At 62.0% G+C, this 57,671-nt stretch carries 49 protein-coding genes, 1 tRNA gene and 1 pseudogene (2 of these 51 running past the window's edge); 26 read left to right on the plus strand and 25 right to left on the minus strand.

The features are described 5' to 3' along the window. Positions 1–229, plus strand: the 3' portion of a protein-coding gene (locus TM49_RS00270; RefSeq protein ID WP_045679037.1) for a M14 family metallopeptidase. It extends 1,511 nt beyond the left edge of the window; only the last 229 of its 1,740 coding nucleotides appear in the window; its start codon lies off the left edge, out of view; the stop codon is at positions 227–229. A gap of 139 nt (positions 230–368) precedes the next feature. Here the strand turns inward: TM49_RS00270 and TM49_RS00275 are convergent, their stop codons facing one another. Continuing rightward, the gene (locus tag TM49_RS00275) at positions 369–5,120 is read right to left on the minus strand and encodes a beta strand repeat-containing protein (RefSeq protein WP_144409409.1); all 4,752 of its coding nucleotides are present in this window, start codon (positions 5,118–5,120) and stop codon (positions 369–371) included. A 543-nt stretch (positions 5,121–5,663) separates the two neighbouring features. Continuing rightward, positions 5,664–6,563 carry a hypothetical protein gene (locus TM49_RS23575; RefSeq protein WP_158498589.1) on the minus strand — a complete coding sequence of 300 codons (900 nt, stop codon included), beginning with the start codon at positions 6,561–6,563 and terminating at the stop codon, positions 5,664–5,666. A gap of 111 nt (positions 6,564–6,674) precedes the next feature. Between TM49_RS23575 and TM49_RS00285 the strand changes: the two genes are divergently transcribed. Then, complete coding sequence (locus TM49_RS00285) at positions 6,675–7,616, plus strand: LysR family transcriptional regulator (RefSeq protein ID WP_045679040.1); 942 nt, start codon at positions 6,675–6,677, stop codon at positions 7,614–7,616. An 8-nt stretch (positions 7,617–7,624) separates the two neighbouring features. Here the strand turns inward: TM49_RS00285 and TM49_RS00290 are convergent, their stop codons facing one another. Together TM49_RS00290 and TM49_RS00295 are read right to left on the minus strand one after the other, a co-directional pair. Continuing rightward, on the minus strand, positions 7,625–9,685 hold the full coding sequence (locus TM49_RS00290; protein WP_045679041.1) for a glycosyl hydrolase 115 family protein: 2,061 nt from the start codon (positions 9,683–9,685) through the stop codon (positions 7,625–7,627). A 119-nt stretch (positions 9,686–9,804) separates the two neighbouring features. Continuing rightward, positions 9,805–10,587, minus strand: a complete 783-nt coding sequence (locus TM49_RS00295; RefSeq protein WP_045679042.1) for a FadR/GntR family transcriptional regulator — start codon at positions 10,585–10,587, stop codon at positions 9,805–9,807. Between the two features lie 248 nt (positions 10,588–10,835). Here TM49_RS00295 and TM49_RS00300 point away from each other — a divergent pair, with 248 nt between their 5' ends. The 5 genes and pseudogenes from TM49_RS00300 (at position 10,836) to TM49_RS22840 (ending at position 16,225) form a co-directional block, all read left to right on the plus strand. Beyond that, the gene (locus TM49_RS00300) at positions 10,836–12,113 is read left to right on the plus strand and encodes an ABC transporter substrate-binding protein (RefSeq protein WP_052699639.1); all 1,278 of its coding nucleotides are present in this window, start codon (positions 10,836–10,838) and stop codon (positions 12,111–12,113) included. A 95-nt stretch (positions 12,114–12,208) separates the two neighbouring features. Further along, on the plus strand, positions 12,209–13,207 hold the full coding sequence (locus tag TM49_RS00305; protein WP_425283266.1) for a carbohydrate ABC transporter permease: 999 nt from the start codon (positions 12,209–12,211) through the stop codon (positions 13,205–13,207). Beyond that, complete coding sequence (locus tag TM49_RS00310; protein WP_045679044.1) at positions 13,200–14,288, plus strand: carbohydrate ABC transporter permease; 1,089 nt, start codon at positions 13,200–13,202, stop codon at positions 14,286–14,288. Before TM49_RS00305 ends, TM49_RS00310 begins: the two co-directional genes overlap by 8 nt. A 9-nt stretch (positions 14,289–14,297) precedes the next feature. Continuing rightward, a complete protein-coding gene (locus TM49_RS00315; RefSeq protein WP_045684526.1) occupies positions 14,298–15,398 on the plus strand; it encodes an ABC transporter ATP-binding protein in 1,101 nt (366 codons plus the stop codon). A gap of 76 nt (positions 15,399–15,474) precedes the next feature. Next, positions 15,475–16,225, plus strand: a pseudogene (locus tag TM49_RS22840) (IS5 family transposase). 100 nt (positions 16,226–16,325) lie between these two features. Here the strand turns inward: TM49_RS22840 and TM49_RS00325 are convergent. Further along, positions 16,326–16,415 (minus strand) — tRNA-Ser (locus TM49_RS00325). Between the two features lie 306 nt (positions 16,416–16,721). On the opposite strand from TM49_RS00325, the gene rplU reads away from it, so the two are divergent. The 7 genes from rplU to TM49_RS00365 all read left to right on the plus strand — a co-directional run bounded on the left by rplU (position 16,722) and on the right by TM49_RS00365 (position 20,611). Next, positions 16,722–17,036: a 50S ribosomal protein L21 gene (gene rplU / locus TM49_RS00330; protein WP_045679045.1), complete on the plus strand. Its 315-nt coding sequence runs from the start codon at positions 16,722–16,724 to the stop codon at positions 17,034–17,036. A 39-nt stretch (positions 17,037–17,075) separates the two neighbouring features. After that, a complete protein-coding gene (rpmA, locus tag TM49_RS00335) occupies positions 17,076–17,348 on the plus strand; it encodes a 50S ribosomal protein L27 (protein ID WP_024706188.1) in 273 nt (90 codons plus the stop codon). A 143-nt stretch (positions 17,349–17,491) separates the two neighbouring features. Next, the gene (locus TM49_RS00340; RefSeq protein WP_045679046.1) at positions 17,492–18,130 is read left to right on the plus strand and encodes a GNAT family N-acetyltransferase; all 639 of its coding nucleotides are present in this window, start codon (positions 17,492–17,494) and stop codon (positions 18,128–18,130) included. Beyond that, positions 18,127–18,696, plus strand: coding sequence for a GNAT family N-acetyltransferase (locus TM49_RS00345; protein ID WP_045679047.1), 570 nt, complete (start codon positions 18,127–18,129; stop codon positions 18,694–18,696). Before TM49_RS00340 ends, TM49_RS00345 begins: the two co-directional genes overlap by 4 nt. A gap of 141 nt (positions 18,697–18,837) precedes the next feature. Further along, positions 18,838–19,596, plus strand: coding sequence for a phage minor head protein (locus TM49_RS22845; RefSeq protein WP_082074554.1), 759 nt, complete (start codon positions 18,838–18,840; stop codon positions 19,594–19,596). Between the two features lie 290 nt (positions 19,597–19,886). Further along, positions 19,887–20,090 carry a hypothetical protein gene (locus TM49_RS00360; RefSeq protein ID WP_045679050.1) on the plus strand — a complete coding sequence of 68 codons (204 nt, stop codon included), beginning with the start codon at positions 19,887–19,889 and terminating at the stop codon, positions 20,088–20,090. A gap of 11 nt (positions 20,091–20,101) precedes the next feature. After that, a complete protein-coding gene (locus tag TM49_RS00365) occupies positions 20,102–20,611 on the plus strand; it encodes a hypothetical protein (protein WP_045679051.1) in 510 nt (169 codons plus the stop codon). A gap of 135 nt (positions 20,612–20,746) precedes the next feature. Here TM49_RS00365 and TM49_RS00370 read toward each other — a convergent pair whose 3' ends face one another. Beyond that, a complete protein-coding gene (locus TM49_RS00370) occupies positions 20,747–21,619 on the minus strand; it encodes an endonuclease/exonuclease/phosphatase family protein (RefSeq protein WP_045679052.1) in 873 nt (290 codons plus the stop codon). An 84-nt stretch (positions 21,620–21,703) separates the two neighbouring features. Between TM49_RS00370 and obgE the strand changes: the two genes are divergently transcribed. The 9 genes from obgE (at position 21,704) to TM49_RS00415 (ending at position 30,703) form a co-directional block, all read left to right on the plus strand. Then, a complete protein-coding gene (gene obgE, locus TM49_RS00375; RefSeq protein ID WP_045679053.1) occupies positions 21,704–22,762 on the plus strand; it encodes a GTPase ObgE in 1,059 nt (352 codons plus the stop codon). A gap of 1 nt (position 22,763) precedes the next feature. Beyond that, a complete protein-coding gene (proB, locus tag TM49_RS00380) occupies positions 22,764–23,915 on the plus strand; it encodes a glutamate 5-kinase (protein WP_045679054.1) in 1,152 nt (383 codons plus the stop codon). Next, positions 23,908–25,182 carry a glutamate-5-semialdehyde dehydrogenase gene (locus TM49_RS00385; RefSeq protein ID WP_045679055.1) on the plus strand — a complete coding sequence of 425 codons (1,275 nt, stop codon included), beginning with the start codon at positions 23,908–23,910 and terminating at the stop codon, positions 25,180–25,182. The genes proB and TM49_RS00385 overlap by 8 nt, the downstream gene beginning before the upstream one ends. A 34-nt stretch (positions 25,183–25,216) precedes the next feature. Beyond that, a complete protein-coding gene (locus TM49_RS00390; RefSeq protein WP_045679056.1) occupies positions 25,217–25,804 on the plus strand; it encodes a nicotinate-nucleotide adenylyltransferase in 588 nt (195 codons plus the stop codon). Beyond that, the gene (locus TM49_RS00395; RefSeq protein WP_045679057.1) at positions 25,801–26,658 is read left to right on the plus strand and encodes a hypothetical protein; all 858 of its coding nucleotides are present in this window, start codon (positions 25,801–25,803) and stop codon (positions 26,656–26,658) included. The genes TM49_RS00390 and TM49_RS00395 overlap by 4 nt, the downstream gene beginning before the upstream one ends. Before the next feature lie 114 nt (positions 26,659–26,772). Beyond that, positions 26,773–27,201, plus strand: coding sequence for a ribosome silencing factor (gene rsfS / locus TM49_RS00400; RefSeq protein WP_045684528.1), 429 nt, complete (start codon positions 26,773–26,775; stop codon positions 27,199–27,201). Between the two features lie 141 nt (positions 27,202–27,342). Next, the gene (gene rlmH / locus TM49_RS00405) at positions 27,343–27,825 is read left to right on the plus strand and encodes a 23S rRNA (pseudouridine(1915)-N(3))-methyltransferase RlmH (RefSeq protein ID WP_045679058.1); all 483 of its coding nucleotides are present in this window, start codon (positions 27,343–27,345) and stop codon (positions 27,823–27,825) included. Between the two features lie 105 nt (positions 27,826–27,930). Continuing rightward, entirely contained in the window at positions 27,931–29,331 is a 1,401-nt protein-coding gene (locus TM49_RS00410) for a murein hydrolase activator EnvC family protein (RefSeq protein WP_045679059.1), read from the plus strand. Beyond that, a complete protein-coding gene (locus TM49_RS00415; RefSeq protein ID WP_045679060.1) occupies positions 29,321–30,703 on the plus strand; it encodes a S41 family peptidase in 1,383 nt (460 codons plus the stop codon). The genes TM49_RS00410 and TM49_RS00415 overlap by 11 nt, the downstream gene beginning before the upstream one ends. A 78-nt stretch (positions 30,704–30,781) precedes the next feature. Here TM49_RS00415 and hutC read toward each other — a convergent pair whose 3' ends face one another. The 8 genes from hutC to hutI form a co-directional block, all read right to left on the minus strand. After that, a complete protein-coding gene (hutC, locus tag TM49_RS00420) occupies positions 30,782–31,519 on the minus strand; it encodes a histidine utilization repressor (protein ID WP_045679061.1) in 738 nt (245 codons plus the stop codon). A 4-nt stretch (positions 31,520–31,523) separates the two neighbouring features. Then, positions 31,524–32,315: an ABC transporter ATP-binding protein gene (locus TM49_RS00425; RefSeq protein ID WP_045679062.1), complete on the minus strand. Its 792-nt coding sequence runs from the start codon at positions 32,313–32,315 to the stop codon at positions 31,524–31,526. Then, a complete protein-coding gene (locus TM49_RS00430; RefSeq protein ID WP_045679063.1) occupies positions 32,312–33,085 on the minus strand; it encodes an ABC transporter permease in 774 nt (257 codons plus the stop codon). Before TM49_RS00430 ends, TM49_RS00425 begins: the two co-directional genes overlap by 4 nt. 303 nt (positions 33,086–33,388) lie before the next feature. Continuing rightward, a complete protein-coding gene (locus TM49_RS00435) occupies positions 33,389–34,333 on the minus strand; it encodes an ABC transporter substrate-binding protein (RefSeq protein WP_045679064.1) in 945 nt (314 codons plus the stop codon). A gap of 305 nt (positions 34,334–34,638) precedes the next feature. After that, complete coding sequence (hutU, locus tag TM49_RS00440; protein WP_045679065.1) at positions 34,639–36,315, minus strand: urocanate hydratase; 1,677 nt, start codon at positions 36,313–36,315, stop codon at positions 34,639–34,641. A 15-nt stretch (positions 36,316–36,330) separates the two neighbouring features. After that, positions 36,331–37,134 (minus strand): N-formylglutamate deformylase, encoded by an 804-nt coding sequence (gene hutG, locus TM49_RS00445; protein ID WP_045679066.1) that lies wholly within the window; start codon positions 37,132–37,134, stop codon positions 36,331–36,333. A 214-nt stretch (positions 37,135–37,348) separates the two neighbouring features. Beyond that, entirely contained in the window at positions 37,349–38,884 is a 1,536-nt protein-coding gene (gene hutH / locus TM49_RS00450) for a histidine ammonia-lyase (protein WP_045679067.1), read from the minus strand. Continuing rightward, a complete protein-coding gene (gene hutI, locus TM49_RS00455) occupies positions 38,881–40,095 on the minus strand; it encodes an imidazolonepropionase (protein ID WP_045679068.1) in 1,215 nt (404 codons plus the stop codon). The genes hutH and hutI overlap by 4 nt, the downstream gene beginning before the upstream one ends. 82 nt (positions 40,096–40,177) lie before the next feature. Here hutI and TM49_RS00460 point away from each other — a divergent pair, with 82 nt between their 5' ends. Then, positions 40,178–41,530, plus strand: coding sequence for a formimidoylglutamate deiminase (locus TM49_RS00460; RefSeq protein WP_045679069.1), 1,353 nt, complete (start codon positions 40,178–40,180; stop codon positions 41,528–41,530). A 108-nt stretch (positions 41,531–41,638) separates the two neighbouring features. Here the strand turns inward: TM49_RS00460 and ureC are convergent, their stop codons facing one another. From ureC to urtA, 11 genes are all read right to left on the minus strand, one after another. Continuing rightward, positions 41,639–43,351, minus strand: coding sequence for an urease subunit alpha (ureC, locus tag TM49_RS00465; protein ID WP_045679070.1), 1,713 nt, complete (start codon positions 43,349–43,351; stop codon positions 41,639–41,641). 21 nt (positions 43,352–43,372) lie between these two features. After that, positions 43,373–43,729 (minus strand): GFA family protein, encoded by a 357-nt coding sequence (locus TM49_RS00470; RefSeq protein WP_045679071.1) that lies wholly within the window; start codon positions 43,727–43,729, stop codon positions 43,373–43,375. A 2-nt stretch (positions 43,730–43,731) separates the two neighbouring features. Beyond that, positions 43,732–44,037 carry an urease subunit beta gene (locus TM49_RS00475; protein WP_045679072.1) on the minus strand — a complete coding sequence of 102 codons (306 nt, stop codon included), beginning with the start codon at positions 44,035–44,037 and terminating at the stop codon, positions 43,732–43,734. Positions 44,038–44,047: 10 nt separating this feature from the next. Continuing rightward, positions 44,048–44,302 carry a DUF1272 domain-containing protein gene (locus TM49_RS00480; protein ID WP_045679073.1) on the minus strand — a complete coding sequence of 85 codons (255 nt, stop codon included), beginning with the start codon at positions 44,300–44,302 and terminating at the stop codon, positions 44,048–44,050. A gap of 9 nt (positions 44,303–44,311) precedes the next feature. Beyond that, complete coding sequence (locus TM49_RS00485) at positions 44,312–44,614, minus strand: urease subunit gamma (RefSeq protein WP_045679074.1); 303 nt, start codon at positions 44,612–44,614, stop codon at positions 44,312–44,314. 16 nt (positions 44,615–44,630) lie between these two features. Further along, the gene (locus TM49_RS00490) at positions 44,631–45,446 is read right to left on the minus strand and encodes an urease accessory protein UreD (protein ID WP_045679075.1); all 816 of its coding nucleotides are present in this window, start codon (positions 45,444–45,446) and stop codon (positions 44,631–44,633) included. 240 nt (positions 45,447–45,686) lie between these two features. Further along, positions 45,687–46,382: an urea ABC transporter ATP-binding subunit UrtE gene (urtE, locus tag TM49_RS00495; RefSeq protein WP_045679076.1), complete on the minus strand. Its 696-nt coding sequence runs from the start codon at positions 46,380–46,382 to the stop codon at positions 45,687–45,689. A gap of 248 nt (positions 46,383–46,630) precedes the next feature. Further along, the gene (urtD, locus tag TM49_RS00500) at positions 46,631–47,389 is read right to left on the minus strand and encodes an urea ABC transporter ATP-binding protein UrtD (protein ID WP_045679077.1); all 759 of its coding nucleotides are present in this window, start codon (positions 47,387–47,389) and stop codon (positions 46,631–46,633) included. After that, positions 47,386–48,567: an urea ABC transporter permease subunit UrtC gene (urtC, locus tag TM49_RS00505; RefSeq protein WP_045679078.1), complete on the minus strand. Its 1,182-nt coding sequence runs from the start codon at positions 48,565–48,567 to the stop codon at positions 47,386–47,388. Before urtC ends, urtD begins: the two co-directional genes overlap by 4 nt. Continuing rightward, a complete protein-coding gene (gene urtB / locus TM49_RS00510) occupies positions 48,564–50,204 on the minus strand; it encodes an urea ABC transporter permease subunit UrtB (protein ID WP_244464767.1) in 1,641 nt (546 codons plus the stop codon). Before urtB ends, urtC begins: the two co-directional genes overlap by 4 nt. Before the next feature lie 87 nt (positions 50,205–50,291). Further along, positions 50,292–51,587, minus strand: coding sequence for an urea ABC transporter substrate-binding protein (gene urtA / locus TM49_RS00515; RefSeq protein WP_045679080.1), 1,296 nt, complete (start codon positions 51,585–51,587; stop codon positions 50,292–50,294). Positions 51,588–51,934: 347 nt separating this feature from the next. On the opposite strand from urtA, the gene TM49_RS00520 reads away from it, so the two are divergent. Both TM49_RS00520 and TM49_RS00530 read left to right on the plus strand, forming a co-directional pair. Continuing rightward, the gene (locus TM49_RS00520) at positions 51,935–55,201 is read left to right on the plus strand and encodes an autotransporter domain-containing protein (RefSeq protein ID WP_052699640.1); all 3,267 of its coding nucleotides are present in this window, start codon (positions 51,935–51,937) and stop codon (positions 55,199–55,201) included. Between the two features lie 344 nt (positions 55,202–55,545). Beyond that, on the plus strand, positions 55,546–57,671 hold the 5' portion of the coding sequence (locus TM49_RS00530) for a ligase-associated DNA damage response DEXH box helicase (protein WP_045679082.1). 397 nt of this gene lie beyond the right edge of the window; the window shows 2,126 of its 2,523 coding nt (coding positions 1–2,126); its start codon is at positions 55,546–55,548; its stop codon lies beyond the right edge, outside the window.

Below are 57,671 nucleotides of genomic sequence, written 5' to 3' on the forward strand. Positions count from 1 at the left end.
CGACCTCTACATCGCCCATTCGGGCACACCGACATGGCCTGTGATCAACGGCTTTCCGGTGATGATCTCGGTCGATGACCGCCACCGCGTGCCGCTCACGCTGATCACCGAATATCCCGACGAAACCATCTACGGTGACGCCTTTATCCAGGGCCACACGGCCCAGCTCGAGACGGCGCTCGGCGCCTATGAGGCATGGCAGGATATGGTTTTGCCGGAGGCAAGCTGACAGCGGGCAGCCTCCACAAGACGCCGATGGCGACTGAAACGCAAATGGACCGGCAGGGCATGACGTCCTGCCGGTCCAACTATGTCGTATTGCGCATGTCCGGACGGTGAACCGGTCACCCGTTCACCGGGATTGGCTTTTAGAACTGCGCCCGCATCGAGAGCGAGACCTGCGCGCCGGAGACATCCTTGCCGACAGGGAAATCAGCCCGGACCTGGCCGGAAACCTGACGCAGCACGCTCGTCGGCGGTGTCAGGTAGTCGAAGCCCACGCTGATTTCGCCGTAATTGTCGACCGTCGACGTGTTGATCGGCGTGCGGATGCCCGCAGACGATACGTAATAAGCCGTCGGATCGTCGGCGAAGTTGTTGTAATAGGTCCCGGCCAGGAACGGCTGGATCGTGCCCCTGTTGTCGTCAAGCGTGAACGACGCCGAAGCCGCAAGACCTATCGAGCCGACAAGCGTCTCCATATCGTCAAACGAAATCTGGGCCGGAGAGCCGCTGGCCACCTGCAGGTCGTCGTTGAAGACGCTGTTCGAATAGGACAGGCCAATCGACGGGAGCAGCGTGAAGCGGTCCATATTGAAGCCGTAGGCCAGATAACCCGAAGCGGTGTACTGGTTGGCATCAAACCCGTCCTGATCGAAGACCGACGTCGACAGCCCGGATGCCGTCCGCATCTGGTCGATGTCATAGGCGGTGCGGCCATAGGTGGTGCGCAACTGGGCCACGAACGGGCCCGCAAGATAGGATGCGTAGCCGCCGAAATACTGCTGGTCGAAGGTGCTCTGACCGCTGTAGCCAATGCCCGCCACCGTTTCGTTCGAGCTGACCGAACCGGAGTTGAGACCGCCGAGCAGACCGAAGTTCACCTGGCCGCCCGCCTTCCCGAGGTCGAAGCAACCATAGTCCAAACCAAGTTCCACACCGCCGAACGATATGTCGGAATCGGTCTTCGCGGAGACAGAGCCGGCGGAGGATGCCGTCGACGCGGTGTTCAGCGAGCCGCCGTTCATGCGGGTGTAGGTGCCCGGGCTGCAGCCCTTGCCTGCGCCATCGACGGCGGTGACATAGCTGTCGTCGAAGCGGTTCGTGGTGATCCCGGTAAAGGCCTGGGTCGCGTAAATGCCGCCAAGGGTGCCGCTGATCGGCGTCATGTCGAGTGCCGTCGTCAGGATTACCGAATTGGCGGTTTCCCGGACACTGTTGACGATCAGGGGGTTGGCGGTATTGCCGAGACCGTAGACGTCGCCGACCGACGCCGAATAGGTGCCGTCAATGGTGATCAGCGTCCGCTCTTCCGGCGTATCGAGATAGTTGAGGCCGTAGAGCGCCAGATCATAGTCGCCGCCCGAGAAATCGCCGGTCACCTGGATCTGGTCGGTCGTCGTATCGGCATAGGTCCCGAGCGCGATGCGGCCGCCGCGGGTGATGTCACTGTCGACCGTCAGCGTCGTTGCAGACGTTCCGGCAGTCTTCAGGGCGCCGGTATCGGTCTTGTAGTTCGACGCGTTCAGCGTTCCGCTATTGTCAATATCGATGCCCGAGATCGTGTAGCCGCCCCAGGCCGTGAACGTGCCCTGGTTGCTGAGCGTGCCGTTGCCGACAAGGTCTCCGGTCAGAGAGAACGTATCATCGAGCAGACTGCTGTTTTCGATCGCACCGTTGATCGTACCGCGGATGCTGGCAATGCCCGAGTTCACAAGGCCGCCATTCAGCGTTCCAGTGGTTGCAAACAGGCCGGCATTTGTCGTCAACCCGTCAATCTGGCCGCTGTTGGTCATCGTGCCGTTATCGGCGATATCGACGGCACCGCCGATGAGGCCGGTATTCTCCGCCGTGCCGGCATTGACGGCCACGGAACCGCTCACCGTGCCGGCATTGGTGAAGTAACCGGCATCGTTGGTCACCGAGGCAAGCGTGGCGCCGGCCATGTTGGTCGCGCCGCCGCTATTGGTCAGCGCGCCGGCCACCCCGCCGCTCTGGTTCACGAAACCGAAGCCGCTGCCGCCGGCAAACGAGCCGTTGACCACATCCGCGAGCGTCCCGCTATTGGTCGCCACGCCGTCATTGCTGATCGTGGTCAGGCCCGCGACAGAACCCGTATTGTCTGCCGAACCACCGGTGACATCGAGCGTGCCGGTGACGGTACCGGCATTGGTAAACACACCGGCCGTGTTCAGGACCGAGGCAAGCGTACCGCCGGCTTCATTGGTCGCACCGCCACTATTGGTCAGCGCGCCGGCCACGCCGCCGGCCTGGTTGACGAAGCCGGAGCCGCTGCCGCCGGCATAAGAACCGTTGACCACGTCCGCAAGCGTGCCGCTGTTGGTCACCAGGCCGTCATTGCTGATCGTGGTCAGGCCTCCGACGGTGCCGTTGTTCAAGACACCATTGCCGTTGTTGTCGACAGTGCCGCCGTTGACGACCAATGCGCCATCGATGCTGCCGCTGTTGGTGAAGGTTCCGGCATTGTTGGTCGCCGTTCCGATCGATCCGCCGATCAGGTTGACCGAGGACCCGTGGTTCACCAGCGCCTCCGTACGACCGAAGCTGCCATTGGTGAACCCGTTCGAATTGATGTCTCCCGTCGAATAGTTGATGACCGTCCCGAAGTTTGCAGCCGAGATCAAGCCATTGGTGACATCGCCGTCATAGATCGTCGTCAGGCCGACAACATCGCCGCCGGCCTCGTTGGCAACAAAGCCACCAAGTACGTCGAGTGTGCTTTCGAGCGTTCCGGTGTTGGTCAAAAGCCCGCCGGAAATGCCGGCAGCGCCTGTCACGGTACCGGCATTGACGACAACGCCTCCGGTGATCCCAAGCGTGTTATCGATGGTGCCGGTGTTGGTCAGAAGCCCGGCGGAAACGCCGGTAGCACCTGTTACAGTACCAGTATTGATGACAACCCCGCCGGCGACCCCAAGCGTGTTATCGATGGTCCCGGTGTTGGTCAGAAGCCCGCCGGAAACGCCGGTAGCACCTGTCACGGTACCGGTATTGGTGACGATCCCGCCGGTAACCCCAAGCGTGTTGTCGATGGTACCGGTGTTGGTGAAGGTCGTCGCCACGCCCGAGACCGTCGTTGCGCCGTTGATCGTGCCGTTATTGGTGGTGATGCCGCCAGTCATGGACGTTGCGCCTTCAAAGACGCCGTCGCTGGTGTTGGTGACCACGCCACCCGAGACCGTCGTCGTGCCGGTCACCGTGCCGGAATTGGTGAACACGCCGCCCGTGTTCGAGAGCGTGCCGATTGTCCCGCCGTTCTCATTGACGGCAATGCCGGAATTGGTCAGCCCGCCGATAGAGCCGCCGCTGGCATTGGTAAAGCCGGGCACCAGAACGAGGCCGAACGAGGAATTGGTCACCATGCCGGCAACCGTCCCGTTGTTGGTCGCAACGCCGCCGGTAATGCCGAGCGTATTGTCGATCGAGCCGTTGTTGGTGAGGATGCCGCCGGTCATAGACGTGGCGCCTTCAAAGACGCCATCGCTGTTGTTGGTGACCACACCGCCCGAGATGGACGTCGTGCCGGTCACCGTGCCGGAATTGGAGAAGGTGCCATTGGTGTTGGAGAGCGTGCCGATCGAAGCGCCGTTCTCGTTGACGGCAATGCCGGAATTGGAGAGCCCGCCGATCGAACCTCCGCCGGCATTGGTGAAGCCCGGAGCCACAACGATACCGATCGAGGAATTGGTCACCATGCCCGTCACCGAGCCATTGTTGGTGACAATGCCGCTGGTGATGCCGAGCGTGTTGTTGATCGTGCCGTTGTTGGTGAAGCTGGTCAGCGCACCCGAAACCGTCGTGGCACCGTTGATCGTGCCGTTATTGGTCGTGATACCACCAGTCATAGACGTGGCGCCTTCAAAGACGCCATCGCTGTTGTTGGTGACCACACCGCCCGAGATGGACGTCGTGCCGGTGACCGTGCCGGAATTGGAGAAGGTGCCATTGGTATTGGAGAGCGTGCCGATCGAAGCGCCATTCTCGTTGACGGCAATGCCGGAATTCGCGAGCCCACCGATCGAACCGCCGCTGGCATTGGTGAAGCCCGGAGCCACAATGATACCGATCGAGGAATTGGTCACCATGCCCGTCACCGAGCCATTGTTGGTGACAATGCCGCTGGTGATGCCGAGCGTGTTGTTGATCGTGCCGTTGTTGGTGAAGCTGGTCAGCGCACCCGAAACCGTCGTGGCACCGTTGATCGTGCCGTTATTGGTCGTGATACCACCGGTCATAGACGTGGCGCCTTCAAAGACGCCATCGCTGTTGTTGGTGACAACACCACCCGAGATGGACGTCGTGCCGGTGACCGTGCCGGAATTGGAGAAGGTGCCATTGGTGTTGGAGAGCGTGCCGATCGAAGCGCCGTTCTCGTTGACGGCAATGCCGGAATTGGTGAGCCCGCCGATCGAACCGCCGCTGGCGTTGGTGAAGCCGGGGACCAGAACGAGGCCGATCGAGGAATTGGTCACCATACCGGTGACCGAACCGCTGTTGGTCGCAATGCCGCCGGAAATGGATGCCGCTCCGTTCACCGTGCCGGAATTCGTGAAGGTTCCGCCAGTTGCACTGACCTGGCCATTGAACGCACCGCCGCTTGCAATCGTGATGCTGCTAAGAACACCACCAACCGTCATCGTGTCTGCGGTCAGGTTGCCACCGTTGCGGATCGTGAAACTACCCCCACCGGAAACCGAAACCGACTGGACTGAATAGGTCTGATCAAGCCAAGGTGAGTTAAAGCTCGCCCCGATGTTTGCGTTATCGGCGGCGCCAGGCGCCGTGTTTCCGCTCCAGTTGGAGCCGACGACGAAATTGCCGTTGGTCGGAAAAAGGTCCCAGCTTCGATCGGCCGAAAACGAGGATGATGACGCTAACATCACGGCTCCAATGGCAAACACGCCGGAAAGCGCAGTCTGCGTGATCAGCGATCCCTTCCTCTTGAAAAAAACCGCGTTCGAATCACTGAATTTCCGCGAGTCCATAGCCACTTCCGCCTCCATTTAAGCCGATACTTAAGTGCGGATTAGCTTAATTATTATTTTATGTATATATAAAATTCGACCCTTGCGTCAGTTTTGCACGACCTAGAAACCAGAACGGCACAAACGCCATGGTTGCGCGAAATCGTCACCAACGGGCCGATCAGCGGTTGGGCTATAATTCGAAGCTCCGCCGACGCAGAAGATTGATGCAGCATGCCCGACCCGATGTTGAACTGGCACCGCTTGCGCTCGGGTTTTGATGATCAACGAACAGGAAGCCAGCGTTTCCGCGCGCCCTCCACGTCAGTGATGCAATCTTTCAGCGGCAATTTTCCTCCCGACATCGCATCCGCCCGGACAATCGTAGATCGCCCTCGGCGAACCTATTGTGGTGACGGACGGCGCCGAACCGATACCCTCGCCCTTGTGGCCAGTCAGCTAGAGCCACCTCAGGTTCGAAGGAGTGAGGATGTCACTGCTTGCAAAACCTGGCCGCAGAAGTGCTGCTCGAAAGGCGGGCATGCTCCGCTGCGGTTCGGGACATGTCTCGTCATGTCGTTGCAACAGCGCGGCAAGGGCACAAGCCTGAGCAACAAAGAGCGGTTCGCCAGAAGCCATGACAAGTTCCGAGCTGAGAACTGAGGTTTCCTCTCCGGCGGCTTCAGCCAGTATTCGTTCATAAAGCAGGAAAATCGAAGTATCTGTCTTCGGCCGAGCGGACAGAACAGCAGTTGTCGCACGGGCATTGCTTTCCGAAACGTCGGGGATTAGCTCGGCGGACTCCGTGGCGTCCAACTCGAACATTTTCGAAAAGTTGACTGAACCGCGCGTCCTGCGCTCCGTGAGATATCGGCTGAGCGACCTATTGTCGGGCAGACCGCGAGCCCGCCCATCAATGCCCGCTATGTCCATCATCATGCCGCGAAAGAAATTGAGCCCGAAGTTGCAAAGCAGCGCATCCAGAATAGCTGCATCAAGAAGGTAACAGCTCGATCGCATAGCAGTGCTGGATGCCCCACTGCCTGCGACATCCCATGCGCGTTCCCGATGGATGCCATAGGCTGTGTCAAAGAAACGAAACGACGTATACGCTTCAGCACACTGGAATGCGCGCTCGGGAAGCGCTTCGTCAAGGAGCGGCAGGCAGCCTCTTCCCGTCGCAATGCCACGGCCCTTGACCTCGATGTTCACGAAGGCATAGATCGCGCCCGTCTGCTTGCTGCCTGCGTGATGTTCGCGGATCGCAATGGCGCTCTCAAGCACCCGAAGCTTTGGTGCCGGCATGGCTTCCTCCCAGGAAAACGCGACTTCCGATCGCTGATTGCGGCCCGTCGCCAACACGACGTCCTCACGTCGCAGTTTCAGCGTCAGGAGAAAATTAGCAGTTGCGTTGTCATCGGAAAAATACGAAATTTCGCAATTATCATAGAAACCATCTATGGCGGAACGATGGATAAAACCCTGCTTCAGTTTCTGGCCGTTGCCGATGAAGGCACGATCACGGGTGCGGCCGAGGCCTTGCGGGTGACGCAGCCAACGCTGACCTTCAATTTGAAAAAGCTCGAAAAACAGCTCGGCGTCAGCCTGTTCAAACGCTCATCCCGCGGCGTGAAGCTGACCGAATACGGACAGATGCTGTACGAAAACGCCACCGTGATGCGCCGCCTCTACGACAATGCGCTCAATGCGATCGAGATGAAGCGGGTGCAGCGCGAGGAGGGCATGACCATCGGGACCGGCTACTCCTGGTGGGCGCTATTTCTGAAGGATTTCGTTCTCGACTATGCCCGGAAATATCCCTCGGCCCCTGTGAATGTCAGCCTCGGCAATACGCTCAGGCTTATGGATCAGTTGGTTGCCGGCGATATTTCACTGTTTATCGGCCATCGCATCGATGACCTTGCCGGAGGCACCGAAGCCGATTTCCTGGAGGTCGGGCCGATCAGGGACGGCTATTTCGTGCGGCCCGGCCATCCGCTTCTGGGCGCTGAGCGAACCGCAAGCGAGGTGGCAGCATTTCCCTCCACGCTCGCCTTTCCGCCCGAAGCGCGCCAGCGACGGCTACTGCTGGAACAGAGCGGACGCGTGGCGGATGAAGATCGCCGTGCTGATTATCTTGGCCGCGCCTTCACCTCCAATTCGCTGGAGGCCTGCCTCGACTATGTACTGGGCACCGACGCCGTGCTGCGCCATACAGATCTGATGGCACCGGAACTCACCCGCAAGGGTCTCGCGCGGGTGGCGCTTCACCCCGGCGCGGAGCCGCATGCACAGATACTCGGTCTTTACGTGATGGCCGACAAGCGCCGCGACCGGGCGCTTTCGAAACTCGTCGACACGCTTTATCGCAAGACCTGCGCTGTGGTTGGCGCAGGCCAGGTGAAGGCGTGAGCCCGCCACTACAAGCCGAAATGAAGCTGAAGGCGCTCGGCCAGAAGGTCATCCGATGGTGGATTGCGGTGAGTGTTTTCCAGATAGATCTTCTTCTCACTTTCCGGCATCAGATAGGCCTTGTGCCAGATGAAGAAATCCGGGTTGTCGCCGAACATGCGATAGTAGGAGCGCAGGGTTTCGACCGTATAGAGCGTGATCTTCACATTGGTGAGCCAGTCGGCTCGGAAGAAGTGTCTCCATTTACCGTGTTCGGTCGCCTCCATGGCGGCAAGCGTTTCACGATAGGCCCAGACGGATTTCGCCGCATGCACGAAGGCCTGCGGATACTGCCGGCCCAGAAAGGCCTCGATGCTGCGTGAAAGACAGGAAAGCCCTTCGGCTCCGGTGCGCAGGAACCGTGTCTGGAACAGCAGGAAATCGCGGAAGAACAAGGCCTCGGCCTCCGGCAGACGCGCCGCCAGAGCTTCGCAATCATCCTCCAGCGCCCGGTAGCGGGTTGCCGCCTCCCTCGCCAGTTTCTCGAACCATCGCGCCTGGTCGGAGAAGGGAAGCCTGCCGGTCGCCCATAGCAGATCCTCTGCCGTGGCGATCGTTTCACCGCGCATCAGATGCCCGGCAAGCGAGCGGGCCGGATGGTGGTAGAACTCGTCACCTGCCCGGTCGTCCTCATGTGGGCCATAGGGCGTGGCGATGTCGATGAAACGGCGGATAAGCGCGGCTACAGCTCCTACATGTGCGGGGAAATAACGTCGGGAGAAATGTTCCGGAGCCTTCCCGGCATCGGCCTTGCCGTCATTCCAGAGCATTGCGACGAGATCGAGCGTATAAAGATGCGGGCGGATATTGCCGCAATTGAGAAGCAGCACCTCATCCGCCTTTGCCGCAAAGGCCGCTTCCAGCTCATCGACGATCAAGGCGGAGGATACCGGCAACATGGTCAGATGGCTTGAAGCCTGAAGGTCGTGGAAGGTGGCATGATAATAGATGCCGTGAAGACCGGCATCTCCCGCTTCCGGCAGCGACGGCACGCGCAGGCTGTGATTGTGCTGACGGCGCGAAACCATGCGGCCATAGCCATTGTCGGACCAGATCCGCGTCACGCCTTCAGGAAAATCGACGTGCCCTGCCCGGTAAAGCTCGGCGATCTCGCCATAGACATAGGTGAGGCACGGCGCGCCGGGCACGATTGACTGCAGCAGGTCATACTGCCGCCTGACGGCACGGGAGATCAGCTCGCCCTGGCGCGCTGGCGTGTCGTAATCGGGATCCTGTTCCCAGAACGGGCAGTCGCCCTGGCCGCGAAAGCCCAGCGCCCAGACCACCTTGCGATCCTTCTGGCGCTCGATCGCCTCGCGCCAAAGCGTTTCGAACAGCGCACCATTGCGATCGAAGCTCGCTTCCTCGTTGGGATGCGCGCGGAAGAACATTTCGGCCCCCAGCGGCTCTGCATGATGCTGGCTCACGTAAAGGCCCATTTCGGCAGCGACTTCGGTCTGCACCCCATCGCGCGGCAGGTCGGTTCCTGGAATGACAAGATTGCCACCGAGCCTGAGCAGGGTCTCGAACACCGGCTTCCAAATTTCGGCCGGCGGTGGATAGACGTCCGTCCAGCCGATCAGGCAGACCTCGTCATTCACGAACCATCCACGATAACGCACGCTCCTTTCAGCTGAACGATAGGGCTTGGGCGCAATAGCGATCCGGCCCCTGCGCTCAGGCTCCCTGTCCGCCCAGAACCAGAAGGGGTCGACGCCCAGCCAGTCGCTGGAGAGATAAAGAAGCGCATAGATCAGCCCCAGTTCATCGGCCGCATCCACACGGGCTACAACGTGCCCACCCTCAACGACAAATTCGATGGCAAAGCTTTCAGGTTCGGTCGCGACCGCGTTGCCACCGAGACGCAGCACGATATCCGCCTCGCCTTCCGGCGCGATTTCCGGCGCCCTGCCGAAAACCTTGGCAAAGTCGCGAGAAAAGATGTCGAGCGCATTGGTGATCGGCACGGAAAGGGTTTCAGGAAGCGAAAGCCTTGTGTCTTCGGACAGGAAAAGGTGATCGTGCTTCATCGTCTGGGCCTTTGCACTCAAGACCGGCGGCAGGCATCAGGGCGCAAGAAGACGCCTCACGCAGGAGCATGGCCCGCGCCGCTTCGAACTTCATTGTCAATCGGGATGGTCTCCGGCGCTTATCGCGTCGCCGGCCGGTTTGTCATCACAGGCTCTTGCCTCGCGTCAGCGCTACGCCCCCGTTCATCCTCATCCTCCTCCTTGCTGATGATCAGCCTCAGCTCGCCGCTGATATTATCGAGATGCCGCGATACGGCACGGGCTGCGGCTTCTGGCTGACGCATTGTCAGCGCGCTCAGGATGGCATGGTGGTCGCCGATCCAAAGCGGCACCCGCTCCGGCGAAAACAGATGAGGGCCGAACCGGTTGAGAAAGGGCGAGCGCAACCAGTCGGCCAGAAGCGCTTCGGACATCGAACGGAGCACCGGATTGCCGGCGATCTGCGAGATGGTTGCGAAGAAGCGCATCGAGGCTTCCACGAAATTTTCTGCGCCGCCTGCCGCCATGCGCTCCACCAGACCGCCGAGCACGGTGAAGTCGAAACTCTCCGCCCGTGTCGCCGCAACCCTGGCAACGCCCGGCTCCAGCAGATTCCGCGCTTGCAGAAGATCGAAAATATCGGCATCCGCGAGGCTTTCGTCCGAACCGGTGTCGGCCTGCGGCAAAATGGTGATGCCCGAGCGACCGCGCACGGCAACCACGCCTTGAACCTCAAGCGCTATGACGGCCTCCCGAATGACCGGACGACTGACTTCGAGCATCTCGGCCAGATCGCGCTCGCCGGGAAGCCGCCAGCTCGGTTCATGACGGCTTTCCTCGATCATCCGGGCAAGTCTGCGCGCGACGATTTGATAGAGCCGCTGCTCGCCTTGAAAGGCATCGCCTTTCGAGGGCTTTTTCATCGCCGTTTCCTTTCCAAAAGCCACATCCACCTTTGCGTTCGAGGGTCGTGCAGTCTGGCCCGCACGACTTCGACACGCAAGGCCGATCACTCGTCAAATCTGGTAAGACCAAAAAAGAGCATCGTCAACAGGAAAGTCACGAATCTGGTAAAATCAAGTTAGGTTGATTAATCCTATTGACATCATTGGTAAGACCAGAAAGAGATGGGGCGCCAGAATTCATCCTTGACGCATATTGGGAGGACACAATGCGGAATACCCTGAAATTGATGAGCAGCGCCGCTCTTTTCCTGGTCGGAGGAGCAGTCGGCGCCTCGGCAGGTGAAATCACGGTCTATTGCCAGGACATCGCCGTCGGCTGCGGTGCGCTCGAAGCCGTTGTTGCAGATTTCGAGGCGGCCAATCCAGACGACAAGATCAATCTTGAGCTGGTCAACTACCAGACAATTCTGGAGAGCCTGCCGATCCAGCTGGAATCAGGCGCCGGCCCCGACGCCGCTATCGTCACCGACCTGGGCGGCCTCAGCCGCTACTACCTCGATATTGCACCCTACGGCGATGCCGATATGCTGCGCGCCGAATACGCGCCGACACTGCCGTGGTTGCGCGGCGAGGCCCCGACAAGCGACGCCATCAACGGCATTCCACTGTCGATGACAGTCAACGGCGCCTACGTGAATGCGACCCTGTTCGATCAGGCCGGGATCGCCATGCCGGAAGCCGGGGCGACGTGGGAAGACTGGGCAGAGGTCACTCAGAAAGTCGCAGAGGCCACCGGTGTTTCCTTCCCCATGGAAATGGACCGTTCCGGCCATCGCTTCGCCAGCCTGGCCATCAGCTACGGCGCCGAACTCGTCGATGATCAAGGACAGCCCGTAGTCGATGAAGGCCTGAAGGCGGCCATCGAACAGTTCGTTGCATGGCATGAGGAAAAGGTGATGCCGATGGATCTTTGGGGCGCCGTCGGCGGCTCGACCCATCGCGAACTCTTCTCCGACTTCCTCAATGCCGAGACCGTCTTTTACTTCGGCGGCTCGTGGACCATCGGCAAGATGGACAGCGAAGTCGGCGACCTGTTCGACTGGAAGGTCGTTGCCACGCCCTGCGGTCCTGCCGCCTGCGCCGCCATGCCTGGAGGCTCGGCACTCGCCGGCTTCAAGAACAGCAAGAATCCTGATCTGACCGGACGCTTCCTCGCCTTCGTCGGTCAGCCGGAAGAAATTGCCAAGATCGATCTCTACGCCAAGGAAATCCCGACGGCCAAGACGCTGATCGATGAGGGTCTGGAATATACCGATGTCTCCGCTGAAACCCAGGAAGCCCTGTCGACCTTCATGGCACAGATTCCGAAGATCCCGGAAACAGCCTATCGCTTCCAGGGCTGGCGATATCAGCGCGCAATGATGAACGCGATGACCACCCGCATCAGCCAGGTGCTGAACAACGAGATGGATGTCGATACAGCGCTTGAGCGCATCAAGCAGGACGTCGAACTCGCAATCCAGGCTGCCGGCGGCTCGAACTGATCGCGGGACCGGCCCCGAGGGCCGCTCCCTCAAGAACACGCAGCGTCCGGCACCCCGCCGGGCGCCGCATCGATCGCATTCGGAGGATTTTGAACATGGGCGGGAAGCCTCAATGGGCCGAAATAGGCCACCGGATATTGACCCTTCCGGCAGTCATCGTTGAACCGCTGATGGTCGGGCTGCAGCGACTTCTGGGCATCAAGCGGATGCCGTGGGTTTTCCTGCTGCCCAATCTGGTGGCGGTCATTATGTTCTGCCTCCTGCCGGTCTTCATCAACGTGCTCTATTCGTTTACCGGCAGCGATCGCCTCTATCCGGCAGACCGCAACTTCGTCGGCGGCATGAATTATGATGTCCTGCTTTCCTGCCAGAACTATCTCGACCCGTCGAGCTGCACAGCCGACCTGTTCTGGCGTGCACTGCGCAATTCGCTGATCTTTGTGCCGACCCAGGTCGTTCTGATGGTTACGGTGGCAATGATCGCTGCCATCTGTCTCAACCGGCAACTGCCCGGACGCGGCTTCTTCCGAGGCGTATTCTTCTTCCCCGTGATGCTGTCGCCGGTGGTCGTGGCCTACACCTGGCAGTGGATCCTGCAAAGAAATGGTGCGCTGAACGGTATTCTGAGCGGGCTTGGCCTACCCACCTTCGACTGGCTTGCCGTCCCCGATTCCGCCTTTGCCTGGTCCATCTTCGTAACGATCTGGGCGCATATGGGCTTCTACACGATCATCCTTCTCGCCGGCCTGCAATCCATTCCTAAGGATGTCTACGAGGCGGCCCGCATGGATCATGCCAGCAACTGGCGCACCTTCTACGCCATCACCCTGCCGCTCCTGAAACCGATGGTCATCGTTGTCGTCGTGCTCTGCATCATCCGCTCGGTTCAAACCTTCGATGAGCTCTATGTGCTCACCGGCGGCGGCCCCGGCTCGGCCACCATGCTGATCGTTCAATACATCTACGAGGTCGGCTTCGCCGTCCAGCCGCGCAATTTCGGTCTTGCGGCCGCGGCATCGCTGCTCCTCGGTCTGGTGCTGATCATCTTCACCGCAGTCCAGATGAGCCTCTCAAGGAAGTCGCAAAATGGCTGATATCGCTGAAAAACAAGCAGGCGCCGGCCTTTCCCGCCTGTTCACGCTGCGCCGTGGCCACAACCGCTTCGACATTGCCGACTGGCTCACCTACGGCTTCCTCGTGCTCGGCCTGCTGGTTCTGTTCCTGCCGGTTCTGTGGGTGGTGCTGTCGTCGTTCAAGACCAATGCCAACCTGCAGGAATTTCCACCGACGGTTCTGCCCTATGCGATGGAGACGGTCGATGTTGCGGGTTACGACAGGCCTCTGACCCTGTTCAACGTCAAGACGGAGGACGGCGGCGAAAAACAACTCGCCCTCATCCGCCGCGTCGGCCGCATAGCCCAGATGGTCGACCCCGCAGATCCGGAAGCCGGCAAGCTGCAGGTCAATGCCGCAGAAATCACGCCGGTCAAGAAGCTCCATTTCGCAGTCGAGAACTATTCGCGGCTTCTGTCCGGCAAGGAAAACACCATCCTTCGCTATGTCTATAACAGCCTGTTCATCACCATCGTCGCGACCATCATCACCGTCGTGATGAACTCGATGGCGGCGTTTGCCCTTTCAAAATACCGCTTCCGCGGCAGCAACCTGGCGCTGTTCGGCATTCTCTCGATGCTGATGATCCCGGCAACCGTGATCATGGTGCCGATCTACCTGATCGTCTCCAAGCTCGGCCTCGTCGGCAACCTCTGGGGCGTCATCCTGCCGACGGTCGCGACCCCAACTGGCGTGTTCCTGCTCCGACAATACATGCTCACCATTCCCGATGAGCTGATCGAGGCTGCACGCATGGACCATGCCTCGGAATGGCGGATCTTCTGGCGTATCATCCTGCCGCTTTCGACGCCGGCGCTGGCAGTGGTGGCAATCTTCTCGATCCTGTCGCGCTGGAACGACTTCCTACTGCCACTGCTGATCCTCAACAAGCGCGAGGTCTACACACTGCAACTGGCGCTGACCTCGTTCCAGACCCAGTACGAAATCCACTACGACCTGCTGCTGTCAATGACGACGCTGACCGCGCTTCCGCTGGCGATCGTCTTCATCTTCCTGCAGCGCTACATTACCACCGGCATCGCATCGACCGGCATCAAGTGAGTGAACACGATGGCAAAGCTTCAACTCGAAAATCTCCGCAAGGCCTATGGTTCGGTCGAGGTCATCCCGAAGGTCAATCTCGAGGTCAATCACGGCGAATTCGTCGTCCTCGTCGGCCCGTCCGGCTGCGGCAAGTCCACACTTCTGCGCATGATCGCGGGGCTTGAGGACACCACGTCGGGCGATATCCGTATCGATGGCGACAGCGTCACTCACGTTCCCGCCGCCGATCGCGGCGTGGCGATGGTGTTCCAGTCCTATGCGCTCTATCCGCATATGAGCGTGCGCAAGAACCTGTCCTTCGGGCTGGAAAATATCGGCATGGCCAAGGACGAGATCAACCGGCGTGTCGAGCATGCCGCCACCATGCTGCAGATCGACCAGCTCCTGGAGCGCCAGCCGCGCCAGCTTTCCGGCGGCCAGCGCCAGCGTGTGGCCATCGGCCGGGCGATTTCGCGCGATCCGAAGATCTTCCTGTTCGACGAGCCGCTGTCCAACCTTGATGCCGAGCTCAGGGTTATGATGCGTGTCGAGATTACCAAGCTGCAGAAGCGGCTCGGCAACACGATGATCTATGTGACCCACGACCAGGTCGAAGCCATGACCATGGCCGACAAGATCGTTGTCCTCAGGAAGGGCGTGATCGAGCAATACGGCGCACCGCTGGACCTTTACAATCGACCGGCCAACACCTTCGTCGCTGGCTTCATCGGCTCACCGCGAATGAACCTGATCGAGGGCTCGATTGCCTCGGCGAACGAAAATCAGGCAGTCTTTGCCACCGCCAGTGGCCTGACACTGCCCCTCGAAGGCCATTTTCCGGTAAAGGCCGGCGACCGCGTGACACTTGGCATTCGCCCGGAGGATATCGTCGCAAGCGACGATCCCGCCGGCTGGCCGCTGACGCTGAGTGTGGCCGAGCAGCACGGTGCCAACAGCTTCCTCCATGCCCACCTCGCCGACGAGACCGCACTTCTGGTGCACGAACCCGGGCAGAGCCGGCTGAAGGCCGGCGACACGATCCGCATCCTGCCAAAACCCGGCAGCTGGCACCTGTTCGATGCAGAAGGGCAGAGGATCGAAGCGCTTGGCGCGACCGCACTGGCCTAGCAATGGTAGTTAGGCTCAGGACCCACCGATTTGGATACATGGGTGTGATTCAGAGGAGCGGATAGGAGCCTGACTGATCAGTTATTTGTTGTGGCTTACGGACGAGCAAATGGCTCGTCTTCAGCCTTATTTTCTCACGAGCCATGGCCGCAAGCGCGTAGATGACCAACGTGTTCTGAGCGGCATCATCTTCGTCAACCGCAACGAGCTCAGGTGGCGCGATGCGCCGAAGGCATATGATCCGGCGAAGCTTCTTGATAACCGCTGGAAACGCTGAGGTGACCAAGGCATCTTTATCCATATGATGGAAGGCCTGGCTGTGCCTGAAGCCGCAAAGCGCACGACCATCAGGATCAATGAGACCTATCTCGAGGCCCACCGCACGGCTTCCAGCCTGCGGATAAACAAGGGGGAGCGCGGGCCGCCTGGTTGAGCGCACAAAAGGCGGCATGAACACCAAACTTCATGCCGCTACAGATGCGAGTGGTCGCCCGATCATTTTCTTCATAACGGCAGGACAGGTCAGCGATTGCACCGGTGCTGTCGCCTTGCCTGATGAGCTTCACAAGCCCAAATGGCTGCTGGCCGACCGTGGCCATGATGCCGACTGGTATCGTCACGCTTGACAGGCGAAGGGGATCCCCCCCTGCATTTCGGGTCGGATATCCCGCAATAAAACTACCAAATACGTCAAACGCCGCCACCCGATCGAGATCGTGTTCGCGTATCTCAAAGACTGGTGGCGTGTCGCTACGCGCTACGACAGTTGCCCAATGGCATTTCTCTCCGCCATCGCTCTCGCGGCATCCGTTATCTTCTGGCTCTGATCAACGAATCCTAAGCCTCATGCCGGGCCATAGCAAGGCGTTTCTGAGCCCCCAGGGCTCAGCGAGCAGCGACAAAATCTTTGAATTTAAAGGGTGTTTCTGGCGGAGAGGGGGGGATTCGAACCCCCGATACGGTTGCCCGTATGCCGCATTTCGAGTGCGGTGCATTCAACCACTCTGCCACCTCTCCATAAAGTGCCGTGGTTTGCGTCTTGGCGCGGGGTGTCTCTTAGCGGGCAAAAGGCGGATGCGCAAGGGGTTCCTCGTCGCTTTTTTGGTGCGGTTTATTGACTTCCAGCAGGCTTCATCGTATGCACCCTGCCGGATGCGTGCGTCTTCGCGAGGCACGCCTTTTCCGGGCAAACGCCCGGGCTCACCGGCAGACCGGGTTTTGAAAAGATTTTCTCTTTGAAATCCCTGCTTTAACCAGACTGACAAAAAGACGGTCGCTTTCCTCTCGAAAGCAGAACCGGGCGAGAACATGAAAGGCTAAAATATGTTCGCAGTCATCAAGACCGGCGGTAAGCAGTACCGCGTTAATGCCGAGGACGTCCTCACCATCGAAAAGCTCGATGGCGAAGCTGGCGCCACGCTCGAATTCGCAGAAGTGCTCGCCATCGGCGAAGGCGCTGATGCAACCTTCGGCGCGCCGTTCGTCAAGGGTGCCCTCGTCAAGGCTGAAGTGGTCGAGCAGACCCGCGGCAAGAAGGTCATCGCCTTCAAGAAGCGTCGTCGCCAGAACTCCAAGCGTTCGCGCGGCCATCGCCAGCACCACACGGTCATCAAGATCACCGACATCATCGCCGGCTGATCACAAAAGCAGATTTCGAAGGTTTAAAGGAGAACTCCAATGGCACATAAAAAAGCTGGCGGTTCCTCGCGCAACGGTCGCGATTCTGAGTCCAAGCGCCTTGGCGTGAAGAAGTTCGGTGGCGAGAACGTCATTCCGGGCAACATCATCATTCGTCAGCGCGGCACCAAGTGGCATCCCGGCGACAATGTCGGCATGGGCAAGGACCACACCATTTTCGCCAAGATTGAAGGCAACGTGACATTCCGTGCGCGCGCCAATGGCCGCATGTACGTGTCCGTGGCCCCGAAACAGGCCGAAGCAGCGGAATAAGCCGGAACGCTTTAAAACAGCCGGCGTCACATCGACCCGGCTTTGAATATCAGGTTACCGGACCTGGGATTTGAAAAGGAAGGGAAGATGGGACGCCACCATCTTCCCTTCTTTCGTTTCAAACCCAGGAAAGGACTGAGAAAATGCAAAGGGATCTACTGAGGGAGAGCCAATCACGGCTCGACCGGGAACGGCTAAGGCCGGATTTGCAAAGGCGGGATTGCCCCGTTCTTCTGTCGCAAAGGCTCGTCTTGAGGGCCCCGCATGAAGATGACATTGACGCCATTGCCCATCTCGCCAACAACGAAAAAATCGCGACCATGGTGTCGCGCATGCCGCATCCCTACACAAAGACAGATGCCGCCAATTTCGTGGAGCGAACCAAAGAGGGCGCGATTGGCAATTGCGTCTATGCCATCACTCGTGCCGACGACGGCGAATTCCTCGGTTGCTGCGGTATCGAGAACATGCCGGACGACGAGAGCGTCGCCGAAATCGGCTACTGGCTCGGCGAACCCCACTGGGGCAAGGGCTACACCACGGAAGCCATCCAGGTGCTGATCGACATGATCTTCCGCACGCGCAACGAGGTCGACCATGTCGACGCCCGTTGCCGGGTGGTCAACGAACCGTCGCGCCGGGTGCTGCACAAGTGCGGCTTCCAGTTCCGTGGGCCGGGCATGATCGCCTCGCTCGCCGTCGGCGGCTCCGTCGCGGTCGAATGGTACAGGCTGGAACGGCGGACCTGGATGTCGCTGAAGAGCTGGGGAGGCCAACGATGAGCGCCGAGCTTCTCGAACGCCGTCGCGGCCTGATGCCGGAGATCGAAACCGGGCGGCTGAGGCTCCGGCCGGTGCGCATGGGCGATGCGGAAGCGATTGCCTCGTCGCTTTCCGATTTCGCGATCACGCGCATGCTGACGCGTCCGCCCTACCCCTTCGCGCTGGAAGATGCCACCGACTGGCTGAACTGCGCGACGGCGGAAGGTTCGCCGCACTGGTCGGCGGCAATCACCCAGCCCGCCGATGGCGTGCTGATCGGTGTCGCAACGATCGAGCTCAGGCGTGGCGGCTATCACCTCGGTTACTGGCTGAACCGCTACTACTGGGGCCGCGGCTTCATGAGCGAAGCCGCCTCCGGCCTCGTCAACCGCTTCTTCCGGCGCATGGGCGCGGTCAACCTGCACTCGGGCGCGCTCGCCGAAAACCCGGCCTCGCTCCGGGTCCAGCAGAAGCTCGGCTTTTCGGTCACCGGGCTCCGCGACACCTATTCGGTGAGCCGGGGGCAGATGCTGCAGGAAGTCACGACGGCGCTAACGCCCGAATATTTCCGGCCTTATACGTTCTGATGAAAATAAGCGCCGGGCCGCGCGAGCGGCCCGGTGTTTATTGCTCGACAAGGCGGGTAGCTCCACCCACCATTATTTTCCCCATTGAAGCCCGCGACATTATCGTTGCCGCCATGTTTATGTTCCGAGAGGGATGCCGGCATGGTACTTCGCTACCTGAAACCGCAAGATCGAGGCAATGCCGAACGGGCCAGCGCGGCCTATCGAACCGCATTTCAGCAATATCTCCGTTACGGCACGCCGATCAGGCTTGAAGCCAAGGCCGCAGAGCCAAGCCCGACCTCTCATTACATCTGGCGCACGCAGCACGACGAACGAGTGCGCCCCTCGCACGCCGCCAATGACGGTAACATCTATGCCTTCGATAATCCTCCGGCGACCGGCAACCCAGGCGAAGCCTATGGCTGCCGCTGTTGGGCAGAACCTTACGATGCATCGACAGGCGAGTATTTCGACATTGAAATGAAAATGCCTCCCGACGCCGAATACGAGTGGCAAAACATAGACTTCGTAAACCACTATTTTTTCGGCCAGGGCAAAATCGTAACCTTAGAGCAAACCGGGCACCTTGACGAAATTGTGCAGGAATTCAAACGCATTGCTATCGACAACCCGGCGCGACTACCGGGACAAGTCGCCGACGCTGCACGAAAAAGCCGCAGCTTTTCATTTCGGGGAGACTTCACTCAAAGTTACGCCATGCTGAAAATTGTCTTCAGCATTGGCGATACAGCTATTCACGGCGAATTCTACGGAGACATCAGACATAGTCGAGAAATGCTTGAGCTCAGTGGCACGATGGATTTCACATTAAGGGATTCATTTCGAGATCCAATCGACATCGAGGATGTTCGTCTACGATCAGATCAAAAAAATATACGATCTTGTAATCGTCGCTGAACTTCGTGGCCTTGATGAGGCTTCAGCCATCGCCGATTTCGTCGCATCCCGTCTCGGGTGGGAGAAATTTCGTCAAGCCGCGTCCCTGATCAAGGTCGTCGCAAGGATGATGAGAATTGGCCAAGACATTTTGCACGTCGGAATAGATAGCTTCCCAAGAGAGCTTCTCTTCGGTACACCTTATGGTATAATTTCCGAATGGAGCGCAATCTTTCAAGGCAGAGTTGATCGCGATGTGTCGCGAAGCCGCTACCGCCGATGACCAGGAAGCGCGAAGGAAAGGTGGAAGTATGAACACCAGCCATCGCGACGGCGTCATCCCATCTCTTCACCGGCATCTTCTTCCGGCCCTCACCTTCTTTCTCAAGGTCGTGCTGTGCCTAATCGTCCTTTATGCCGCGTTTACGCTTTTGGCGTGGAGCATCAATCCGGATAGCTGGGACTATCTGAATGCGCTGATCTGGGTCGGTATCTATGCGGTTTTCTGCAGCTAGGAGGGCGGAACATGCGGAAAGCGCTCGCCTTTTTCCTGAAGACGACCGTCTCGCTTATCGTGGCCTTCACCATCTTCGTTATCTTTGAGGTCTACTATAAAAGAGGGCAGTGCATCGTCCTTCCGAATGGCACGATGCTTGCCGACAGTTTGATTTTCGGCCCACGCCACGGTGCGAGCGGACGACGCGATCTTGTTCTCCGAGATGCCGAAGGCAGGCTTCTGGCGGCGACCGACGAACCGGTCACGCTTTCCAGGGATGGAGCCGAGCCCGACCTGTTGATCCTCAGCTATGCCGGCGGTGAAATGGCCATGCCGGCCGAGACGCTCATGCGGACGATCTTCAAACGAGCCTACATGGATATGGGCCTCACACAGAATGTCTGGACGGAGGAAAATTATCCGCCGGGCACGGTGATCGCCATCACCAGCCTTGCCGTGATCCGCAATGCCCTCACCTTTGACCCCGACTTCGAAAAACGCCGTTGCGGCACGCCGCTCTTTGTTCCGGTCGCTCCGTAGCGGCGCTGAACGCCATGACGACGATACGGCCCCTGCTGCCGAAATTCATCGTTGATCGCGTTGCCGGGGCGTTGCTGTTTTTCCTGAAACTCATGCTGTCGCTCGGCGTCCTGCTTCTGTTCGCAGGCGCCATCCTCAGCCGTCAGGCTGCAATTCCACCCACAGCGGAAAGTGGTCCGAACCCTTCGCTTCAAGGTCGATCCAACCATCCTTCAGGTGTTGCGCGAGGCCGGCGTTGACGAAGGCGTAGTCGAGATATTCGCCGGTGCCTTCGGCGAAATCGGGGTGGGTCCATGAGATCAGGCCGTCATGGCGCTTGCCGAGCCGGTCGAGGGCGTCGACGGGGACGGCGTTGCGCAGATAGCGGCCGCCGCCGAGTTCCCTGCTGCCGGCCATTTCCAGATATTCCGGGCTTTCAGGCGTCATGTTGAAATCGCCGAGGATGATGAAGCCTTCGGGTGCCGGCGGGTCGGTCATGCCGAATTCTGCGCCGCCGGTCATGCCCGGTCCTTCCAACGGGAAGCCGATCAAGCGGGCCTTCAAGTATGCGATCTGGGCGATGCGCTCGTCGGCGCTCATGTGGTCGAGATGGACAGAGCAGACGCGCAGCGGGCCGAGCGGTGTTGCGATCACGGTCTCCAGCATGGAGCGCTGATAGTTCAGCTTTTCCGCCGTGCGGGTGCGCGGCAAGAGAAGATGACGAACCGAGAGCAGCGGCGTGCGCGACAGCACCATGTTGCCGAACTGCAGGCGGCGCTCGACGATGCGGCCGCCTTCACGGGTGAAATCGAGATGGAGGTCGGCGCCGGGGCCATAGGCGGCGAAATAATCCGGGAACAGGGTGCCGATTTCGGCGACCATGTCGCGCTCGCCATTCTTCGGAAAACCGCGGGTCACCTCCTGCAGCGCGATCACATCGGCGCCTTCAAGGCTTGCCGCGATGCGTTCGAGATCGTAGCGGCCGTCGAGACCCGTGCCGAACTGGATGTTGTAGCTGACGATTTTCACGATATTCTTTGACCTCCGGGCCGGCTGCCTATAACCATGCGGCTGGTTTTATCCGGCAAATACCCAATCGCAAGTGACAGAAAAATGAAATTTCTCGACGAGGCAAAAGTCTATATTCGCTCCGGAGACGGTGGCGCGGGATCGATCTCGTTCCGCCGCGAGAAATATATCGAGTTCGGCGGACCGGATGGCGGTGACGGCGGACGCGGCGGCGATGTCTGGGTGGAGGCCGTCGACGGCCTCAACACGCTGATCGATTTCCGCTACCAGCAGCATTTCAAGGGCGCGACCGGCGGCCACGGCATGGGCCGCAACCGCACCGGCGCGAACGGCGACAGCGTGACGCTGAAGGTTCCGGTCGGCACCCAGGTCTTCGAGGAAGACCAGGAAACGCTGATCTGCGACCTGACCAGGATCGGCGATCGCTACCGGCTTGCCGCCGGCGGCAATGGCGGCTTCGGCAATGCCCATTTCAAGTCGTCCACCAATCAGGCGCCGCGCTGGGCCAATCCCGGCCTCGAGGGCGAGGAGAAGACTGTCTGGCTCCGGCTGAAGCTGATTGCCGATGCCGGTCTTGTCGGCCTGCCGAATGCCGGCAAGTCGACCTTCCTCGCAACCGTCACCCGGGCGCGGCCGAAGATCGCCAACTATCCGTTCACGACGCTGCATCCCAATCTCGGCGTCGCCAGCATTGACGGGCGCGAATTCATCCTCGCCGACATTCCGGGCCTGATCGAGGGCGCGCATGAGGGCATCGGCATCGGCGACCGCTTCCTTGGCCATGTCGAGCGCACCCGCGTGCTGCTCCACCTCGTTTCGGCGCAGGAAGAAGACGTGGCGAAAGCCTACCGTACGGTGCGCAACGAGCTTGAAGCCTATGATGTCGATCTTGGCGAAAAGCACGAGATCGTGTCGCTGTCGCAGGTCGATATTCTCGACGAGGCGACGCTGAAGGACAAGAAGGCGGCGCTGGAAAAGGCAAGCGGCGGCCCCGTGCATGCGATTTCCGCAGTGGCGCAGATCGGCATGACCGATGTGCTGCGCGAACTCGCCAGCGTCATCCGCGCCGAAGAGGCGCGCCTCGGCATTTCGGCGCCCGAGCCCGGTGAAGACAAGGGCCGCCACGACAAGTGGGAGCCCTGAGATGAGCGGGCGTTCGCTTTCTCACTACAGGCGGATCGTCATCAAGATCGGTTCGGCGCTTCTGGTTGACCGGGAACGCGGATTGAAACGGGAATGGCTCGACCGGCTTTGCGATGACATTGCGGCGCTGAAGGCCGCAGGCGTTGACGTGCTGGTGGTTTCCTCAGGCGCCGTCGCGCTCGGCCGCACCGTGCTCCACACCCATGCCGGCGCGCTGAAGCTGGAAGAAGCGCAGGCGGCAGCCGCGGTCGGCCAGATCGGCCTTGCCGGCGCCTGGACGGAGAGCCTCAGGCAGCACGACATCCTCGCCGGACAGATCCTGCTGACGCTGCAGAACACCGAGGAACGCCGGCAATATCTGAATGCCCGCGCCACGATCCGGCAGTTGCTGAAACTCTCGGCCGTGCCGATCATCAACGAGAATGATACGATCGCCACCTCCGAGATCCGCTACGGCGACAATGACCGGCTGGCGGCGCGCGTGGCAACGATGATCGGCGCCAATCTGCTGATCCTTCTGTCAGATATCGACGGGCTCTACACCGCCCCGCCGCATCTCGATCCCGAGGCCCGGTTCCTGCCGGAAATCGAGGCGATCACGCCGGAGATCGAGGCGATGGCCGGAGGGGCGGCGTCGGAACTCTCGCGCGGCGGCATGCGCACCAAGATCGAGGCCGGCAAGATCGCGACCGTCGCCGGCTGCGCGATGATCATCGCCTCGGGCAAGATCGACCATCCGCTGAAGGCGATCGAGAACGGCGAACGCCACTCGCTGTTTCATGCGGCGGGCGAGCCGGTCAATGCGCGCAAGACCTGGATTGCCGGCCAGCTTCTGCCGGCGGGCACGATCCATATCGATGACGGCGCGGTGGCGGCGCTGAAACGCGGCAACAGCCTGCTTTCGGCCGGCGTTGTCTCGGTCGACGGCCATTTTTCGCGCGGCGATACGGTGGCGATCGTCAATGCCCAGGGCGGAGAGATCGCCCGCGGCCTCTCCGGTTACGACAGCGACGAGGCCCGTGCCATTGCCGGGGTGAAAACCGGCGGCATCGAAGCCATATTGGGATACCCCGCACGCGCAGCGATGGTCCACCGCGACGACCTGGTGATGACGACGGGAAAGACGAGAAAGAGGAACGAGGCCCATGCTTGACCGCAAGGAAGATGTCGCAGCCGTGATGGCGGCGCTTGGCCGACGCGCCCGCGCCAGTGCCCACGCCCTCGCCATCGCGTCGACGGAAACCAAGGACAGGGCCCTGGAGGCCATGGCCCGCGAGATCATGGCCCGCAAGGCCGAAATCCTTGCCGAGAATGCGAGAGATGTTGCCCGTGCGAAGGAAAACGGCATTTCCGGCTCCTTCCTCGACCGGCTGGAGCTCAATGACGACCGTGTCGCCGCCATAGCCGACGGCATTCGCGCGATTGCCGCGCTGAAGGATCCGGTCGGCGATGTGATCGCGGCATGGGACCGGCCGAACGGGCTGAAGATCGAGCGCGTGCGCACGCCGCTCGGCGTCATCGGCGTTATTTATGAAAGCCGCCCGAATGTGACGGCGGATGCCGGCGCGCTCTGCCTGAAGGCCGGCAATGCCGTGATCCTGCGCGGCGGTTCGGATTCCGCTCTCTCGGCCGCCGCCATCCATGAGGCGCTGAAGGCGGGCCTATCCGAGGCTGGCCTGCCCGAAGACGCCATCCAGATCGTGCCGACCACCGACCGCGCCGCCGTCGGCGAGATGCTGTCCGGCCTTTCCGGCAATATCGACGTGATCGTGCCGCGCGGCGGAAAAAGCCTCGTCGCCCGTGTGCAGACGGAAGCGCGCGTGCCGGTTTTCGCCCATCTCGAAGGCCTCTGCCACATCTATGTCGACAAGTCCGCCGACCTCGACATGGCGAGGGAGATTGTCGTCAATGCCAAGATGCGCCGCACCGGGATCTGCGGTGCTGCGGAAACGCTGCTGATCGACCGCGCCGCCGCCGAAACCTTCGCCGGCACGCTGATCGAGGCCCTGGAAGCGAAAGGCTGCCTGGTGCGGGTCGACCACGAAATGATCGACTATGCCAAGGGCCGCGAGGAAGCGAGCGAGACCGACTGGACGACAGAATATCTCGACGCGATCATTTCGGTGAAGCTCGTCGATGGCATTTCCGGCGCCATCGAACACATCGAGAAATACTCATCCCACCACACCGAGGCCGTGATCGCCGAGGACCCGGAGGTGGTCGCCCGCTTCTTCAACGAGATCGATTCCGCCATCCTGCTGCACAATGCCTCGACCCAGTTTGCCGATGGCGGCGAATTCGGCATGGGGGCCGAGATCGGCATTGCCACCGGCAAGATGCATGCGCGCGGTCCGGTCGGCGTTGAGCAGCTCACCTCGTTCAAATATCTGGTGCGCGGCAGCGGCCAGACGCGGGCCTGACGGTTTGTCGGAGATCGAACGCCGCCATCTGGTCATGCCGCATCTTCAACCCGGCATGAGCGTCGGCCTGTTCGGCGGGTCGTTCAACCCGCCGCATGAGGGGCATCTGCTGGTGGCAAGCCTCGCCATTCAGCGGCTCGGCCTCGACCAGCTCTGGTGGCTTGTTACCCCCGGCAATCCGCTGAAGAGCGGCAACGGCCTGGCGCCGCTTGCCGAACGGCTGGCGCTTTCCGAGGCGATGGCGCGCGATCCGCGCATCCAGGTCACCGCATTCGAGAAATCGCTGGGTACGGCCTATACCGCCCGCACCATCCGCCACATCACCCGCCGCCATCCGGACGTCCATTTCGTCTGGGTCATGGGCGCCGACAATCTCGGCAGCTTCCATCGCTGGCAGGAGTGGCGCCGCATTGCCGAGACCGTGCCGATCGCCGTTATCGACCGGCCTGGGGCGACGCTCACCTACCTCTCCTCCAAGGCCGCCCGCACGCTCGACAAGGCCCGCGTTCCCGAGCGCGCCGCGAAGGCGCTGCCAAGGATGAAGCCGCCGGCCTGGACCTTCATCCATGGCCCGCGCTCGTCCGTCTCCTCCACCGCGCTCAGACTGGAAAAGAACCGATGAAGCTCGAAATCGTCGCCGACATCACCGATCCCGGCAAGCCTGGCGGCGCCAGCGACGACCGCTATGGCTGGAACGCGAACGCGGTCTTCGTCATCGACGGCGCCACCGGCATCGGCGACCGGGAGGTCATGGCGGAAGGTGACGCCGCCTGGCTTGCCGGCCATGCCGCGCGGATGTTTGCCGCAGCAGAAGATCGAGCGGTGGCCGAGACCGTAGCCGAGATCAACGCCTCCGCCCGTGACATCTATTACGCGGCTGCGGAAACCGATGACCTGCCGCGCTACATGTGGCCCGCCGCTGCCTTCCAGATGCTCCGGATCGAGGATGACCATCTCGTCACCTACGGGCTTGGCGATTGCCGGCTGTTCCTGCAGGACGCGGTGTCGGGCAATGTCTTCGAGACCTCGGCGCTGAAGGGCAACCGCGATCTCGAGATCGCCGCCGCCCACGCCCATCTTGCCCGCATCGGCGGGTTCAAGGGTGCGGCCGATATCAGCGGCGATGCCGAAACGCTGGCCATGCTGCGCGCGGGCCGCGCCCGCCACAACACGCCGGATGGCCGCGTCTTCACCCTCGGCCTCGTGCCCGAGGCAGCCGACAGGATCGTGCGCGAGGCAACCGGCATCATGGCCCCTGCCCGCGGCCTGCTCTGCTCCGATGGCTTTGCCGCCCTGGTTGACAATTACGACGCGTTTTCGCCGGAAAGCCTGATCGAAGCCGCATTCAGCGATGGCCTTCCGGCACTGCTTGAGATCCTCCGCCAGATCGAGCGGGAGCAGGATCCGGACGGCGAAAAGTACCCGCGCTACAAGGTCAGCGATGACGCCGCAGCCGTCGCCTTCCGTGTCCTCTAGGTCGCGCCCGAATATTTCGGCACAGGAAATACTTGCAACACGGGCCTTTTGACCCCACCATTAGGGGGCAGATCTCGCGAAAAAGTCGCGAGTCGCACCCCATGCTTGTTCCAGATGAAAGGAAGAACCCTGCCAACATTGCACGCCAAGAGTGCAGCCAACGAAACTGCACTGCAAAGCCGGAACAGCGGCACCCACGCCGCCGACCAGGCTCTCTCCGCCGTCCTCGCAAGCCTCGAGGACTCCAAGGCAGAAGATATTGTAACCATCGACATCCGCGGCAAATCGGCCCTCGGCGACCACATGGTGGTTGTGTCCGGGCGCTCGAACCGTCACGTGATGGCGATCTGCGACCATCTGGTCAAGGACATCAAACAGTCGGGCGCAGGCGTCCCGAAGGTCGAAGGCCAGGAGGCCGGCGACTGGGTGCTGATCGACACCGGCGATGTGATCGTCCATGTATTCCGGCCGGAAGTCCGCGAGTTCTACAATATCGAAAAGATGTGGTCGGCCCCCGAGATGAACGAGGGACGCCTGCACTGACATGCGCCTTTAGCGGCGGGAGGAGAACGGCCGGCATCCAGCCTGAGCCGTCCATGTTTTTTGTGGCCTTTTCCCGGCCCACATGAGGCGACCTGTCCGGACGGACCGCAGGGCGGTTGTTGCGGATGAAGAGATGACACGATGCAGATCGGCATATTCGCGGTCGGAAGACTGAAGTCCGGACCGGAAAAGGACCTTGTTGCGCGCTATCTCGACCGGCTGAAGAAGACCGGCAAGGCGCAGGGGCTCGATTTTTCCAAAGTCACCGAAATCAATGAAAGCCGCGCCGGCAATGCCGCAACGCGCAAGCGCGAGGAAGCGGCGGCTCTCGAAAACATTCTTAGCCCCGAAACCGTGCTGGCGCTGCTCGACGAGCACGGCAAATCGCTCGACAGCCTTGGTTTTGCCGGGGAAATCGAGAAATTCCGCGACAACGGCAAGCGCGAGATGATCTTCGCCATCGGCGGCGCCGATGGGCTTGATCCGGCGCTGACGGAGCGTGCCGACCTCGTCATCAATTTCGGCAACATGACATGGCCGCACCAGATCGTGCGTATCCTGCTTGCCGAACAGCTCTACCGCGCCGTCACACTGATGGCCGGACACCCCTATCACCGCGCATGATTACGAATAAAGATCATCAACTGTTTGTGTGTTAAACTGTCGTTCGTCATTCGTTAACCTGTGAGCGTTCTAAATCTCCTGTCACCCACGGCGAAGACAAACTGAATGGCCCATCCGGCGGCAAAATCGGCAAGACCCAGCCTCGGCAGAGCAATCGTTCTGCTGACCGGTGCCCTGTGGCTGACCGCAGGTCCCGTTCTGGCGCAAGGTGCTGCGACCAATGCAGGGCCGGAAAAGGATTCCGAAGCGCTCGTCGACCAGCTCACCTCCGAGCGCGCCGACAAGATGGTCGAGCTCGACCGGCTGCAGTCATCGATTTCGTTGTCGAACGAGAAGATGGAGAGCCTGAAGTCCGAGATCGAGAAGCTTTCCGGCGATACGGCCAGCCTGAAACAGGCGCTCGTCGCCTCCGCCGAACGCCGGCGCAAGCTGGAAGAACAGATCGGCGCCAGCGAGACGGAGATTGCCAAACTCGCCGACGAGGAGACCGACCTGCATGCGGCGCTCAACCGCGAGCGCGATGTTCTGGCCGATGTTCTGGCGGCGCTGCAGCGTATGGGCCGCGACCCGCCGCCTGCCCTGCTGGTCTCGCCCGGTGATGCCCTCGATTCCGTGCGTAGTGCCATTCTGCTGAACGGCGTCGTTCCCGAAATGCGTGACAAGATGGAGACGGCGCTTGCCAATCTGCGCCGCCTGCAAGAGGTGAAGCAGGAGAAGGAAGCCGCCCGCGACAAGCTCGCCGCCGATCTGGACGGGCTTGCCGAGGAGCAGCAGCGCATGGACCTGCTGATCGCGGAGAACAACAAGGCAAGCGACAGCAATGCCGCCGAGCTTGCCGCAGAACAGCAGCAGGCGGAGGCGTTGGCGGCCAAGGCCGGCGACCTCAACGGCCTCATCGCATCGCTTGAGACCGACATCACCTCGGCCCGCAATGCGGCGCTCCTGGCCCGGCAGGAAGCGGAGAAGCGCGCCGAGATGACCGAGGCGCAAAAGCGGCACGCGCGTGAAGAAATGCTGGCGGGCATGCCCGACAAAAACCGCATTAGCCCCGCATATCCCTTCTCGGAATTGAAGAACCGTCTGGTTCTGCCGGTCGAGGGCGAAATTGTCAGGCAGTACGGAGACCCGGACGGCACGGGCCACGAGGCGACCGGCATTACCATTGCCGCCCGCCCCGGAGCGCTGGTAACGGCACCCGCGGACGGCACGGTGGTTTACGCCGGGCGCTTCAGGAGTTACGGAGAAATGGTCATCCTCAATGTCGGCGACGGATATCATCTCGTCATGACCGGCATGGATGGCCTGAAGGTCCATCAGGGGGATTTCGTCTTCTCGGGCGAACCGCTGGCGGATATGGGCGCCACCCGCATTGCAAGTGCGGCAACGCTGGCGCTGGAAACGGATAGGCCGACGCTCTACATTGAGTTTCGGCAAAACGGCAAACCGGTCGATTCTCACACCTGGTGGGCGGACGAAAATGATGGAAAGGCACGTAATGATACGTAGGGCAACGCTTCTGCTGGCGGGCGTCGTGATTGGCGCTTCGGCGACCGGGATTCTCATCTCGGCAGACATTCCCGCGCGCGCGGCAAGCGACGACACGACCTACCACGAAATGTCGCTGTTCGGCGATGTCTTCGAGCGCGTGCGCAGCCAGTATGTGTCGCCGCCGGACGAGAAGAAGATGATCCAGGATGCCATCAACGGCATGCTGAACGGTCTCGACCCGCATTCGAGCTACATGACGGCCGAAGAATCCACCGAGATGCGCGACCAGTCGAAGGGCGAATTCGGCGGCCTCGGCATCGAGGTGACGATGGAGGATGACGTCGTCAAGGTCGTCGCCCCGATCGACGATACGCCCGCCTCCAACGCCGGCGTGCTGACCGGCGACAAGATCATCGAGATCGACGGCGAGAGCGTGCGCGGCATGACGCTGAACGACGCGGTCGACAGGATGCGCGGCGAAGTCGGCGAGCCGATCGACATCACCATCCTGCGCGACGGCGTCACCAAGCCGATCGAGATGACCATCGTGCGCGGCATCATTCCGGTGCAGTCGGTCAAGTGGCGGGTCGAAAACGACAATATCGGCTACATCCGGCTGACCACCTTCATGAACGAGAAGCTCGATGACAGCCTCAACGAGGCGATCGAGGAGATCAAGAAAGAGGTGCCCGAGGACCAGCTGAAGGGCTATATCCTCGACCTGCGCCTGAACCCCGGCGGCTTCCTGAACCAGGCTGTTGCCGTGGCCGATACCTTCCTCGACGAGGGCGAGGTGGTTTCCACCCGCGGCCGCAACGCCGAGGAAACCCGCCGCTTTAACGCCGGCCCTGGCGACCTCACCGACGGCAAGCCGCTGATCGTTCTGGTCAATGGCGGTTCGGCATCGGCATCGGAAATCGTCGCCGGCGCGCTGCATGACCTGAAGCGCGCGACGCTGGTCGGCACCCGCACCTTCGGCAAGGGCTCGGTCCAGACCATCGTTCCGCTTGGCGAGGACGGCTCCTTGAGGCTGACGACGGCGCTCTACTACACGCCGTCGGGCACCTCTATCCAGGGCACCGGCATCGAGCCCGACATCATTGTCGAGCAGAAGCTTCCGGAAGACCTCGAAGGCCTGATCCGGCCGGAGGGTGAATCGACGCTGCGTGGCCACATCCAGGGCGACAAGGAAACCGACGAGGGCTCCGGCTCGGTCGCCTATGTCCCGCGCGACATCGAGGACGACCTCCAGCTCAAATATGCCATCGACCTGATGGAGGGCACGGAGAAGAACGACGCCTATCCGGCCGACCCCGCCAAGGCCGTCGAAAAGCTCCAGGCCGCCAAGAAGGCGGACGAGGCCAAGGCCGAGCCCGAAAAGGCAAACTGATGGACAAGAAGAAGGCCGGGTTTCCCCGGCCTTTTTTTTGCGCTCCGCTGACGCTGGCGCGCTATCGCTTCGGACGACCTAACCCGGCCGCCCCGAGGGGGCGAACTGGGCGACGAGCGTGTGCATGTCGCCGGGATAGGTGAGGTTGACCTGGGTGATCGAACCGGTGGTGTTCCAGGTGCGCCGGGCGACCACGAGACACGGCGTGCCCTCGCGCAGGTCCAGCAACTCGGCTTCCGCCCGCCCGGCGGCTGTGGCGTTGATGCGGTGTTCGGCGGCGCTCCAGGGCACCTGTTCAAGAAGCCAGGTTCCGGGCGGCGATTTCGAGAAATCGGTTTGCCGCGCCTGCGGCACCTCCGCGAGGTTGATGAGACGGTCCTCCAAGCAGAAGGGCCGACTGCCGGCGACGTGCAGACTGCGCAGATGCAGAAGCTCCTCCGGCCTCTCAAGCATGAGTCGCCGTCGGTCCGCTGCATCGGCGCTGCGGATGGCGCTTTCAATCGGGCGGAAATCATAGGCAAGACCAAGCGCCCGCACCTCGCGCTCAAGCTGATGGATCTCCATGACGGCGGAGAGCACTTCCGGCTGGCGGACATAGGAGCCGGACTTGCGGCGCCGCTCGATCAGCCCCTTGCGGACGAGTTCCGAAAGCGCCTTGTTGACCGTCATGCGCGAGCAGCCGTAATGGGCCGTCAGCTCGTGCTCGAAGGGAATGCGGGTGCCCGGCGGCCACTCGCCGGAGAGGATACGGTCCTCCACCTCCCGTTCGATGCGGGCATGCAGCGCCAGCGGGCGGCTCTCCTTCCCCTCGGCCATCCGCCTATCCCTGGCTCGCCGCGGCAATCACCTCGGCGCGGATTTCCTCGGTCAGCTTCATCCTCAGCTTGGCAAACTCCGGATCGGCCTTGAGGCGATAGTCGCGTGGGTGGGCGAAATCAACGGGCGTGACCGACGAGATCCGTCCCGGCCGCGCCGACATGGTGACGACGCGCGATGCCATGAACACCGCCTCCTCGATATCGTGGGTGACGAAGATCACCGTCTTCTTGTCCCGCTCCCAGATGCCGAGCAGAAGCTCCTGCATCAGTCCGCGGGTCTGATTGTCGAGCGCGCCGAAGGGCTCATCAAGCAGCAGGATCTTCGGATCATTGGCAAGCGCCCGGGCGATGGCCGTCCTCTGCTGCATGCCGCCGGAAAGCTGTTTCGGCCAGTGATCGGCGAAGGCCGAAAGGCCGACGCGATCGAGATAGAGATCGACCGTTTCCTTGATGGCCGAAGCCTTCATGCCCTTTTCGCGCAGGCCGAAGCCGACATTCTCGCGGATCGTCAGCCAGGGAAATAGCGTGTAGGACTGGAACACCATGCCACGATCGGCCCCCGGCCCCCTGATCTCCTTACCATCCAGATAGACAGCGCCAGTGGTCGGCCTGTCGAGGCCGGCGACGATGCGCAGAAGCGTCGACTTGCCACAGCCGGACGGGCCAAGGATGGTGACGAAATCGTTCTTTTCGAGCGTCAGGTCGGTCGGCGACAGCGCCTGCACCGGCTTTGAGCCCCGACGGCCGGGAAAGACACGCGAAATGCCTTTGACTTCGAGTTCCGGCGCGCTCATGCGAACCTCCAGGCAAAAAGATGGCGGTTCACCATCTTGAAGGCGAAATCGGAGATGAGGCCGATCACACCGATGACGATGATGCCGAAGATGATCTGCCCGGTCGCCATCAGCGCCTGCGAATTGATGATCATGTAGCCGATGCCCGATGAGGCGCCGATCAGCTCGGCGACGATGACATAGGTCCAGGCCCAGCCGAGCACGAGACGCAGCGTTTCGGCGATATCAGGGGCGGAGGCCGGCAGCAGCACGCGCCGGACGATGCCCCGGTCAGTGGCACCCAGCGTGTAGGCGGCCTCCACCAGATCGCGCCTGGTATTGGCGACATAGACCGCGACCATGAGGATGATCTGAAACACGGCGCCGATGAAAATCACCAGCAGTTTCTGCATCTCGCCGATGCCGGCCCAGAGGATCAGCAGCGGCACAAAGGCGGAAGCGGGCAGGTAGCGGGCAAACGAGACGAAGGGCTCGAGCAGCGCCTCGATCGGTTTGTAGGCCCCCATGGCGATGCCCACGGGTACGGCCACGATCGACGCCAGCACGAAGCCGCCGACGACGCGCCAGACGGTGATGCCGATATCGCCGAGAAAGCCGCGCTTCGACAAGAGCCACCAACCATCCTTCATCATGGTGATCGGATCCGCCAGAAAGGTCTTCGACACGAACCCGCCGAAGGTCGCAAACGACCAACCGGCAAAGAAGATCACGAAGAACAGGATGCCAAGCGACAATCTGAGCTTCGGACTGATAGGCTCAAGCGGTTTCATCGGGTCTCCGTGTTTGGGTGGCGGGCATGTGAGGCACTTTTCTTTGCCGGCTGGTTATTGCCGGCTTTGGAAGGAGCAAGGGCATGCAAATTTGGCAAGCCCTCACCTCCTATTCTGCGTCATCCTCGGGCTTGACCCGAGGATCCAATCACCCTTCCCCGCGAGCGACGTTGGCGTTTCCTTTTGGCAACGCCGCATCTGAACAAACCAACGCCACCCATGCGCCACGTGGCTAGATCCTCGGGCCAAGCCCGAGGATGACGCTTGCGGGAAGGACATGCCTCCAGGTCTATGCGGCTTGCCTCACTCCTGGATAAACGACGGATCGGCGAGCGTCGTCAGGTCCGGGATTTCGCGGATCACGCCGGCATCGAGCAGCAGCTGGGCTGCATCGGCCGAGAAATCGTTGAACTCGCCGCCGAAGAAGGCGATCGCGGCATCGCGGTCCTGCCATTCGAGATACTGTGCCGAGCCGGCGAACTGTTCCGCCGTCTGGTTCACGTCGGCACCCATGATCTCGTAGGATTTTTCCGGTTCGGCGGCGATCATGTCGAGCGCTTCGTAATAGGATGTGGCGATCGCCTTGGCGGCATCCGGGTTCTCCTCAAGGAAGGCCGGCGTGCAGCCGAACGTGTCCATGACCGCCGGATAGTCGAGCGTGGTCGCGATGATCTTGCCGGCGTCGGGCGCTTCGCGGACCGATGACAGGTAAGGCTCATAGGTCATCGCGGCATCGTTCTGGCCGGCGATGAAGGCCTGGGCGGCCGGACCGGGTTCAAGATTGACGACCTTGACATCATCCATCGTCATGCCGTTTTCCTTGAGGATCCAGGCGAGGTAGAAATAGGGTGAGGTGCCGGGCGCGGAGGCCGCGACGGTCTTGCCTTTCAGGTCGGCGATCGAACTGATCTCGTTACGCACCACCATGCCATCGGCGCCGTGGGACTTGTCGAGCTGGAAGATCTGCGTGGTCGGCACGCCGGCGGCGGCCCAGACGATCCAGGTCTCGACCGTCGTCGCCGCGCACTGGATGTCGCCGGAGGCCAGCGCCAGATGGCGGCTTGCCTGCGGGATCTTGACGAGATCGACATCAAGACCGTTCTTTTCAAAAATGCCCGCTTCCTTGGCGAGCGTCAGCGGCGCAAAGCCCGTCCAGCCGGACAGGCCGATCGAGACCTTGGTTTCCTGCGCATATGCGGATGTCGCCAGAGCCGAAGCTGCAATGGCGGTTGCTGCAAGCCATTTCATGTGAAGAACCCCTCTTTTACGGGCGTCTTGGCCCTTGTTGCGAGGATGCCAGTGTAGACGGGATTCGATTTTGTTGTCTAGACATAACAGACGCAGCAAACGCTGTTGTTCATCATAGAAGACCCTCATCCGGCCTTCGGCCACCTTCTCCCCAAGGGGAGAAGGGGACGGCGGAGAGGCCTTTCATCCCAGATGACTCGGCGCAAGCCGCTTTCTCCCCTCGCCCCGCAGGGGAGAGGGTGGCGCGGATGCGCCGGGTGAGGGGCGGAACCCCGGTGCTTGTTATTTTCCTCAACCAATACCGATCAGTTCCCCAGAATACCCGGCAACCTGAGGCCCATCTTCTTCGCATGGTCGATGGCGATGTCGTAACCGGCATCGGCATGGCGCATGACGCCGGTGGCCGGGTCGTTCCACAGCACGCGGCCGATGCGGCGGGCGGCATCATCCGAGCCATCGCAGCAGATCACCATGCCGGCATGCTGGGAGAAGCCCATGCCGACGCCGCCGCCGTGATGCAGCGACACCCAGGTAGCGCCGGACGCGGTGTTGAGCAGCGCGTTCAGGAGCGGCCAGTCGGAAACGGCATCGGAACCATCCTGCATGGATTCCGTTTCGCGGTTCGGCGAGGCGACGGAGCCTGAATCGAGATGGTCGCGGCCTATCACGATCGGCGCCTTCAGCTCGCCATTCTTCACCATCTCGTTGAAGGCAAGACCAAGCCGGTGGCGATCGCCGAGGCCGACCCAGCAGATGCGGGCGGGCAGGCCCTGGAAATGAATGCGCTCACGCGCCATGTCGAGCCAGTTGTGCAGGTGGGTGTTGTCCGGCAGCAGTTCCTTGACCTTCTGATCGGTTTTGTAGATGTCCTCCGGATCGCCGGAAAGGGCTGCCCAGCGGAACGGGCCGATGCCGCGGCAGAACAGCGGTCGGATATAGGCCGGCACGAAACCGGGGAAGTCGAAGGCGCGCTCGCAGCCCTCTTCCTTGGCCATCTGGCGGATGTTGTTGCCGTAATCGACGGTCGGAATGCCCATGTCATGAAAGGCGAGCATGGCTTCCACATGGGTGCGCATCGAGGCGCGCGCGGCCTTTTCCACGGCCTTGGGATCGCGCTCCGCCTTGTCGCGCCATTCGCCGAGGCTCCAGCCGGCCGGCAGATAGCCATTGACCGGGTCATGGGCAGAGGTCTGATCGGTGACGATATCGGGCCGGACGCCGCGCTTGACGAGTTCGGGAAGGATTTCCGCCGTGTTGCCGAGCAGGCCGACGGATTTCGCCTCGCCCGCCTTCGTCCAGGCATCGATCATGGCGAGCGCTTCGTCCAGCGTCTCGGCCTTTTCATCGACATAGCCGGTGCGGATGCGGAAATCGATGCGGGTCGGATCGCATTCGACGGCGAGGCAGGAGGCGCCGGCCATGACGGCAGCAAGGGGCTGGGCCCCACCCATGCCGCCAAGACCGCCGGTGAGGATCCACTTGCCCTTGAGGTCACCATTATAGTGCTGGCGGCCTGCCTCCACGAAGGTTTCGTAAGTGCCCTGCACGATGCCCTGCGCACCGATATAGATCCAGGAGCCGGCCGTCATCTGGCCGTACATCATCAGGCCCTTCTTATCGAGCTCGTGGAAGTGATCCCAGTTGGCCCAATGCGGCACGAGGTTGGAATTGGCGATCAGAACCCGCGGCGCATCGGCATGGGTGCGGAACACGCCGACAGGCTTGCCCGACTGCACCAGCAGCGTCTCGTCGTCTTCCAGCGTCTTCAGCGTGTCGACGATCTTGTCGAAATCGCCCCAGGTGCGGGCCGCGCGGCCGATGCCGCCATAGACGACAAGCTCATGCGGCTTTTCGGCGACATCCGGATCGAGATTGTTCATCAGCATCCGGAGCGGCGCTTCGGTGAGCCAGCTCTTGGCGTTGAGCTCCGTACCGGTCGGGGCGTGAATTTCGCGGGCATTGTGTCGCGGGTTGTCGGTCATGGCTTGTTCCCTCTTTTACATGCGTGCGGAAAACGACAGGCGTTCGATCCGCTCGAGAATATCCTGCAGATGGCTTCGCAGCTTTTCCGCCTTGGCCTCGTCATAGGCAAAGGGCGGCGCTTCGGTTGTCAGATGGGTCGATTGCGCCAGCTCCATCTGGATGGCGTGCACGCCGGTCTCCGGCTTGCCGTAATGCCGCGTCGTCCAGCCGCCCTTGAAGCGGCCATTGACGGCATGGTCATAACCGGGCGCATGAGCGACCACACTTTGCGCCGCCGCCTCGAATTCGGGCGCTGAGGTGACGCCGAGATTGGTGCCGATGTTGAAATCCGGCAGCTTGCCTTCAAACAGGAAGGGAATGTGCGAGCGGATCGAGTGGCAGTCATAGAGAATGGCAATGCCATGCTCCCGCCGCACCCGTTCGATCTCTGCCGCCAGCGCCGCGTGATAGGGGGAATGGAAAGCCTCGATCCGCTCCGCGATATCGGCCTCTGTCGGCTCCTCGCCCTCGTTCCAGATCGGCTTGCCGTCGAAATCCGTCTCCGGCACCAGGCCCGTGGTGTTCTGTCCGGGATAGAGGCTCGCACCAGAGGGATCGCGGTTGGCGTCAATGACATAGCGATGGAATGTCGCCTTCACTGTCGTCGCATCGGCAAGCAGCCCGTCATACAGCCGGTCGACGTGCCAGTCGGTATCGGCGAGCAGGCGGCCGTTTTCATTGAGCCGCGCCTCGATCTCCGGCGGGACATGGGTGCCGGTGTGCGGGAATCCGAGGATGACCGGCGACGAGCCATGTTTGACGATTACGGGATCAGTCATGGGAAAATATTCCTCTGTCTGGAATTCTGGCTGGCCGGCCGGCCCTCATCCGGCCTTCGGCCACCTTCTCCCCAAGGGGAGAAGGTGACGCCGGCGCCGCTCTGCCTTTCCGCTTGTTCCGGAGAGGGCTGTTTCTCTCCCCCTCGCCCCGCAGGGGAGAGGGTGGCGCGAATGCGCCGGGTGAGGGGCGGAACCCGCAGCATTGGCGAGGCCATCATACCGAAATCTCCGGCAACACCCCTGCCCCGACAGCATCGATCAGCACGCCATCGCGCACCGCCGCCGCCGCCTTCTCAAGGTCACCGGCCATGTACCGGTCGCTCTCGAGCGTCGGCACCAGCACGCGGAAGGCGGCAATCACCCGCTGCAAAGCCAGGCTGGTGACAAGCGGCGCACGCAGCTCCACGCCCTGCGCACCGCAGAGCGCCTCGATGCCGATGATGTTGGCCAGATTGTCGGTCATCGCCAGTAGCCGCCGCGCGCCGTGGCAGGCCATCGACACGTGGTCTTCCTGATTGGCCGAGGTCGGCGTGGAATCGACCGATGCCGGATGCGCCATCTGCTTGTTCTCGCTCATCAGCGCAGCCGAGGTGACCTCCGCGATCATCAGCCCGGAATTGAGCCCCGGCTTTTTCGACAGAAAGGCGGGCAGACCAAAGGAAAGCGCGGGGTCCACCAGAAGCGCAATCCGCCGCTGGGCGATCGCACCGATCTCGCAGACCGCAATGGCGATCTGGTCGGCAGCGAAGGCGACCGGCTCCGCATGGAAATTGCCGCCGGAAACGACGCTGTCGTCGAAAAGCACCAGCGGGTTGTCGGTCGCGGCATTGGCCTCGATTTCGAGCGTGCGGCCGGCCTGGCGCAGAAGGTCGAGGCAGGCGCCGTCAACCTGCGGCTGGCAGCGAATGCAATAGGGATCCTGCACCCGCTCGTCGCCATCGATATGCGAAACGCGGATTTCGGAGCCTTCGAGCAGGGCGCGCAAGCTTGCCGCCGCATCGATCTGGCCCTGATGGCCACGCAGCGTATGAATGTCCGGGTGGAACGGCGCCGGCGAACCCATCGCCGCATCGGTGGAGAGCGCCCCGGTGACGAGCGCGGTGGCGGCACAGCGGAAGGCGCGAAACAGGCCGGCAAGCGCCAGCGCGGTCGAAACCTGTGTTCCGTTGATCAACGCAAGCCCTTCCTTGGCGGCGAGCTGAACGGGCGTCAGGCCAGCTCTTTCCAGCGCTTCCCGGCCGGAAAGCCGCTCACCGGCGTAAAAGGCTTCGCCCTCTCCCATCATCACCGCAGCCATATGGGCAAGCGGCGCGAGATCGCCGGACGCGCCGACAGATCCCTTTTCCGGGATGAGCGGAACAACACCCTTTTCCAGCATGCCTTCGATCAACCGCACCAGTTCCAGCCGCACGCCCGATGCGCCGCGACCGAGCGAAATCAGCTTCAGCGCCATGATCAGTCGCACGACCTTCGCATCAAGCGGGGCGCCGACGCCGCAGCAATGCGACAGGATGAGGTTGCGCTGCAGGGTGGCCGTGTCAGCGGCATCAATCTTGATCGAGGCGAGTTTGCCGAAGCCGGTATTGATGCCGTAGACCGGCGCGTTGCCGGCCGCGATCTGGGCGATCCGGGCGGCGGCTTTTTCAATGGCTGCGTCGCAGGCGCGATCAAGCCGCACGGCATCATCGCCGCGATAGATGTCTTCCAGCGTGGCGAGCGTCACGTTGCCGGGGTTCAGGACAAGCGTCATCGCATAACCTCATCACCGGCGATATAGAGTCGGGACAGCGGATTGAAACCGATGCGGTAGACAAGCTCGGCCGGCGCATCGACATCCCAGAGGGCGATATCGGCGGCCTTGCCGGCTTCAAGCGTGCCGGTCTCGTCCGCTAGGCCCAGAGCACGGGCCGCATTGGCCGTAACGCCGATGAGGCATTCGGCAACCGTCATGGCGAACAGCGTCGCGCCCATGTTCATCGTCAGAAGCAGTGAGGTCAGCGGCGAGGTGCCGGGATTACAGTCGGTCGCGAGCGCCAGCGGAACACCCGCCTCACGCAGCGCCGCCATCGGCGGATGCTGCTTTTCCTTCAGCGTGTAGAAGGCGCCGGGCAGCAGCACCGCGACGGAACCTGCGTCTGCCATGGCCTTGGCGCCGGCCTCATCGAGATATTCAAGATGGTCGGAGGAGAGCGCCCCATAGGAGGCCGCCATGGCCGCACCACCGAGATTGGAAAGCTGCTCCGCATGCAATTTGACCGGCAGGCCAAGCGCCTTAGCCTTGTCGAAAACCGGCCGCAGCTCGTCCGGCGAAAAGGCAATGCCCTCGCAGAAGGCATCGACCGCATCGACCAGACCTTGCGCATGGGCGATCTCGAGGCCGGCAACCGCCACCTCCTCGATATAGGCGGCGTTGCGGCCCTTGTATTCCGGCGGTGTTGCGTGGGCGGCAAGCCAGGTGGTCTTGATCCGGACGGGACGAAGCGTGGCGAGGCGTCGCGCCGCCCGCAGCATCTTCAGCTCGGTCTCTATATTGAGGCCGTAACCGGACTTGATCTCGATGGTGGCGACGCCTTCGGCAAGCAGGGCGTCGAGACGCGGCAGCGCGGCTTCCACCAGCGCATCCTCGGAAAGCGCGTTGGTCGCGGTCACGGTGGAGACAATTCCGCCGCCGGCGCGGGCGATCTCCTCATAGGACGCGCCTTCAAGCCGCATCTCGAATTCCTTCGCGCGGCTGCCGCCATAAACAAGGTGCGTGTGGCAATCGATCAGCGCCGGGGTTACCAGCCGCCCGCCGCAATCGACCTTTTCGAAGCTTGCGCAGCGGTCCGGCAGGCTCGCCTCGGGGCCTGCGTAGGCGATGCGACCGTCTTCGACGGCGAGCACGCCATCAGCGGCATCAGCACTGCCGGTCATGGTGGCGATACGGGCGTTGATAAAAAGTTTCGGCGCGGCGGAAGCCATCCCTTTCCCCTTGTTGTGTTTGATTGATTATTATGTATATACATAACACAAGAACGGGCAAGAATAAAATGGGGCTGACAGCATGGCATCACACCTTTTCGCCGAAAACATTCTGACGCCAGAGGGCTGGCGCGCCAATGCGCGACTTGCCATCAAAGGCGGCCGCATCGCCGATCTCGCTTTCGATCAGACGCCTCAGCCGGGCGACGAGCGCCACGGCATCATCGTCCCCGCCATCGCCAATGTTCACTCCCACGCCTTTCAGCGCGCCATGGCCGGCCTTGCCGAGCGCCGAGGCCCTGCCAGCGACAATTTCTGGAGCTGGCGCGAGGTGATGTACCGCTTCACCTTCGCTCTTCTGCCGGACGAGGCGGAGGCGATCGCAGCCCAGCTCTATATGGAAATGCTGGAGGCCGGGTTTGCCCGCGTCGGCGAGTTCCACTACCTCCACAATGACAAGGACGGCAGTCTCTACGGCAATATCGGCGAGATGGCGGAACGCATCGCGGCGGCTGCCGGCGAAACAGGCATCGGCCTGACGCTGTTGCCGGTTTTCTATGCCCATTCCGATTTCGGCGGCGCGGCGCCGAACAATGGCCAGCGCCGCTTCATCCACGATCGCGACAGTTTTGCCCGCCTGATGGAGGCGTCCGCAAAGATCGTCTCCGGCCTCGATCACGCCGTCCTCGGCGTCGCCCCGCATTCGCTGCGGGCCGTCACCCCGGAAGAGCTCGACTTTGCCGCAAGCCTGACCGACGGCCCGGTGCACATGCATATCTCCGAGCAGACGAAGGAAGTCGACGACTGCCTTGCCTGGAGCGGCAAGCGCCCGGTGGAATGGCTGCTTGAAAACACCGGCGTCGATGGCCGCTGGTGCCTGATCCACGCGACACACATGACCGATGCCGAGACCGATGGCCTCGCAAGGTCCGGCGCGGTTGCCGGCCTCTGCCCGGTCACGGAAGCCAATCTCGGCGACGGCATCTTTCCGGCAAGCCGGTTTCTGGCCGCCGGCGGCGCCTTCGGCGTCGGCTCGGATTCCAACGTACTGATCGGCCTTGCCGACGAATTGCGCCAGCTCGAATATGCCCAGCGCCTTGGCGAGCGGGCCCGCAACGTCGTCGCCGAACCCGGCGGCACCACCGGCCGCTACCTGTTCGACGGCGCGCTTTCCGGCGGCGCTCAGGCCATGGGTATCGAGGCCGGTATTGCCGACGGCAGGCCAGCCAGCTTCTTCTCCCTCGACAATCGTGCTGCCCCCTGGCTCAGCGAAGACCAGTCCCTGGACGGCTTCATCTTCGCCGGCCAGGTGAAGCCCGACTGCGTCTGGGCCAATGGCGTCAAGCAGGTCGAAGGCGGCCGGCATATGAAGCGCGCAGCGATCGAGGCGCGGTTCCGCAAGGCGATGACGGCGCTGATGGCACGGAGCGGCTGAGGTTTCTGACCTTAGCGTCTCCGGCGCTCCGCCACGCTTTGCGGCGAGAGCGGCTGGATCCTCGGGTCAAGCCCGAGGATGACGCTTGAGCAAGGGGCCGCCCGCTGGCTAAAACAGGAAATACCGCTGGGCCATCGGCAGAACGTCAGCCGGCTCGCAGGTGAGCACGACGCCGTCGGCGCGGACCTCGTAGGTTTCCGGGTCGACGGAGATGTCCGGCGTGGCGGAGTTGTGGACCATCGAGGCCTTGGAGATGCCGCCGCGGGTGTTTTTCACCGGCAAAAGCTGCTTGGCGACACCGAGCTTGTGGGCAAGGCCGGCGTCGAGCGAGGCTTCGGAGACGAAGGTGACCGAGGAATTGGTGCGCGCCTTGCCGTATGCGCCGAACATGTAGCGGTAATGCATCGGTTGCGGCGTCGGGATCGAGGCATTGGGATCGCCCATCGGGGCTGCGGCGATCGAGCCGCCGAGCAGCACCAGATCCGGCTTCACGCCGAACATGGCCGGCCCCCACATCACCAGATCGGCGCGCTTGCCCACCTCGACCGAGCCGATTTCGTGGGAAAGCCCGTGGGCGATGGCCGGATTGATCGTGTATTTGGCGATATAGCGCTTCACCCGGAAATTGTCGTTCTCGCCGGTTTCTTCCGGCAGGCGACCGCGCTGACGCTTCATCTTGTCGGCGGTCTGCCACGTGCGGATGGCAACCTCGCCGACGCGGCCCATCGCCTGGCTGTCCGACGAGATGATCGAGAAGGCCCCCATGTCATGCAGGATGTCTTCCGCAGCGATCGTTTCCTTGCGGATGCGGCTCTCGGCGAAGGCAATGTCTTCCGGGATCGACGGCGAAAGGTGGTGGCAGACCATCAGCATGTCGAGATGCTCGGCGATCGTGTTCCTGGTATAGGGCCGGGTCGGATTGGTGGATGACGGGATGACGTTGGGAAGGCCGCAAATCTTGATGATGTCGGGCGCGTGGCCGCCACCGGCACCTTCGGTGTGGAAGGCGTGAATGGTGCGGCCCTTGAAGGCGCTCACCGTGTCCTCGACGAAACCGCTTTCGTTCAGCGTGTCGGTGTGGATCATCACCTGCACATCGTATTTGTCGGCAACCGAGAGGCAGTTGTCGATCGCAGCCGGCGTCGTGCCCCAATCCTCGTGCAGCTTCAGCGACGAAGCGCCGCCAAGCACCATCTCCTCCAGCGCGCCGGGAAGCGAGGCATTGCCCTTGCCGGCAAAGGCGAGGTTCATCGGAAAGGCATCCGCCGCCTGGATCATCCGCTCGATATGCCAGGGACCGGGCGTGCAGGTGGTGGCAAGCGTGCCGTGGGCCGGTCCGGTGCCGCCGCCGAGCATGCAGGTGAGCCCGCTCATCAGCGCTTCCTCGATCTGCTGCGGGCAGATGAAGTGGATATGAGCGTCCATGCCGCCGGCGGTGATGATCTTGCCTTCGGCCGCGATCGCCTCGGTGCCCGGTCCGACGATGATATCGACGCCGCCCTGCGTATCCGGATTGCCCGCCTTGCCGATGGCGCAGATGCGCCCGTCCTTGATGCCGATATCGGCCTTCACGATGCCCCAGTGATCGATGATCAGCGCATTGGTGATGACGATGTCGACAGCGCCTTCCGCACGCGTTGCCTGGGATTGACCCATGCCATCGCGGATCACCTTGCCGCCGCCGAACTTCACCTCGTCGCCGTAGTGCGTGAAATCCTTCTCCACCTCGACGAAAAGCTCGGTATCGGCCAGACGAACCTTGTCGCCGGTGGTCGGACCGAACATCGAGGCATAAGCGGCGCGGGACATTTTAAAGGGCATGGAATCCTCCTTGACGCGGGCTCAGGCCGACGCGCCGTCGTGAAGCACAGGCTTCAGGCTGCGGGGGTCGACATCATCGAGGCAATTGACGTTGATGGCGGTCATCTCAGTTCCGTCCGGCCCGGTGGCGTAGGAAAAGCTCTGAATGCCGCAGGTCTTGCAGAACAGATGATGGATATGATGCGTGTTGAACAGATATTCGGTGACACTGTCGCCACCCTTGTTCAGCGTGAAGTTCGAGCGCGGGGCGAATGTCAGCACCGAACCGAGACGCCTGCAGCGCGAACAATTGCAGGCGACCGTGTGATCGAGATCGGCCTCGACATCAAAATCGACAGCGCCGCACTGGCAGCTTCCGTGATAGTGCTGAACCGCCATTATCAGAGCTTTCCCATGATTTGCTGACGGAAGCCATAGACCGTGCGATTGCCGGCGAAGGGAACCAGGGTCACGTCGCGGGTCTGGCCCGGCTCGAAGCGCACCGCCGTGCCGGCGGGGATATCAAGCCGCATGCCGCGTGTCTTTTCACGCTCGAAATCGAGGCCGGGATTGGCCTCGAAGAAATGGTAGTGGCTGCCGACCTGCACCGGCCGGTCACCGGTGTTCGAAACAGTGACCGTGACCGTCGGAAGGCCAGCATTGATCTCGATTTCGCCATCGGCGGTTATGAGTTCACCGGGTATCATCAAAGTCTCCTCAAGCAAGCTGGCGGGGGCCGCAGCCTTCCGCCTTCAGCACACGCACCGTGGACGCCGGATCTTTCGCAAGAGAGGCTGCGGGCCGGATCGGGCGCGGGGCGAAATTGCCACCGCAATTCGGGCACACGCCCTTCAGCACATCCTCCACGCAATCGCGGCAGAAGGTGCATTCGTAGGTGCAGATCATCGCCTCGGTGCTTTCCGGCGGCAAATCCTTGTCGCAACATTCGCAATTGGGGCGAAGATCGAGCATATCCCTGCCTCAGCGGATCGGTTCGTGCACGGTCACCAGCTTGGTGCCGTCCGGGAAGGTCGCTTCCACCTGGATATCGTGGATCATCTCGGGGATGCCATCCATCACCTGGTCGCGATTGATAACATGGGCACCGGCCTCCATCAGCTCGGCAACGGGGCGGCCGTCGCGGGCGCCCTCGACGACGAAATCGGAGATCAGCGCGATCGCTTCCGGATAGTTGAGCTTCACCCCGCGCTCCAGCCGGCGCCGGGCCACCATGGCGGCCATGGAGATCAACAACTTGTCCTTTTCACGCGGCGTCAGGTTCATGCGTCGTTCCTCGATTTCACAGATGCCAGACTTTCGGCAGATTCTCGCCGTCCCGCAAGACCCGTAGTGCCGGTATAAGGCTTTTTCTCAGGGCATAGCCATCGGCCGCGACAATACGCGCGACCAGCTTGCCGTTCCATTCGCTCGCCCCGGCTGCAGCCGTGCCGAGTGCCTCGCGCACCTTGGGCATCAGCGCCTCGGCGCGGGGCCCGAAGTAGAGCAGCGTCGCAAAGGCGACATCGCCGCCGAGCACCGCCGTCTGCGCCACCAGGTTTTCGATATCGCCGGTCATGCGCACGTCCTCGGCGTGGATCAACGTGCCGGAGCGGCGGACCCGCCAACGATCGCGGAAATTGCCGTAGCGCACCGCCTCGCCCATTGCCTTGCGGCCGAGCAGTACCGCCTCGATGGCCAGAAATTCGGCATCTTCCGCCAGGTCGACATCGAGCCTGCGATTGAGCGAGGCATCGTCAAACAGGATCGTCTCCTGCGGCAGCCAGTCGAGCCGGGCGCTGCCCTCGACGCGCAGTTCCGTATCGATCGACGCGGGGCCGCTGTCGGATTTGTAGATCTTCTCGCAGGCCTGGGTGGTGACCGTCAGTGCCGTGCCGGCTTCCGCTGCCATGACCCATTGCAGCCGGTCGCCGCCGGTCAGCCCGCCGGAGGTGTTGATCAGTACGGCCTCCATACGGCCGTCGAAGCTTTCGGGAATGCGGATCTTGGCCGCGCCATCCTGATAGAGTTCGTCGAGGCGCGTGCGCCCGCGCGAATACTTGGCCTTCACCTCGCCTCGTCCGAAGGTCCGCTGCGGGCTGGCCGGCATCATGGGCATCAACACCCCGCTTTCGGGCACGCTTTTTCCTGGCCGCATTCTCTCGCACCGATCATTGTTATTTCTTCCCCGTCTGTGGTTCACCGAGGAAAAAGCAAGTTTCGTGCCGCTCGAGGGAGACTTTTCTTTTTCTCCCGCAGCGTCCGGCGAATACGGCAGGATGATCCGATCACATGAGCGTTATTGCAGCAACTGCCGTTTCGATGCGCACATTTTCTCCGCAGCCTGCGTGCGGAAGCATCAAACCGTCAGATGCCGGCGCGCTTCGGCCGTATCGAGCGTCTCGGCCGGGCCCTGATGGACGATCTCGCCGCGGTCCATGATATAGACCTGGTCGGCGAGTTCACGGCAGAAATCCAGATACTGCTCGACCAGCAGGATCGCCATGCCGGTGGTGTCGCGCAAGTATCGGATGGCGCGGCCGATATCCTTGATGATCGAGGGCTGGATGCCCTCCGTCGGCTCGTCCAGCACCAGGATCTGGGGCCTGGTGACCATGGCGCGGCCGATGGCCAGCTGCTGCTGCTGGCCGCCGGAAAGATCGCCGCCGCGTCGCGACAGCATGGTCTGCAGCACGGGAAACAGGCTGAAGATATCGTCCGGTATGGTCCGGTCGCTCGACTTCAGCGGCGCAAAGCCGGTCTCGAGGTTTTCGCGCACCGTCAGCAGCGGAAAGATCTCGCGACCCTGCGGCACATAGCCAACGCCGCGCTTGGCGCGCCTGTAGGGCGCCAGACCGTCCAGCGGCTCGCCCTGAAAGGCAATCGAGCCACCGGAGATCGGATGCTGACCGGTCACCGCCCGGAGTAGCGACGACTTGCCAACACCATTGCGCCCCAGCACGCAGGTAATCTTGCCCATCTCGGCGGAAAGCGACACCCCACGCAAAGCCTGGGCCGCGCCGTAATGGAGGTTGACGTTTTCAATGGTCAGCATGGCGATGTACCTTTTTCGCAAGGGAAGGATGCCGGCAGGCCGAAACCAGCCGCCTGGATCCTCGGGTCAAGCCCGAGGATGACGCATTAGGGACGGAATGCGCCTTCTCGGCACATGCTATTGCGGAGGACAGGGATGCTGAGTTCGCTTTGACAAACCCGCCCTTCCCATAGGCGTCATCCTCGGGCTTGACCCGAGGATCCAGGCAGGTGCGCACTGTAGAACCGACCTCAGCGATCATCATCCCCTCACCGCCCCAGATAATTCTCAATGACCTTCGGGTCGTTCGACACGAAATCGATCGACCCTTCGGCGAGCACCGAGCCCTCGGCCAGGCAGGTGACCTTGACGCCGAGGTCGCGGACGAAGCCCATGTCGTGCTCGACGACGACGACGGCGCGGGTCTTGGCGATCTCGCGCAGGAGACGGGCGGTCTCGACGGTCTCGGCATCGGTCATGCCGGCGACGGGCTCGTCGACCAGAAGCAGCTTGGGCTCCTGCGCCAGGAGCATGCCGATCTCGAGCCATTGTTTCTGGCCGTGAGACAGATAGGCGGCGAGTTCGTCCTTGCGGTCCGTCAGCCGGACGATTTCAAGGATTTCCTCGATCCTGTCGCGATCCTCACCGGTGAGCGCATAAAACAGGGTGGAGAACACCCCGCGCCTGCGGTTCAGCGCCAGCTCGAGATTGTCCCATACGGTGTGGCCTTCGAACACGGTCGGCTTCTGGAACTTGCGGCCGATGCCGAGCTGGGCAATGTCGGCCTCGTCCTTGCGGGTAAGGTCGATCGTGTCGGAGAAGAAGACCTCGCCGGTATCCGGCCTCGTCTTGCCGGTGATGATGTCCATCATCGTCGTCTTGCCCGCCCCGTTCGGGCCGATGACGGCCCGCAATTCGCCAGGCTCGATGACGAAGGAGAGGCTGTTCAAAGCCTTGAAGCCGTCGAAGCAGACCGAGACGTTATCGAGATAGAGCAGGCTCTTGGCGCGTTTTTCCTGCGGGCTCATCGGGCAGCCTCCTCGGTCGCGAGCGTATCCATGCCGCTTTCGGCTTCTTCCGAATGACGAAGACGATCGTCGGTGTCGCCCGCCGCCTTGCGTCCGGCAAACCGCCCGGCGATGGTGCCGACGATGCCCTTCGGCAGGAACAGGGTTACGGCGACGAACAGGCCGCCGAGCGCGAACAGCCAGAATGCGGGGAAGAGTCCGGTGAAGATCGTCTTGCCGCCATTGACGAGAACGGCGCCAATGATCGGGCCGATCAGCGTTGCCCGGCCGCCGACAGCGGTCCAGATGACGACCTCGATCGAGTTTGCGGGTGCGAATTCGCCGGGGTTGATGATGCCGACCTGCGGTACGTAGAGCGCACCGGCAACGCCCGCCATCATCGCCGAGACGACAAAGGTGAAGAGCTTGTAGTTTTCGACCCGATAGCCGAGGAAGCGCACCCGGCTTTCGGCATCGCGCACGCCGACCAGCACCTTGCCGGCCTTGGAGCGGACGATCGCCGAGGCGATGAACAGGCCGATGGCGAGGAAGATCGCCGAGGCCGCAAACAGCGCCGAGCGGGTCGTATTGGCCTGCACCGAGAAGCCGAGGATGTCCTTGAAGTCGGTCAGGCCGTTATTGCCGCCGAAGCCCATGTCGTTGCGGAAGAAGGCGAGCAGCAGCGCATAGGTCATCGCCTGGGTGATGATCGAGAGATAGACGCCGTTGACACGGGAGCGGAAGGCGAACCAGCCGAAGGCGAAGGCAAGCGCGCCCGGCACCAGCAGCACCATCAGCATGGCAAACCAGAACATGTCGAAGCCATGCCAGAACCAGGGCAGCGACTTGTAGTTCAGGAACACCATGAAATCGGGCAGGATCGGGTCGCCATAGACGCCGCGCGGACCGATCTGGCGCATCAGATACATGCCCATCGCGTAGCCGCCGAGCGCGAAGAAGGCGCCGTGGCCGAGCGAGAGGATGCCGCAGAAGCCCCAGACGAGATCGAGCGAGAGCGCCAGCAACGCATAGGTCAGGTATTTGCCGAACAGCGACACCAGATAGGTCGGCACGTGGAACGGACTGGATGCCGGGATCAGCAGGTTGAGCACCGGTACCAGCAATGCCACACCGAGAAGGATGGCAATCGCGATGATGACTTTGCGATCGAGCGAGCGAAGCAGATAAGAGGTGATCATGATTCCACCGCCCTTCCCTTGAGCGCGAAGAGACCGCGCGGCCGCTTCTGGATGAAGAGGATGATGAAGACGAGAACGAGGATCTTGCCGAGCACAGCGCCGGCATAGGGCTCGAGGAACTTGTTCAGGATGCCGAGCGAGAAGGCGCCGACGAAGGTGCCCCAGAGATTGCCGACACCGCCGAAGACCACGACCATGAATGAGTCGATGATGTAGGACTGGCCGAGATTGGGCGAGACGTTATCGATCTGCGACAGCGCCACGCCGGCAAGGCCGGCGACGCCGGAGCCGAGCGCGAAGGTGAAGGCATCGACCCAGGGGGTGCGGATGCCCATGGAAGCCGCCATGCGACGGTTCTGAGTAACCGCGCGCATCTGCAGGCCGAAGGCGGAGCGCTTCATCAGCAGCAGAAGGCCGGCGAAGACAGCAAGCGAGAACAGCACGATCCAGAGGCGAGACCAGGTGATCATCAGCCCGCCGAGATCGAACGAGCCGGACATCCACGAGGGGTTGCCAACTTCGCGGTTGGTCGGCCCGAAGATCGTGCGCACCGCCTGCTGCAGGATCAGCGACACACCCCAGGTGGCGAGCAGGGTTTCGAGCGGGCGGCCGTAGAGGAAGCGGATCACGCCGCGCTCGATGACGAGGCCGACGGCACCGGTGACGATGAAGGCGATCGGCAGGGCGATGGCAAGCGACCAGTCGAAAAGGCCAGGATAGGAGGTGCGGATCACCTCCTGCACCATGAAGGTGCAATAGGCCCCGATCATCACCATCTCGCCATGAGCCATGTTGATGACGCCCATGACGCCGAAGGTGATGGCAAGGCCGATGGCCGCAAGCAGCAGAACCGAACCGAGCGACAGGCCGTACCAGACATTCTGAGCAGCATCCCAGAAGGCGAGCCGCTTTTCGATCTTGGCCTGAGCGGCATCCACCTCGTCCTGCAGCTCGGGTTCGAGGCTGCCGCGGGCAGAGAGAAGGATGGAGATGGCATCGCGACCGCCAATGGCGACGATGTCGTCGATCGCATCTGCCTTGGCTTCAATGCTGCGACCGGAATTGAGGATCGAGACGGCGCGGGCCTGTTCCAGCGCGGAAGAAACCTCGCCGTCTTCCTCGGTCTCGAGCGCCTGCTCGATCAGGGCGAGATTGTCCTCGCTCGGCGCGCTCATCATCGCGCGGGCGGCCGAAAGGCGGACATTGCGGTTGTCGCTCATCAGCGTCAGCCCGGCGATCGCACCATCGATCGCGCGGCGGAGGTTGTTGTTGACGCCGACCTTTTCGAGGTCGCGTTTGGCGACTTCGCCGGCTTCCTCCCCGGTCAGCGGATCAACCAGAAGCAGATTGCGGCTTGATGACGCCTTGCGGGTGATGAAGACCTTGCCGTCGTCCTCGCGGTAATAGAGATCACCGGCCGAAAGCGCATTGAGAACGGGAACGATGTCGCTGTCGCCGGTGGCGGCGAGTTCCTTGACGATCTCCTCCGTCTGGCCATAGCCCGATGAGGTGGCGAACCGGTTGATCTTCGCCTCGAGGTCGTCAGCGGCCCAAGAAGGAAGGGACGCACATGTCAGAATGAAAATGAATGCTAGAAAGACAGTCCTGAAATAGCGCATGCAATAAAGCGATGACATGTGCGCCCCCGAATTGGGCGATCGCTCACGCGATCGCCACCCCTGTTCATCGGGCGCGTTTTGTCGCGCCCGATACCGATATTCAGATTACTGGGCAGCCATGCCGCCGCACTGGCCGGTCTCGACATTGAAGTTGCCGCATGACATCGGCGCGCGCCAATCGGAGATCAGGTTCTTCGAGTCGGGCAGGAAGTCGGACCAGGCATCACCCGCGACGAGGCCGGGGGTCTCGTAGACGATGTCGAACTGACCGTCATCCTGGATCTCGCCGATCAGCACCGGCTTGGTGATGTGGTGGTTCGGCATCATTGCCGAGTAGCCGCCGGACAGGTTCGGTACCGAAATCCCGACCATGGCGTCGATGACGGCGTCCGGATCGGTGGTGCCGGCCTTTTCGACCGCCTTCACCCACATGTTGAAGCCGATATAGTGGGCTTCCATCGGGTCGTTGGTCACGCGGGCATCGTCGCCGGTATAGGCATGCCAGGCATCGATGAAGTCGTAGTTGGCATCGGTATCGACGGACTGGAAATAGTTCCAGGCGGCGAGATGGCCGACCAGCGGCGCGGTATCGAGACCGGCAAGCTCTTCCTCACCGACCGAGAAGGCAACGACCGGAATATCGGAAGCCGAAATGCCCTGGTTGGCGAGTTCCTTGTAGAACGGCACGTTGGCGTCACCGTTGATGGTGGAGACCACCGCCGTCTTCTTGCCTTCCGAACCGAAGTTCTTGATGTCGGAAACGATCGTCTGCCAGTCGGAGAAGCCGAACGGCGTGTAGTTGATCATGATGTCTTCTTCGGCAACGCCGTGGTCCTTGAGGTAGGCCTCCAGGATCTTGTTGGTCGTGCGCGGATAGACGTAGTCGGTACCGGCCAGAACCCAGCGCTCGACGCCTTCGTTCTCCATCAGGTAATCGACGGCAGGAATGGCCTGCTGGTTCGGCGCCGCACCCGTGTAGAACACGTTGCGCTGGCTTTCCTCGCCCTCATACTGGACGGGGTAGAACAGGATGTTGTCGAGCTCCTCGAACACCGGCAGCACGGACTTGCGCGACACCGAGGTCCAGCAGCCGAACACGGCGGCAACCTTGTCCTTCTCGATCAGCTCGCGCGCCTTTTCGGCAAAGAGCGGCCAGTCGGAGGCCGGGTCGACGACGACGGCTTCAAGCTGCTTGCCGAGAAGGCCGCCCTTCTCGTTCTGCTCTTCGATGAGCATCAGCATGGCGTCCTTCAGCGTCGTTTCCGAAATCGCCATGGTGCCCGACAGCGAATGCAGGATACCGACCTTGATCGTGTCTTCCTGGGCGAAGGCACCGAAGGCGGTACTGGCGGCAATCGTGGTGCCGAGCGCGGCAGTCGCAATGATGTTTTTGAAATTCATGATTTCCCCTCAACAAAAATCGCCTTTCGAAAGGCGTTCGGACAGCGCCCGGAAGGACGCCTGAGGGTTACTATCGATGAGAGCCACGTCTCCCCCCATACGTCATTTGACGTAGTGAGGGTGGCAAAGCCGGCAAACCGCGAAGCCGACGGAGGGGCAGCCGCGTCGCGCGACCCGGCAACAGCACATCGGCCGTAACGCCCCCTCCCAATCGACACACACCGAACTACGCTTCGATATGGGATGGTTACAAAACCAAAATCTAAATGTCATGTAACTTACATTTTAGTCTGGCAAAGGCTTTTCATCCGATCTCCTCCTCATCAAAAGCCTTAGCGGAATTCAAAATGTCAAAAAAATTACATTTTAAAACCAATCGCTCCACCTGGAAACGTATCAGCCTTCTGCTTTGCAGCGCCGCCGTCCTGGCCGGCCCGGCGGCCGCCGCCCCGGCATCAGCGCCGGTGGAAGCCCCCAAGGGCAGCTTCCGTGCTTTGACCTTCAACACCTGGGGCGACCAGTTCCGCAACGACCTCTCGGTCATGTCGAACTTCTTCCAGGCCGGCAATTACGACATCATCGGCTTCCAGGAACTGCGCAACGACAACTACCTGACCGGCCTCTCAGGCCTGTTTTCGACCTGGGGTCTCGGCGACTACGACTACGCCCGCCAGGGCGATTCCGGCGTGCTCTACCGGCTTGACGGCACGGGCGGAAACACCGTCGTCAACGGCAATGGCGGCACCGGCGTCAATGTCGGCTATGCCACGCTGAACGCCGAAGACGGTCGCCCCGCCACCGTGTTCGGCTCGATCCACCTCGACTATCGCGATCCTTCCAACACCCGCATCCAGCAGGCCAAGAACCTGAACTGGTGGGCCGATCAGGCCACCAGCCCGCTGATCATCACCGGCGACTTCAACGCCGGCGACGTTTCCGAGCGCGGTCTGAACCGCGCCTCGCAGCAGAAGCTGATGCTCAGGGACTATCTGCGCTCCAACAACAGCTTCTACTACCAACTGATGAGCGAATATACGGTGGACCAGCAGGCGCTCGATGACTACATCACCGCCCACCGGGGCCAGAACGTCGCTCTGACCGACATTCCGGACACCTTCTTCGAAGACGAGATGTATCCGATCGTCGACAACACGCCGGTGACGCTGAACATCCTGAAGAAGAAGTACATGTTCCTCGTCAACGCGCATGAGCGCGAAATCTTCCAGCCGCTGGAGGCCGGCGACGGCATCACCACCTGGACCTCCACCGGTGAGGACGACACCAACACCTGGCCGAGCTGGGACCATGTCCAGATCGACCATTTCATGGCGTCCCGTCCCTATGGCAAGTGGTATGTGCTGGCCGACGACCCGAATGACGACTACCTCGGCAACCTCGATGATGTCGGCCTCACCAATAGCGGCCAGGCTCTGTCGGACCACGACACCGTCGGCCACACCATCCGCTGGGTCGGCCCGGTTCTCGATGATGTCGAGGGCAACCCGGCGAAGAAGATCGTGACCTGGGGCGCCGATGCCTCGACCTTCGGTGAAGAGAAAACCGCCTACATTGAAGGCGACGGCAAGTCCGAAACGCTTGATGGCAAGACCTTCTACCTGACGCGCAACAACGGCCGTACCGATGTCCGTCTCGGCCAGGTTTCCGACGAGGATGGCAACCCGATCCTCGAAGGCCTGACGCTTGAGGAAAAGAAGCAGGTGCTCGACTGCTATTCGACGGATAGCCGCTTCCAGGCGGCGATCGCCGAATACTGCATCGATGACCACTCGTTCATCGCCGAAACCCTTGTGACCGACGGCGGCACCGTGATTGTCGACGAGGATGCAGCACTCGGCAATTCCGACGCCGACCTGCGCCTCGACAACGGCACGCTGAGGATCGCCGGCACGATGATGACCGGGCTTTCCCGCAACGTCGTTCTCGACGGCGCCGGCACGCTCGACATCGCCAATGCGGCCAATATGGTGACCGCTCCGGGCGTGATTTCCGGCGCCGGCTCCCTGACCAAGGCCGGCGCTGGCGCGCTGAACCTGACGGGCACCAGCACCTATACCGGAGAGACCTTCGTCAACGGCGGCGCGCTGTTCGTTAACGGTTCGATCGCGACCTCCAGCCTGACCACCGTCAATGACGGCGCGCTTCTCGGCGGCAACGGCATTCTCGGTAGCCTGCGCGTGGCGACCGGCGGCACGCTTTCGCCGGGCAATTCGATCGGCACGCTCACCGTCCATGGCGATGTCACCTTCGAGACAGGCTCGAACTTCATCGTCGAAGTTGATGCCGACGGCAATGCCGACAAGGTCGTCGCCTCCGGCACCGCCACCATCAACGGCGGCACGATGGCAACCGTTGCCGCCAACGGCAATTACCGCGCAGACACCAGCTACTCGGTGCTTGTCGCCGGCGGCGGCGTGACCGGTGCGTTCGACAACGTCACCACCAACATGGCCTTCCTGACGCCGAGCTTCGACGTGGCGAGCGGCCAACTCGTGCTTTCCACCGAGCGCAACGACACGCCCTATGAGTTCGTGGGCACCACCCCGAACCGCAAGGCCGTGGCGGCAGCCATTGATGGTCTTGGCGGCGGCGCGCTCTACAATGCGATCGTCGGCCTTGATGCCGGTACGGCCGACTACGCCTTCGACCGTCTCTCCGGTGACCTCTACCCCTCGGTGATGGCAGGACTTGCCGAAGACAGCCACTTCTTCCGCGATGCGGTGAGCGCCCGCTTTGCCGGCGGCATCGCCACAGCTCCCATGGGTGACGCCGAAGCCAGCGGTCGCTTCAATGTCTGGTCGCACGCTTACGGCGCCAAGGGCCAGCTCGAAGGCGATGGCATCGGCACGCTCGACCGCAACACCGGCGGCTTCACCTTCGGGGCCGACGCCGATCTCAACGAAACCGTCACCCTCGGCGCGATGGCCGGTTATGGCCGCTCATCTTTCGATCTCGACGGCGACAGTGCCGACGCCGACAGCTACCTGCTCGGCGCCTATGGTGCGGCGCGCTTCGATGCCTTCCGCCTCACCTTCGGCGGCGCCTATGCCTTCAACAGCGTCGACAGCCACCGTTCGGTCGACTTTTCGTCCTTCTCGGACAATCTGACGGCAAGCTTTGATGGTTCGGTCGGCCAGATCTTCGCTGAAGCGGCTTATGCCTTCGAAGTCGGCGGCGGCGTGTTCGAGCCCTATCTCGGCATCGCCCAGGTCCATGCCGAAACCGACGGCTTCACCGAGACCGGCGGCGCCGCATCGCTGGCGGTCCAGGATGCCGACATGAACGTCACCTACATGGACATCGGCCTGCGCGCTGCAAAGGCCTTTGCGCTCGGCGAGCGGCAGGCCCGCTTCACCGGGGAGATCGGCTGGCGGCATGCCTTCGGCGACATCACGCCGGATACCGCAATGTCGATTGCCGGCTCGACGCCGTTCACCATCGTCGGCACGCCGGTCACCGAAAATGCGGCCATCGTCTCGGCAGGCCTCAACTTCGACCTCACCGACAACGCCAACCTCTACGTCAACTATGTCGGCCAGTTCGCCGAAGAAAGCACCGAAAACGGCATCAATGCCGGCCTGAAGGTCCGCTTCTGAGAAGCGCGCACCGTTGAAAACCAGAGAGGCGGGCCCCGGCCCGCCTCCAGAACGTTCACGAAAGTTGATCCCGCAGCTGACCTCCCCACAGGGGGTCATGCTCGGACCTGATCCGAGCATCCAGGCGGCTTAACGCATTGAATTGGCGGAGGCTTATTATGACCCCTTGCCGCATTGCCTGGATCCTCGGGTCAAGCCCGAGGATGACGACGAGCTTAAGGAAAGGCTTATCAACAAACTGGAGGCGGGCCGGGGCCCGCCTCTTCTGTTGTCGGCGGGCGCGCTATGCAGCGGGGCGAAAATAAGCACTGGCGTTGCCCGCGAATAATTGCCATCGTGGCCTCATGAACGAAACGGAAACATTACCGGAGCGTTTCCGGCGCTGGTTCGAAGCGAATGGCTGGCGGCCGCGGCCGCACCAGCTTGAACTGCTCGCGCGTGCCAATGCCGGCGAGGACATGCTGCTGATCGCGCCGACCGGTGCGGGCAAGACGCTTGCCGGCTTCCTGCCGTCGCTCTCCGATCTCGACCGGCGCGGCCCGCAAGTGCCGGGCCTTCGCCCGCGCGGGGTACACACGCTCTATATCTCGCCGCTGAAGGCGCTCGCCGTCGATATCGCCCGCAATCTCGAACGCCCGGTCACCGAAAGCGGCCTTGCCATCACCATGGAGACCCGCACCGGCGACACGCCGCAGTCCAAGCGCCAGCGCCAGCGGCTGAAGCCGCCGGACATCCTGCTGACGACCCCGGAACAGCTTGCCCTGCTTCTTGCCGGCCAGGATGCCGACAGGTTCTTCGAGGATCTGCGCTACGTGATCTTCGACGAGTTGCATTCGCTGGTGACGTCGAAGCGCGGGCATCTGCTGTCGCTTGGGCTTGCGCGGCTGCGGCGGCTCAGGCCGGAGCTGACCGCCATCGGGCTTTCGGCGACGGTGTCCGATCCGATGGAGCTGCAGCGCTGGCTGGTGGCACAGACCGGCGAGGTCGAACCGCCGCATGCCGGGCTGATTGCGGTGACCGGCGGCGCGCGCCCGGAAATCACCATCCTGAAGGCGTCGGAGCGCATTCCTTGGTCCGGCCATTCCGCCCGCTATGCGGCGCCCGACATCTATGAAGAGCTGAAGCGGCGGACGATGACGCTGATCTTCGTCAACACCCGCTCGCAGGCCGAAATCGTGTTCCAGGAGCTTTGGGGCATCAACGACGACAACCTGCCGATCGCGCTGCATCATGGCTCGCTCGATGTCGGCCAGCGCCGCAAGGTGGAAGCGGCAATGGCGGCGGGGAAACTCCGGGCGGTCGTCGCCACCTCGACGCTCGACCTCGGCATCGACTGGGGCGATATCGACCTCGTCATGCATATCGGTGCGCCGAAGGGCGCGAGCCGCCTTGCCCAGCGCATCGGCCGTGCCAATCACCGCATGGACGAGCCGAGCCGCGCCATCCTCGTGCCCGCGAACCGTTTCGAGGTGATGGAATGCCAGGCAGCGCTTGATGCCAATTACGTCGGCGCGCAGGATTCGCCGCCCGTCGGTGAAGGCGCGCTCGATGTGCTCGCCCAGCACGTGCTCGGCATGGCTTGCGCCGCGCCCTTCGCCATCGATGCACTTTATGACGAGATCCGCACCGCCCTGCCCTATACCGCGCTCGACCGCGAGCGGTTCTACCGGGTCGTCGATTTCGTCGCGACCGGCGGCTATGCGCTTCGTACCTATGAGCGCTATGCCAAGATCCGGCAGACGAAGGACGGTCTCTACCGCGTCACCCATCCCGATGTCGTGCGCCAGTATCGCCTCAATCTCGGCACCATCGTCGAAATGCCGATGTTGAAGATCAGGCTGGTGCGCGCGGGAAAGCGCGGCGGCCCGCTGAGGGGCGGTCCGACGCTGGGCGAGGTCGAGGAATATTTCGTGGAGATGCTGCGCCCCGGAGACACGTTTCTGTTTTCCGGAAAGGTGCTGCGCTTCGAGGGCATCCGCGAAAGCGAGTGCCTGGCATCCGCCGCCTACGACAAGGACCCGAAGATCCCGGCCTATGCCGGCGGCAAGTTTCCGCTGTCGACCTATCTCGCAGACGGCGTACGCGCCATGCTGGACGATCCCGAACGCCGCAAGGTGCTGCCCGCTTCCGTACGCGAGTGGCTGTCGCTGCAGGCACAGAACTCGCACCTGCCGAAGCGCGGCGAACTTCTGGTCGAGACCTTCCCGCTCGAAAACCGCTTCTACATGGTCGCCTACCCCTTCGAGGGCCGGCTTGCCCACCAGACGCTCGGCATGCTGCTGACGCGGCGGCTCGAGCGGGCAGGCGCGGAGCCGACCGGGTTCGTCTCGACGGATTATTCGCTCGCGATCTGGGGATTGAAGGATATCGGCGCGATGCTGGCCAGTGGCCAGCTCGACCTCACCACGCTGTTCGACGAGGACATGCTCGGCGACGACCTCGAGGCATGGCTCGACGAGAGCTACATGCT

The sequence above is a fragment of the Martelella endophytica genome, assembly GCF_000960975.1.
GTDB lineage: Bacteria > Pseudomonadota > Alphaproteobacteria > Rhizobiales > Rhizobiaceae > Martelella > Martelella endophytica.

Bases quoted from the DNA above. Each gene is read 5' to 3' on its own strand.
- rlmH (WP_045679058.1), top strand. From the start codon at position 27,343: ATGCAGATCGGCATATTCGCGGTCGGAAGACTGAAGTCCGGACCGGAA.
- urtE (WP_045679076.1), bottom strand. From the start codon at position 46,382: ATGCTGACCATTGAAAACGTCAACCTCCATTACGGCGCGGCCCAGGCT.
- TM49_RS00460 (WP_045679069.1), top strand. From the start codon at position 40,178: ATGGCATCACACCTTTTCGCCGAAAACATTCTGACGCCAGAGGGCTGG.
- TM49_RS00385 (WP_045679055.1), top strand. From the start codon at position 23,908: ATGCTTGACCGCAAGGAAGATGTCGCAGCCGTGATGGCGGCGCTTGGC.
- hutI (WP_045679068.1), bottom strand. From the start codon at position 40,095: ATGGCTTCCGCCGCGCCGAAACTTTTTATCAACGCCCGTATCGCCACC.
- rsfS (WP_045684528.1), top strand. From the start codon at position 26,773: ATGAAAGGAAGAACCCTGCCAACATTGCACGCCAAGAGTGCAGCCAAC.
- hutG (WP_045679066.1), bottom strand. From the start codon at position 37,134: ATGACTGATCCCGTAATCGTCAAACATGGCTCGTCGCCGGTCATCCTC.
- TM49_RS00480 (WP_045679073.1), bottom strand. From the start codon at position 44,302: ATGCTCGATCTTCGCCCCAATTGCGAATGTTGCGACAAGGATTTGCCG.
- TM49_RS00415 (WP_045679060.1), top strand. From the start codon at position 29,321: ATGATACGTAGGGCAACGCTTCTGCTGGCGGGCGTCGTGATTGGCGCT.
- TM49_RS00340 (WP_045679046.1), top strand. From the start codon at position 17,492: ATGCAAAGGGATCTACTGAGGGAGAGCCAATCACGGCTCGACCGGGAA.
- urtC (WP_045679078.1), bottom strand. From the start codon at position 48,567: ATGATCACCTCTTATCTGCTTCGCTCGCTCGATCGCAAAGTCATCATC.
- urtD (WP_045679077.1), bottom strand. From the start codon at position 47,389: ATGAGCCCGCAGGAAAAACGCGCCAAGAGCCTGCTCTATCTCGATAAC.
- TM49_RS00365 (WP_045679051.1), top strand. From the start codon at position 20,102: ATGCGGAAAGCGCTCGCCTTTTTCCTGAAGACGACCGTCTCGCTTATC.
- hutC (WP_045679061.1), bottom strand. From the start codon at position 31,519: ATGGCCGAGGGGAAGGAGAGCCGCCCGCTGGCGCTGCATGCCCGCATC.
- TM49_RS00490 (WP_045679075.1), bottom strand. From the start codon at position 45,446: ATGCCCATGATGCCGGCCAGCCCGCAGCGGACCTTCGGACGAGGCGAG.
- TM49_RS00430 (WP_045679063.1), bottom strand. From the start codon at position 33,085: ATGAAACCGCTTGAGCCTATCAGTCCGAAGCTCAGATTGTCGCTTGGC.
- obgE (WP_045679053.1), top strand. From the start codon at position 21,704: ATGAAATTTCTCGACGAGGCAAAAGTCTATATTCGCTCCGGAGACGGT.
- hutH (WP_045679067.1), bottom strand. From the start codon at position 38,884: ATGACGCTTGTCCTGAACCCCGGCAACGTGACGCTCGCCACGCTGGAA.
- TM49_RS00475 (WP_045679072.1), bottom strand. From the start codon at position 44,037: ATGATACCCGGTGAACTCATAACCGCCGATGGCGAAATCGAGATCAAT.
- TM49_RS00435 (WP_045679064.1), bottom strand. From the start codon at position 34,333: ATGAAATGGCTTGCAGCAACCGCCATTGCAGCTTCGGCTCTGGCGACA.
- TM49_RS00395 (WP_045679057.1), top strand. From the start codon at position 25,801: ATGAAGCTCGAAATCGTCGCCGACATCACCGATCCCGGCAAGCCTGGC.
- rplU (WP_045679045.1), top strand. From the start codon at position 16,722: ATGTTCGCAGTCATCAAGACCGGCGGTAAGCAGTACCGCGTTAATGCC.
- TM49_RS00290 (WP_045679041.1), bottom strand. From the start codon at position 9,685: ATGAAGCACGATCACCTTTTCCTGTCCGAAGACACAAGGCTTTCGCTT.
- TM49_RS00485 (WP_045679074.1), bottom strand. From the start codon at position 44,614: ATGAACCTGACGCCGCGTGAAAAGGACAAGTTGTTGATCTCCATGGCC.
- TM49_RS00410 (WP_045679059.1), top strand. From the start codon at position 27,931: ATGGCCCATCCGGCGGCAAAATCGGCAAGACCCAGCCTCGGCAGAGCA.
- TM49_RS00285 (WP_045679040.1), top strand. From the start codon at position 6,675: ATGGATAAAACCCTGCTTCAGTTTCTGGCCGTTGCCGATGAAGGCACG.
- TM49_RS00425 (WP_045679062.1), bottom strand. From the start codon at position 32,315: ATGAGCGCGCCGGAACTCGAAGTCAAAGGCATTTCGCGTGTCTTTCCC.
- proB (WP_045679054.1), top strand. From the start codon at position 22,764: ATGAGCGGGCGTTCGCTTTCTCACTACAGGCGGATCGTCATCAAGATC.
- TM49_RS00360 (WP_045679050.1), top strand. From the start codon at position 19,887: ATGAACACCAGCCATCGCGACGGCGTCATCCCATCTCTTCACCGGCAT.
- TM49_RS00470 (WP_045679071.1), bottom strand. From the start codon at position 43,729: ATGGCGGTTCAGCACTATCACGGAAGCTGCCAGTGCGGCGCTGTCGAT.
- urtA (WP_045679080.1), bottom strand. From the start codon at position 51,587: ATGAATTTCAAAAACATCATTGCGACTGCCGCGCTCGGCACCACGATT.
- TM49_RS00275 (WP_144409409.1), bottom strand. From the start codon at position 5,120: ATGTTAGCGTCATCATCCTCGTTTTCGGCCGATCGAAGCTGGGACCTT.
- hutU (WP_045679065.1), bottom strand. From the start codon at position 36,315: ATGACCGACAACCCGCGACACAATGCCCGCGAAATTCACGCCCCGACC.
- rpmA (WP_024706188.1), top strand. From the start codon at position 17,076: ATGGCACATAAAAAAGCTGGCGGTTCCTCGCGCAACGGTCGCGATTCT.
- TM49_RS00345 (WP_045679047.1), top strand. From the start codon at position 18,127: ATGAGCGCCGAGCTTCTCGAACGCCGTCGCGGCCTGATGCCGGAGATC.
- ureC (WP_045679070.1), bottom strand. From the start codon at position 43,351: ATGCCCTTTAAAATGTCCCGCGCCGCTTATGCCTCGATGTTCGGTCCG.
- TM49_RS22845 (WP_082074554.1), top strand. From the start codon at position 18,838: ATGGTACTTCGCTACCTGAAACCGCAAGATCGAGGCAATGCCGAACGG.
- TM49_RS00300 (WP_052699639.1), top strand. From the start codon at position 10,836: ATGCGGAATACCCTGAAATTGATGAGCAGCGCCGCTCTTTTCCTGGTC.
- TM49_RS00390 (WP_045679056.1), top strand. From the start codon at position 25,217: ATGCCGCATCTTCAACCCGGCATGAGCGTCGGCCTGTTCGGCGGGTCG.
- TM49_RS00310 (WP_045679044.1), top strand. From the start codon at position 13,200: ATGGCTGATATCGCTGAAAAACAAGCAGGCGCCGGCCTTTCCCGCCTG.
- urtB (WP_244464767.1), bottom strand. From the start codon at position 50,204: ATGTCATCGCTTTATTGCATGCGCTATTTCAGGACTGTCTTTCTAGCA.
- TM49_RS00520 (WP_052699640.1), top strand. From the start codon at position 51,935: ATGTCAAAAAAATTACATTTTAAAACCAATCGCTCCACCTGGAAACGT.
- TM49_RS00315 (WP_045684526.1), top strand. From the start codon at position 14,298: ATGGCAAAGCTTCAACTCGAAAATCTCCGCAAGGCCTATGGTTCGGTC.
- TM49_RS00295 (WP_045679042.1), bottom strand. From the start codon at position 10,587: ATGAAAAAGCCCTCGAAAGGCGATGCCTTTCAAGGCGAGCAGCGGCTC.
- TM49_RS00305 (WP_425283266.1), top strand. From the start codon at position 12,209: ATGGGCGGGAAGCCTCAATGGGCCGAAATAGGCCACCGGATATTGACC.